General features: G+C 43.9%; 50 protein-coding genes and 4 tRNA genes (2 of these 54 running past the window's edge). 23 read left to right on the top strand and 31 right to left on the bottom strand.

The window, feature by feature from the left end:
- The 3 genes from IRQ95_RS01545 to pheS form a co-directional block, all read right to left on the bottom strand.
- Window positions 1-457, bottom strand: the 5' end (the start) of a protein-coding gene (locus IRQ95_RS01545; RefSeq protein WP_194435254.1) for a hypothetical protein. 1511 nt of this gene lie to the left of the window's left edge; 457 of the gene's 1968 nt are visible here — the first part of the coding sequence; it begins with the start codon at window positions 455-457; its stop codon lies beyond the left edge, outside the window.
- 362 nt (window positions 458-819) lie between these two features.
- The gene (gene pheT, locus IRQ95_RS01550; RefSeq protein ID WP_194435255.1) at window positions 820-3225 is read right to left on the bottom strand and encodes a phenylalanine--tRNA ligase subunit beta; all 2406 of its coding nucleotides are present in this window, start codon (window positions 3223-3225) and stop codon (window positions 820-822) included.
- 18 nt (window positions 3226-3243) lie between these two features.
- Window positions 3244-4227, bottom strand: a complete 984-nt coding sequence (pheS, locus tag IRQ95_RS01555; RefSeq protein WP_075649911.1) for a phenylalanine--tRNA ligase subunit alpha — start codon at window positions 4225-4227, stop codon at window positions 3244-3246.
- A gap of 250 nt (window positions 4228-4477) precedes the next feature.
- On the opposite strand from pheS, the gene IRQ95_RS01560 reads away from it, so the two are divergent.
- A complete protein-coding gene (locus tag IRQ95_RS01560; protein ID WP_194435256.1) occupies window positions 4478-4960 on the top strand; it encodes a GNAT family N-acetyltransferase in 483 nt (160 codons plus the stop codon).
- Between the two features lie 54 nt (window positions 4961-5014).
- Here the strand turns inward: IRQ95_RS01560 and IRQ95_RS01565 are convergent, their stop codons facing one another.
- The 5 genes from IRQ95_RS01565 to IRQ95_RS01585 form a co-directional block, all read right to left on the bottom strand.
- Window positions 5015-6130, bottom strand: a complete 1116-nt coding sequence (locus IRQ95_RS01565) for a GGDEF domain-containing protein (RefSeq protein ID WP_194435257.1) — start codon at window positions 6128-6130, stop codon at window positions 5015-5017.
- Between the two features lie 150 nt (window positions 6131-6280).
- Entirely contained in the window at window positions 6281-7474 is a 1194-nt protein-coding gene (locus IRQ95_RS01570; protein WP_194435258.1) for a hypothetical protein, read from the bottom strand.
- A gap of 6 nt (window positions 7475-7480) precedes the next feature.
- Entirely contained in the window at window positions 7481-8284 is an 804-nt protein-coding gene (locus IRQ95_RS01575; protein WP_431358044.1) for an outer membrane lipoprotein-sorting protein, read from the bottom strand.
- A gap of 13 nt (window positions 8285-8297) precedes the next feature.
- Entirely contained in the window at window positions 8298-10655 is a 2358-nt protein-coding gene (locus tag IRQ95_RS01580; protein WP_228481059.1) for an efflux RND transporter permease subunit, read from the bottom strand.
- Window positions 10656-10824: 169 nt separating this feature from the next.
- The gene (locus tag IRQ95_RS01585; RefSeq protein ID WP_194435260.1) at window positions 10825-11589 is read right to left on the bottom strand and encodes a TetR/AcrR family transcriptional regulator; all 765 of its coding nucleotides are present in this window, start codon (window positions 11587-11589) and stop codon (window positions 10825-10827) included.
- A gap of 220 nt (window positions 11590-11809) precedes the next feature.
- Here IRQ95_RS01585 and IRQ95_RS01590 point away from each other — a divergent pair, with 220 nt between their 5' ends.
- Window positions 11810-12889, top strand: coding sequence for a PQQ-dependent sugar dehydrogenase (locus IRQ95_RS01590; protein WP_194435261.1), 1080 nt, complete (start codon window positions 11810-11812; stop codon window positions 12887-12889).
- Here the strand turns inward: IRQ95_RS01590 and IRQ95_RS01595 are convergent, their stop codons facing one another.
- The 8 genes from IRQ95_RS01595 to uvrY all read right to left on the bottom strand — a co-directional run bounded on the left by IRQ95_RS01595 (window position 12890) and on the right by uvrY (window position 18684).
- Window positions 12890-14365, bottom strand: a complete 1476-nt coding sequence (locus IRQ95_RS01595; protein WP_194435262.1) for a GGDEF domain-containing protein — start codon at window positions 14363-14365, stop codon at window positions 12890-12892.
- A gap of 437 nt (window positions 14366-14802) precedes the next feature.
- A tRNA-Gly gene (locus IRQ95_RS01600) sits at window positions 14803-14878 on the bottom strand.
- Window positions 14879-14922: 44 nt separating this feature from the next.
- Window positions 14923-15009: transfer RNA gene (locus IRQ95_RS01605), tRNA-Leu, on the bottom strand.
- A 146-nt stretch (window positions 15010-15155) separates the two neighbouring features.
- A tRNA-Gly gene (locus tag IRQ95_RS01610) sits at window positions 15156-15231 on the bottom strand.
- 4 nt (window positions 15232-15235) lie between these two features.
- Window positions 15236-15309: transfer RNA gene (locus IRQ95_RS01615), tRNA-Cys, on the bottom strand.
- Window positions 15310-15574: 265 nt separating this feature from the next.
- Entirely contained in the window at window positions 15575-16132 is a 558-nt protein-coding gene (pgsA, locus tag IRQ95_RS01620; RefSeq protein WP_194435263.1) for a CDP-diacylglycerol--glycerol-3-phosphate 3-phosphatidyltransferase, read from the bottom strand.
- Between the two features lie 75 nt (window positions 16133-16207).
- A complete protein-coding gene (gene uvrC / locus IRQ95_RS01625) occupies window positions 16208-18040 on the bottom strand; it encodes an excinuclease ABC subunit UvrC (protein WP_194435264.1) in 1833 nt (610 codons plus the stop codon).
- The gene (gene uvrY, locus IRQ95_RS01630) at window positions 18040-18684 is read right to left on the bottom strand and encodes a UvrY/SirA/GacA family response regulator transcription factor (protein ID WP_194435265.1); all 645 of its coding nucleotides are present in this window, start codon (window positions 18682-18684) and stop codon (window positions 18040-18042) included. The genes uvrC and uvrY overlap by 1 nt, the downstream gene beginning before the upstream one ends.
- Window positions 18685-19115: 431 nt before the next feature.
- On the opposite strand from uvrY, the gene IRQ95_RS01635 reads away from it, so the two are divergent.
- From IRQ95_RS01635 to IRQ95_RS01645, 3 genes are all read left to right on the top strand, one after another.
- Complete coding sequence (locus tag IRQ95_RS01635) at window positions 19116-19601, top strand: DUF3015 domain-containing protein (RefSeq protein ID WP_194435266.1); 486 nt, start codon at window positions 19116-19118, stop codon at window positions 19599-19601.
- A gap of 128 nt (window positions 19602-19729) precedes the next feature.
- The gene (locus IRQ95_RS01640; protein WP_194435267.1) at window positions 19730-21586 is read left to right on the top strand and encodes an Lnb N-terminal periplasmic domain-containing protein; all 1857 of its coding nucleotides are present in this window, start codon (window positions 19730-19732) and stop codon (window positions 21584-21586) included.
- Between the two features lie 151 nt (window positions 21587-21737).
- The gene (locus tag IRQ95_RS01645; RefSeq protein WP_194435268.1) at window positions 21738-24101 is read left to right on the top strand and encodes a DNA polymerase II; all 2364 of its coding nucleotides are present in this window, start codon (window positions 21738-21740) and stop codon (window positions 24099-24101) included.
- On the opposite strand, the gene IRQ95_RS01650 is transcribed toward IRQ95_RS01645, so the two are convergent.
- Window positions 24087-26168, bottom strand: a complete 2082-nt coding sequence (locus IRQ95_RS01650) for an EAL domain-containing protein (protein WP_228481062.1) — start codon at window positions 26166-26168, stop codon at window positions 24087-24089. The two genes, IRQ95_RS01645 and IRQ95_RS01650, sit on opposite strands and share 15 nt — an antisense overlap.
- A gap of 157 nt (window positions 26169-26325) precedes the next feature.
- Window positions 26326-27093, bottom strand: a complete 768-nt coding sequence (locus IRQ95_RS01655; protein ID WP_194435458.1) for a nucleotidyltransferase domain-containing protein — start codon at window positions 27091-27093, stop codon at window positions 26326-26328.
- Between the two features lie 169 nt (window positions 27094-27262).
- Between IRQ95_RS01655 and efpL the strand changes: the two genes are divergently transcribed.
- Window positions 27263-27832: an elongation factor P-like protein EfpL gene (efpL, locus tag IRQ95_RS01660; protein WP_194435270.1), complete on the top strand. Its 570-nt coding sequence runs from the start codon at window positions 27263-27265 to the stop codon at window positions 27830-27832.
- 2 nt (window positions 27833-27834) lie between these two features.
- Window positions 27835-28155, top strand: coding sequence for an HI1450 family dsDNA-mimic protein (locus IRQ95_RS01665; RefSeq protein ID WP_194435271.1), 321 nt, complete (start codon window positions 27835-27837; stop codon window positions 28153-28155).
- Between the two features lie 142 nt (window positions 28156-28297).
- On the opposite strand, the gene ihfA is transcribed toward IRQ95_RS01665, so the two are convergent.
- Entirely contained in the window at window positions 28298-28594 is a 297-nt protein-coding gene (gene ihfA / locus IRQ95_RS01670; protein ID WP_075649928.1) for an integration host factor subunit alpha, read from the bottom strand.
- 623 nt (window positions 28595-29217) lie between these two features.
- Here ihfA and IRQ95_RS01675 point away from each other — a divergent pair.
- The 7 genes from IRQ95_RS01675 (at window position 29218) to IRQ95_RS01705 (ending at window position 34547) form a co-directional block, all read left to right on the top strand.
- Entirely contained in the window at window positions 29218-31695 is a 2478-nt protein-coding gene (locus IRQ95_RS01675) for a hybrid sensor histidine kinase/response regulator (RefSeq protein WP_194435272.1), read from the top strand.
- Between the two features lie 106 nt (window positions 31696-31801).
- Window positions 31802-32023, top strand: coding sequence for a hypothetical protein (locus tag IRQ95_RS01680; protein WP_194435273.1), 222 nt, complete (start codon window positions 31802-31804; stop codon window positions 32021-32023).
- A 98-nt stretch (window positions 32024-32121) separates the two neighbouring features.
- Window positions 32122-32661 (top strand): septation protein A, encoded by a 540-nt coding sequence (locus IRQ95_RS01685; protein ID WP_194435274.1) that lies wholly within the window; start codon window positions 32122-32124, stop codon window positions 32659-32661.
- Window positions 32662-32829: 168 nt separating this feature from the next.
- Entirely contained in the window at window positions 32830-33225 is a 396-nt protein-coding gene (yciA, locus tag IRQ95_RS01690) for an acyl-CoA thioester hydrolase YciA (protein WP_194435275.1), read from the top strand.
- Between the two features lie 110 nt (window positions 33226-33335).
- Complete coding sequence (locus tag IRQ95_RS01695; RefSeq protein WP_123781595.1) at window positions 33336-33632, top strand: YciI family protein; 297 nt, start codon at window positions 33336-33338, stop codon at window positions 33630-33632.
- Window positions 33633-33634: 2 nt separating this feature from the next.
- The gene (locus IRQ95_RS01700) at window positions 33635-34024 is read left to right on the top strand and encodes a GspS/AspS pilotin family protein (protein WP_194435276.1); all 390 of its coding nucleotides are present in this window, start codon (window positions 33635-33637) and stop codon (window positions 34022-34024) included.
- Between the two features lie 301 nt (window positions 34025-34325).
- Window positions 34326-34547 carry a hypothetical protein gene (locus IRQ95_RS01705; RefSeq protein ID WP_194435277.1) on the top strand — a complete coding sequence of 74 codons (222 nt, stop codon included), beginning with the start codon at window positions 34326-34328 and terminating at the stop codon, window positions 34545-34547.
- 30 nt (window positions 34548-34577) lie between these two features.
- Here the strand turns inward: IRQ95_RS01705 and IRQ95_RS01710 are convergent, their stop codons facing one another.
- Window positions 34578-34829: a DUF1289 domain-containing protein gene (locus IRQ95_RS01710; RefSeq protein WP_194435278.1), complete on the bottom strand. Its 252-nt coding sequence runs from the start codon at window positions 34827-34829 to the stop codon at window positions 34578-34580.
- A gap of 152 nt (window positions 34830-34981) precedes the next feature.
- On the opposite strand from IRQ95_RS01710, the gene IRQ95_RS01715 reads away from it, so the two are divergent.
- From IRQ95_RS01715 to IRQ95_RS01735, 5 genes are all read left to right on the top strand, one after another.
- Window positions 34982-35425 (top strand): META domain-containing protein, encoded by a 444-nt coding sequence (locus IRQ95_RS01715; protein WP_194435279.1) that lies wholly within the window; start codon window positions 34982-34984, stop codon window positions 35423-35425.
- Between the two features lie 234 nt (window positions 35426-35659).
- Window positions 35660-36802 carry an ABC transporter substrate-binding protein gene (locus IRQ95_RS01720; RefSeq protein WP_194435280.1) on the top strand — a complete coding sequence of 381 codons (1143 nt, stop codon included), beginning with the start codon at window positions 35660-35662 and terminating at the stop codon, window positions 36800-36802.
- 46 nt (window positions 36803-36848) lie between these two features.
- Window positions 36849-38549, top strand: a complete 1701-nt coding sequence (locus IRQ95_RS01725; protein WP_194435281.1) for an ABC transporter permease — start codon at window positions 36849-36851, stop codon at window positions 38547-38549.
- Window positions 38515-39147: an ATP-binding cassette domain-containing protein gene (locus IRQ95_RS01730; protein ID WP_194435282.1), complete on the top strand. Its 633-nt coding sequence runs from the start codon at window positions 38515-38517 to the stop codon at window positions 39145-39147. The genes IRQ95_RS01725 and IRQ95_RS01730 overlap by 35 nt, the downstream gene beginning before the upstream one ends.
- A 46-nt stretch (window positions 39148-39193) precedes the next feature.
- Window positions 39194-39826 (top strand): CDP-alcohol phosphatidyltransferase family protein, encoded by a 633-nt coding sequence (locus tag IRQ95_RS01735; protein WP_194435283.1) that lies wholly within the window; start codon window positions 39194-39196, stop codon window positions 39824-39826.
- Window positions 39827-39921: 95 nt separating this feature from the next.
- Here the strand turns inward: IRQ95_RS01735 and IRQ95_RS01740 are convergent, their stop codons facing one another.
- The 4 genes from IRQ95_RS01740 to IRQ95_RS01755 all read right to left on the bottom strand — a co-directional run bounded on the left by IRQ95_RS01740 (window position 39922) and on the right by IRQ95_RS01755 (window position 44996).
- Complete coding sequence (locus tag IRQ95_RS01740; protein WP_194435284.1) at window positions 39922-40857, bottom strand: class I SAM-dependent methyltransferase; 936 nt, start codon at window positions 40855-40857, stop codon at window positions 39922-39924.
- Between the two features lie 8 nt (window positions 40858-40865).
- The gene (locus tag IRQ95_RS01745; protein WP_194435285.1) at window positions 40866-41561 is read right to left on the bottom strand and encodes a TIGR01621 family pseudouridine synthase; all 696 of its coding nucleotides are present in this window, start codon (window positions 41559-41561) and stop codon (window positions 40866-40868) included.
- 58 nt (window positions 41562-41619) lie between these two features.
- A complete protein-coding gene (locus tag IRQ95_RS01750; protein WP_194435286.1) occupies window positions 41620-43236 on the bottom strand; it encodes a methyl-accepting chemotaxis protein in 1617 nt (538 codons plus the stop codon).
- 329 nt (window positions 43237-43565) lie between these two features.
- Complete coding sequence (locus tag IRQ95_RS01755) at window positions 43566-44996, bottom strand: sodium-dependent transporter (RefSeq protein ID WP_194435287.1); 1431 nt, start codon at window positions 44994-44996, stop codon at window positions 43566-43568.
- Window positions 44997-45399: 403 nt separating this feature from the next.
- Here IRQ95_RS01755 and cls point away from each other — a divergent pair, with 403 nt between their 5' ends.
- Entirely contained in the window at window positions 45400-46854 is a 1455-nt protein-coding gene (gene cls, locus IRQ95_RS01760) for a cardiolipin synthase (protein WP_194435288.1), read from the top strand.
- Window positions 46855-46978: 124 nt separating this feature from the next.
- On the top strand, window positions 46979-48184 hold the full coding sequence (locus IRQ95_RS01765; RefSeq protein WP_194435289.1) for a cystathionine beta-lyase: 1206 nt from the start codon (window positions 46979-46981) through the stop codon (window positions 48182-48184).
- Between the two features lie 76 nt (window positions 48185-48260).
- Here IRQ95_RS01765 and IRQ95_RS01770 read toward each other — a convergent pair whose 3' ends face one another.
- The 7 genes from IRQ95_RS01770 to pspA form a co-directional block, all read right to left on the bottom strand.
- Complete coding sequence (locus IRQ95_RS01770; protein ID WP_194435290.1) at window positions 48261-48827, bottom strand: DNA-3-methyladenine glycosylase I; 567 nt, start codon at window positions 48825-48827, stop codon at window positions 48261-48263.
- Window positions 48828-48860: 33 nt separating this feature from the next.
- The gene (locus IRQ95_RS01775; protein WP_194435291.1) at window positions 48861-51959 is read right to left on the bottom strand and encodes an efflux RND transporter permease subunit; all 3099 of its coding nucleotides are present in this window, start codon (window positions 51957-51959) and stop codon (window positions 48861-48863) included.
- Window positions 51952-53034, bottom strand: coding sequence for an efflux RND transporter periplasmic adaptor subunit (locus IRQ95_RS01780; RefSeq protein ID WP_194435292.1), 1083 nt, complete (start codon window positions 53032-53034; stop codon window positions 51952-51954). The genes IRQ95_RS01775 and IRQ95_RS01780 overlap by 8 nt, the downstream gene beginning before the upstream one ends.
- Window position 53035: 1 nt before the next feature.
- Window positions 53036-54067: an efflux RND transporter periplasmic adaptor subunit gene (locus IRQ95_RS01785; RefSeq protein WP_194435293.1), complete on the bottom strand. Its 1032-nt coding sequence runs from the start codon at window positions 54065-54067 to the stop codon at window positions 53036-53038.
- 159 nt (window positions 54068-54226) lie between these two features.
- Window positions 54227-54643 (bottom strand): envelope stress response membrane protein PspC, encoded by a 417-nt coding sequence (gene pspC / locus IRQ95_RS01790; RefSeq protein WP_171972064.1) that lies wholly within the window; start codon window positions 54641-54643, stop codon window positions 54227-54229.
- Window positions 54606-54839 (bottom strand): envelope stress response membrane protein PspB, encoded by a 234-nt coding sequence (gene pspB / locus IRQ95_RS01795; RefSeq protein ID WP_075649952.1) that lies wholly within the window; start codon window positions 54837-54839, stop codon window positions 54606-54608. Before pspB ends, pspC begins: the two co-directional genes overlap by 38 nt.
- Window positions 54840-54917: 78 nt before the next feature.
- Window positions 54918-55586: a phage shock protein PspA gene (pspA, locus tag IRQ95_RS01800; protein WP_194435294.1), complete on the bottom strand. Its 669-nt coding sequence runs from the start codon at window positions 55584-55586 to the stop codon at window positions 54918-54920.
- Between the two features lie 183 nt (window positions 55587-55769).
- Here pspA and pspF point away from each other — a divergent pair, with 183 nt between their 5' ends.
- Window positions 55770-56756, top strand: a complete 987-nt coding sequence (gene pspF / locus IRQ95_RS01805; RefSeq protein ID WP_194435295.1) for a phage shock protein operon transcriptional activator — start codon at window positions 55770-55772, stop codon at window positions 56754-56756.
- 120 nt (window positions 56757-56876) lie between these two features.
- Window positions 56877-57671 carry the start of an ABC transporter substrate-binding protein gene (locus IRQ95_RS01810; RefSeq protein WP_194435296.1) on the top strand. The gene runs 822 nt beyond the window's last position, so the window shows 795 of its 1617 coding nt (coding positions 1-795); its start codon is at window positions 56877-56879; the stop codon falls past the right edge of the window.

Consider the following 57671-nt stretch of genomic DNA (forward strand, 5'->3'; position numbering starts at 1 on the left):
ATTCAGATATAGGGTTAAGATCTGTTTGATTCGAAACCACTTGAGCACGCATCACTTGCCCAGTTTGCCCTGTAATTTTTAAGACTAAACTACTCGAGAAACCAACGCCTTGTGGTAATGAGAGCTCATAAGCCCCTGTTGCAGAAGTTAATGCTGTAGCGAGTACGTCACCCACTTGTAGACCATCATCACCAACTCTAATTAATGAAATCGATCCGTTGGCCACTGGATCTAACCCTGCCACCGCAGCATAAGCTGGTGAGGGTAGCAGGTAATCCAACAAAGAGGGTTGTTGATATAAAGCGACCACACCTGCTGGTGCGGATACCGTGCCGGTGATGATCTCAGGTTCGCTATCACTCGTTTGTTGATCTTTATCAGAGCCGCCCTTACAACCACTTAGTACGACGCTAATGAGTAATGATATTGTAATGGTATAGACATTTATTCGCTTCACACTTCGATCCTACTATTCGTGAATTAGCACTCGAATTATCAGCCATGAAATAATTCCCTTAATATCAATTAAATAAGTAGATACTAATTTACAATGGCGAGATAAATACAAGTAAGCGTAATTTAATCAACGGATACATATATATTTTCAGTGCAAAGTAGCCTTGATTAAATTTTGCGTCACGATATAGCCGATATACATCAAGAACAATAACACCCAATTGCAATCAACATTGCATTCACATTTTTGAAACAAATTCTCATCGTAGGTTTGACCCTACTCTCATCAATAGAGTTTGATTTTATAGTGATAAAAAAAAACCTGCCGCTTGGGCAGGTTTTTTGTATCAGTCTATCTGATGATTAATCGCGAAGTGTCGCGCCAAATTTGTCAGATACGTGAGCAACGATAGCTTCAACCGCACCTGCGATATCAGCATCTTCAAGTGTGCGCTCTAGAGACTGTAGAGTCAGTGCGATAGCTAGGCTCTTCTTACCTTCTTCTACGCCTTTACCTACGTACACGTCGAATAGACGTGCGTCTTTAAGGAACTCACCACCTTGCTCTAGACAAGCATTGACGATGTCGCCAGACGCGACTGCTTCGTCTACTACTACCGCGATATCACGACGGTTTGCAGGGAACTTAGACAGTGCTACTGCTTCTGGGATCACGCGAGTGTTGATTGCATCCCATTCGATTTCGAATACGATTGTGCGACCATTTAGACCGAACTTGCGCTCTAGCTCTGGGTGTACAGTACCAATCACACCGATCTCTTTGCCATCTAGCATGATAGCTGCAGATTGGCCTGGGTGTAGTGCTGGGTTAGCTTTTTTGCTTTCAGGTGACAGTGCAACGAAAGAGTAAGCTTGTGCGTTTGCTGATAGCTCAAGTACCGCTTCTAGATCCGCTTTAAGATCGAAGAAATCAACCGTCGCTGTCGCCATATCCCAGTGCTCTTCACCGCGAGTACCCGCGATAACACCTGCTAGCATTGGCTCTTGACGCATGCCGTTTTCTGCTGCTTCACATGGGATGAAACGTAGACCGTATTCGAATAGACGAACACGTGGTTGCTGACGTTTTTGGTTGTGAACCACAGTGTTTAGCAAGCCTTGGATTAGACCTAGACGCATTGCTGACATGTCTGCTGAAATTGGGTTTGGCAGTACAAGTGGTGCAACGTCTGGCACGATCAGTTTTTGTTGCTCAGGCTCTACGAAGCTGTAAGTAATTGCTTCGTGGAAACCACGATCAACAAGCAGATCACGCACGCGTTTTAGCGGTTGGTCCGCTTCAACGTGGTTGTGCATAGTCAGTGCAGCAATTGGGTGTTGATTTGGAATGTTATCGTAACCGTAGATACGACCAACTTCTTCAATCAAGTCTTGCTCAATTGCGATGTCGAAACGCCATGTTGGTGCAACAGCAACCCAACCTTCCGCGTTTGCTTCAACTGTCATACCTAGACGCTCTAGAATCTCTACCACGTCTGCATCAGCAATGTGGTGACCTAGTAGGTTGTCTAGTTTAGTACGACGAAGTGCAACTTGGTTTGGCTTAGGTAGGTCAGCTTCTGACTCTACTGCCACAACTGGTGCTACTTCGCCACCACAGATTTCGATTAGAAGCTGTGTTGCACGCTCAACCGCGCTGAATTGCAGTGCGTAATCCACACCACGCTCAAAACGCATCGATGAATCAGTGTGTAGACCGTAGCTACGAGCGCGACCACGGATGTGGTCTGGTGCAAAGAATGCACACTCAAGCAGTACGTCTTTAGTTTCAGTCGTTACGCCTGAATCTTCACCACCAAAGATACCAGCAATTGCTAGTGCTTTGTTGTGGTCAGCAACCACTAGAGTATCGGCATTTAGCTCAGCTTCGCTGCCATCTAGCAGTGTTAGCTTCTCGCCTTGCTCAGCTAGACGAACAACGATACCACCTTCGATCTTCGCTAGATCGAATGCGTGCATTGGTTGGCCTTGCTCTAGCATTACGTAGTTAGTTACGTCTACTACTGGGTCAATTGAACGCATACCACAACGACGCAGTTTTTCTTGCATCCATAGTGGGGTTTCAGCTTGCACGTTTACGTTTTTGACCACACGACCAAGGTAACGTGGACACGCTTCTGTTGCTTTAATTTCAATTGAAACCGTATCAGCAATAGTTTCTGCTACTGCTTCTACTGAAGGCTCAGTTACGTCAGCACGGTTTAGAACGCCTACTTCGCGCGCTAGACCGCGAATGCTGAAACAGTCAGCGCGGTTAGCCGTTAGGTCAACGTCTACTGTTACGTCGTCTAGAGCTAGGAATTCACGGAAGTCTGTACCAACCACTGCGTCTTCTGCTAGTTCCATGATGCCGTTTGACTCAACATCGATACCTAGTTCAGAGAATGAACAAAGCATACCGTGAGAAGGCTGACCACGTAGTTTCGCTTTCTTGATTTTGAAATCACCCGGTAGAACAGCACCAACTGTTGCTACTGCGACTTTTAGACCTTGACGGCAGTTTGCTGCGCCACACACGATGTCTAGAAGTTCTTCTTCGCCAACGTCAACTTTCGTTACACGTAGTTTGTCAGCATCTGGGTGTTGACCACACTCAACAACGTGACCAACTTTCACGCCATTGAAAGTACCGGCTACAGGAAGAACGTCATCAACCTCTAGACCAGCCATAGTGATTTGGTGTGTTAGTTCGTCAGTGTTAATCGCAGGATTCACCCACTCACGAAGCCATGATTCGCTGAATTTCATTGTGATTGATCCTCTGGATTACTTGAACTGTTTTAGGAAACGAAGATCGTTTTCGAAGAACGAACGTAGGTCGTTTACACCGTAACGAAGCATAGTTAGACGCTCGATACCCATACCGAATGCAAAACCAGAGTATTTCTCAGGGTCGATGCCTACGCTACGTAGTACGTTCGGGTGAACCATACCGCAGCCTAGTACTTCTAGCCATTTACCGTTTTTACCTTTCACGTCTACTTCTGCTGAAGGCTCAGTGAATGGGAAGTATGAAGGACGGAAACGAACTTCTACTTCTTCTTCGAAGAAGTTACATAGGAAGTCATGCAGTACACCTTTAAGCTGTGCGAAGTTCACGTTCTCATCAACTAGAAGACCTTCCACTTGGTGGAACATTGGCGTGTGCGTTTGGTCGTAATCGTTACGGTAAACACGGCCCGGTGCGATGAAACGGAATGGTGGTTTACCATTTTCCATCGTACGGATCTGAACACCAGATGTGTGAGTACGCAGCATCAAGTCAGGGTTAAAGAAGAAAGTATCGTGATCAGTACGTGCTGGGTGATCCGCAGCAATGTTCAGTGCGTCGAAGTTGTGGAATGCATCTTCAATCTCTGGACCAGCTTCAGTGCTAAAGCCTAGCTCGCCAAAGAACTTCTCAATACGCTCAACAGTACGAGTTACTGGGTGTAGACCACCGTTCTCAATACGACGACCAGGTAGAGTCACGTCGATTGTTTCAGCTGCTAGTTTCGCTTCTAGTTCAGCACTCTGTAGTGCATCTTTACGAGCTGCGATTGCTTGCTGTACTACGCCTTTTGCTTTGTTGATCTCTTGACCAGCTTCGCGGCGTTCTTCAGGTGGCAGTTTACCTAGGCTTTGAAGTTGAGTGGTTAGCTCACCTTTTTTACCTAGATACTGAACACGCACTTCATCAAGTGCGACTAGCGATTGTGCAGCTTCAATTGCTGCGCTCGCATTAGCAATGATCTCTTCTAGATGTTGCATCGTTTCCTCATCTACCTACGCCCTCTTTCAAGCAAAGCTCAAACCGAGTGACATAAGTGGTAGTATCCATAAGCGTCCCAATTGGGATCTTGGGTCTTTAAATAGCTGTACATAGTAACGAATGACAAGTCTAAATCCAATCTGAAATCACTATTCTCACTGTCTTTGCGTAAAAATTCGGCTCTAATATTGATTGTTTGAATTTTTATACCCACATCAAGGGATATAGACATGTGCAAAGGAAGTAAAAATGTCGTTAATAGTCAAACCTATCGTGGCTGAACAAAATCAAGAAATATGCAATATTATCAAAGTAGTAGGCGCTGAATTTGGCGCCATTGGCGAAGGTTTCGGACCATCCGATGCCGAAGTCGAGGCGATGAGTCAGTATTACACTGAAGAAAACAAAAGTTTGTATTTAGTCGCTACTCTGGATGGAAAAGTGGTGGGTGGTTGTGGTTTAGCGCCATTTAGCGGCTCTGATGAGGTATGTGAGCTTAAAAAACTATTTCTTTTACCGCAAAGTCGCGGACTTGGCTTAGGTAAACAACTGACCCTCGACTGTTTGAAATTTGCCAAGCAACAAGGCTTCAGTCAATGTTATTTAGATACACTGAGTTCCATGAAATCAGCAATCGCACTTTATGAAAAAGTGGGATTCCAGCATTTATCAGCGCCAATCGAAAGCACTATTCATGGTGGCTGTGATGTATGGATGATCAAACAACTATAATATCGCTAGCTGGTGCAACCCATATTGCCACCAGCTAATTTTCACTCACTTCACTTACTCGACACTCAGCCAAGCTGACACTCGGTTACGGCCTTCCGCTTTCGACAAATAAACCGCGTTATCTGCAACTTTGATTAAGTCGTGATAGCTTTCCATATACTCCAGACGCTCTGCGACACCGACGCTAATACTACCACGCCAATATGCACGACCCAGATCGAGTTGAAGTTCTGATATCGACTCTTGTGCCTGACGCGCAACATGCAACCCACCCTCTTGGTCGGTATTCGGACAGATAACAAAAAACTCGTCACCTCCCAAGCGGCAAACCACATCGTCATTGCGGAATTGGTGCCTAAGCAAAGTGGCGATTTCTTGCAATACTAAATCACCCGCATCGTGCCCGGCACTATCATTCACTTCTTTAAAGTGATCGACATCGATCATAATCGCGACTAAAGGCTCATTCTTGGTTAAAGCAATATCCCACAATTGCTTAAGTTGGCGCATCGCACAGCGGCGATTAGGTAACTCAGTTAATGAATCCGTTAGCGACAGTTCTTCCAATTGGTGATTTGCTTTGACCAATTGCTTGGTTCGCTCTTGAACCATATCTTCGAGGTTTTGGTTTAATTCAAGTAGTGCCTTGTTGCGTTCAGAAACCTGCTCGAACAAGCCCGTTAACGCAGCAAGTAACGGCTCAGTACTGCTGTCTGAACCGCGTTCTTCCTCTTCATACGCAACTCGAGGATCAATACCACGTTCAATCTTAGCCAATTGGCGCGACATATTTTTATCAATACCCAAGATATGATAAGCCAACCAATGGATTAAGAAATTAAGCAGCAATTCCGATGCGCGCTTATTTTCATCTGAAACGAAGCTTTGCATGCTGATGATCTCCGCCATAAAAGCGCGGTGGATTTTTACATGCTTATCTAAATGTTCAGAGTAAATGCCTCTCTTGCGCATCAATGCTTCTTCTTCACGAAAGTGAAATTCTGAGTATTGATAAAGTTCAAACAAGATAGTGCGAATATCCGCCATCGATATCGTATTTTCAGCAACTAAATCACCATAGCGGTTGATAATATCAACGAGAAACTGATGCTGCTCATCGACTTCATCAATGCCGGTCTCATAGCAGCGGTCCCATTGGAAAGAATTCATCAGCAAACCTCAAAACTTCTGTATGTGCTCACATGCACTTATATTTTTTGCATTATTCTATCCATTTTTTAACAAAACTCATTCATATTATGTAAAAAAAGGGAGCTCGATCTGCCCCCTTAGTTTATTTTTAGTTAATGGTGTAGTGGCTTAGAAATAATATTCTAGCGATAGCTCAATAAAGTCATCTTTTCTCGCGAAGTAGAGTAAGTCTGACGGGGTTTGGTTTTCAAATAACCACGCGTTCACTCGCCATTTAAAGTGATTGCTTAATCGACTGGATGCTTCAATTTTTGCATTGTAGACATCACTGTGATCAAGGTCTTGAGTGACACCAAACAAGACTTCACTGCTCGCTTCATCATTGAGAACTAAGCGGCTACCGATAAACAGATCATTTTGGCCAATAGATTGGGCATTCTCACCTCGGCTGTCGTAGAGATATTCTGCGATCCAACCAATATCCCAAACCGACTCAAACACGCCCACACTGGTATATTCAAAACCACCTACAAAGCTAGTGTAATTCTCTAAGGTGTCGCGATAAATACCCTCAAACTTCCAGAGCCAATCACCGACAATACCTTGTAGATCAATACCAAGCTGCTTTGATTGAGCATAAAATGGCGTCAATTCTAATCCGTCACCAGTCGGTGTCACATTGAAGTAAGGATCTCGATTCGTACCGTGAAAGTAACTTAAACCTAAATCCCAATCATCAAGCATAACCGAATAACGCAGGGCGTAGTCAATGTGTTGATCCTCACGAGAAGATTGATAGCGCGCATGCTCAGAAACAACTAATGGCGATCTAAGCCGTCCATCTTCACCAGCAAAAGTACGCTCTCTGAAATAGGGCAACAATAGTGCATCGACTGTCCCCCACTCCTTGATCGCCGTGAGATGTAACATGGGTTGCCCAAGCTTTTGCTCTCCATCCACTGATTCAACACCATCGGTCTGATTGACCACATCGACTAAGTGCGTCGATTCCGTCACACCCCAAAATAGTTTGCTGACCCCCACTCGAATCTCGTAGTCATCCCAATAACTGAGAAGCAATGCTTCTCGTAAGTCACCATGACTGCGTTGATCATCTAAGCTATCGTATCGATAAAAAGGCGCAAACGTGAAACTAACATCACCACTAGACGTCTCCCAATAGAGTTCAGGATTAATGACTAGCGAACTCTGTCCCTTATCTTGCCCTTGTATGCCTCGCTCGATGTATTGACGATGTTCAAGGTTAATTTGCCCCCCCAACTCGACCGCTTTGGCTGACAATGATACCAATACCGCTAAGATCGCTGGGTAAAATGTATGAGAGATACGACTAAACCTCATAATTTACTACCTTATTCGCTTTAGAACGTTTTTCTGGAAATCTTTCTCCGTCAAACCGGTTTGAAATTCCATCGCACTGGTTTTCAACTCGGTCGTCTTACCCGAGAGATGATTTACCATAACCATCTTATGAGCGCGCCAATACTTGTTGAGATACTGCTGATAGTCGTGGAAAGTTAATGTTTTTAACAGGGCGCCGCGACGGTCATAGAATTCCACTTTCATAGGGCGATAGTGCTCGCTGTCTATCCAAGCGATTTGCTTGGTGTAGCCAGAGTTTTTATCGGTCGGAATTTGCTCTAGAACATACGTTTCAACACCGTTTATCTGCTCTTGATTTAGATAGTTGAAGCTGTATTTCTCAAGTTCAAACGAACTCAAATCTTCATAAGAAAACTCACTGCCCATAAATGGCCCCGACTTGTTACGGGAAGAGATTCGTTTCACACGTTTTAGTGCCGGCAAATAGAGCCATTGGTCGTCCGCATCAGTAATATGGGAATGATTTAAAAATGCAGTTCCTTTAACATCTCTTGGCTGGTCAAAAATCGTCAATCCTTTATCACCATCCCCGTGCACCTCAAGGTTTTTCGAACGCATTAAGCGGGTGCTACTCGTACCTTGGGAGTCAGTTAAAATCATTTCCATTATCGATAAAGAATCACCCCAACCTTGGTCGCGCTCTTTACGCTCTTGTGCAATTTCAAGTCCTCGAGTTGCATCTGCCCAAGCAACATTACTCAAGCTAGCTAGAGTAAGTGAAGCTATCGCGGCTCCTGTTATCCATTTCTTCGCTACTGTATTCATCATTTACTCCTTGTATTTAGTGACTTTGGTTCGGGGTCAATTTTGCAACTGTAGGCTCTGTTTTCGGGTACTCAGCCTTATCAAATTTCATTAGCAGTGCTGGCAGCAAAATAAAGTCAACCACCAGCGCAAGGAAAATCACGATAGCACTCAACATGCCCATATCGGCGTTGAGCCTAAAGCTAGACATAGCGAGGATTGAGAAGCCAGCGACTAGAACCACAGTGGTAATCCAGAGTGCTCGACCAACGGTTTGGAAGGCATAACGCACTGCTTGTTCCGCATCTTGGCCCATTTTGCGCGCTCGTTGATATTTTGAGAGGAAATGCACGGCATCATCGACCACTATTCCCAGAGTCAATGTGACTACCACCGAGAGACCCAAATTGATCTCCCCTGAAATCAATGCCCAGATCCCGAAACCAATCACTGCTGGCGCAATATTCGGCACTAAACTAATCACTCCCAAACGCATGGAACGCAAGGCAAAAATCATCAAAGCCGAAACCAAAATTAGAGTGATCGGCAAGGTCGTCAGCATGCTCTTCATGTTCGTTTCACCGATATGAGCAAACATTAGACTCGGGCTTGAAGCGACCACTTGATATTGAGGCGCATGGTTGTCAAACCACTGATAAATGCGATTTTCTAAATCAACCAGTTCTACACTTCCTAGATTCTGAATCGTCACCACCAGCTTCGCTGAGGACTTATCGATACTGATCTGGTTATTGAGATCTAATCCAAACGGCAACGACATTTCATACAACAGCAAATACTGCGCCGCCAATTCTCGGTCTAACGGTAAACGGTAGTAACTTTGTTGATCGCCATGCATGTTTTTATTCAAGCGCTTATAGGTATCTGAAAGAGTCGCGACATGATCCACTTCCGGTTGTTGGCGTAACCACTCAGTTAAGTCTCCTAAGGTTGATATAAATTGCGGGGTGGCGATCCCTTGCTCTTCACCAGACTTGATCGCAATACTGATGTTGGTCATGCCACTAATACTTTGCTCCATGAAATCCACCGCTTGGCGAAAATCATGGCTTTGATCGAAGTATTTTACTGATTCATCGTTAACTCGATTCAGTGGAATTGCGGCGGCAGCCAGACAGATAACAACGATAGAGCCTGGCAATAATGGCTTGCGATACGCGATGACAAAATCGGCCAATTTATCAAACATACCGTGTCGTTGTCCGTGGGTTTCTTTTATTGCGGCGAATTTGATCGGCAGTAATTTCAACAAAGCTGGTAACAGTGATAACGACAACACACATGCCAGCAGGACACCTAAAGCAGCAAAGTTTCCGAAGTCCCTTAGCGCTGGGGAATCGGACATATTCATCATCAAAAATCCAATGGCGGTAGTCACTGAAGTGACCAAAATAGGCATAGTGTTGACCGCAATACTATGATTAATTGCCGAAACTTTTGTGTCGCCTTGTCTCATTCGCTGACGCATCGTTGCAATTACATGAACACAATCTGCGACAGCGAGTGTCATTATTAACGTTGGGATATTGGCTGTCGCCGTTGAAATAAACATCCCTGCCCAACCAGTCAAACCGAGTGTCGATGAAATCGAGGCGATAATAACGACGAGAGTGGCAACAACGCTTAGAAATGAGCGCAACATCAGCGTGAGAAAAAGCAGGATGACCATAAACATTGCGGGAACTAGTGTCTCGCTATCTCCTTGTGCTGAAGCCATGAAAGCATAGTTCTGCGCAATGACACCCACTTTATAAAATTCAACCTGCGGATAACGATCTCGGTATTTATTCACCATCTGATCGACAAACTGGTTAACTTCCATCGATTCCGCTGTTTTATCAATTTCCGGCGACTGAATAGTGATATTAATCACCGAAACCGCCCCAGAGGCAGCAATCATCGAATCAATCAATGCTGGCTCATTGAGAGCAATGTTCTTTACCTCAGTAATACGATCAATCGTTAGTTCAATATCTTCACTGAGTAAATCAGCGACAATCAAATCATCATCGACCGCTTCGGTATGTTGATAATTAGCGAGTGAGTCCACCCGACTTGAATAGGGTACTTGCCACGCATCTTCTGTAATCTGTTGAATTAAAGTCAGTATTTCGCGAGAAAAAATCTGACTATCGTTAGGTGCTATAACGATAGAAATATTGTCAGACTTAGAAAACGTTGCTTGTATTTCATCAAAGGAGCGTAATTGGGCGTTATCTTGATCAAAGAAAATTTCGTAGTCTCCTTCAAAATAAAGATTTTTCGCACCGAAGGTTGCGACTACAACTAATAACAATGATACGAGTAAAACTTGCCAAGTTTTGCGGGTTGGTAACGTAACCCACCTTTGAGGTTCAGGCTGATTGGTATTCATCACATTCTCCATTTGTGACGTTTCGTCAATATAATTGAAATAAAAACCAGAATTAACTGGTTTAACAATCAACTACCTTGTTACGGCTAACCTCAGACAGGCTAGCACAATCAAAAGTGACGAATCGTCAGTAAATGGCATTTTTAAAGCCCCGAAGGGCTTTAAACTATTAACGACCAACCGATTGGAGATATTCTATTTCATCTTTGAATAACTCTTGCTCTACACGTTGCCATGTTTTGCGGTAATCCCACTCACTAGAAAGAGGCTTCCAATTTAAACCATCTAACAACATGTTGGCGTTATTTAGTACCGTAAATGGATCCTGTAAACGACGTATACAATGGCTTTGAGATGCATTTTGAGCTAATGCATTCGATCCAAAAGCTATCGACCAGTTGGCAAATACAATTGAATCAGAGCCAATGCCAGCAGAAAACCTCAAGTCTCCGGATTTTACCGCGTTTTGCACCAAACCATCAGCGTAAGAAATCACTTGCTCTTCAAGATCATTCATTTGCTTGACCCGTTCTGGTGAAGCTTTTTCTAGCACCCAAGGGCTTTTTGCCATGATCGCACAAGTAGATAGTACAGGTTCAATGCGAGCGTAAATACGATAACTTACGTGCATCGCAATCACCTGCTCTCTACTGTTTCCCGCAAACTGTTGAGCGCGAGCAAAAAGCAGAGCCTCAGATTTAAGCGTATGAATACATAACGCAATAATCACATCTTCTTTACTGCAAAAATGGTTGTAAATCGTTCCTTTCGAATAAGAGCTCAAGGCGGTTAACTTATCCATTGTTAAGTTACTAAAGCCTTGCTCTTGTACTAGTGACTTAGCCAATAGCACTAACTCTATTTCACGATCTGCAATAGCCTGCTGCTTTTTACTTAAGCTCTGCTCTTTTTTGTCACAACAAAAGCCAAACATGATTTAACTGCCTGTGTTCATACATCCTTAGACAGTAATTATATCATGTTTAAAATCCACTAACGAATCCATTTAATGACGCTTCGTCACTTTTGACGCTTCGTCATAATATTGCAGATATGCATCAAGTTCAAGTGCGTTGATAAATATTTTTGATTGTATTGATAGATCTTGATTTTGCTAAACTAATTAATAGCAGTCACTTAGACAAGGAATTAGGATGAAATGGATTTTATCATTGTTACTCATTGTATCTAGCGTCACTTCTTATGCTGGTGAGTGGTCAGTCAAACTGATAGCGGATAGCCTTAATGTTCCTTGGGGCATAGCGGAAATCGATCCAAAACGGGTCATGGTGACTGAGCGTAACGGCCGAGTTGGAATCCTAAATTGGCATTCTGGTGATTATCAACCAATTCTCAATTTTCCTAATGTTGTGGCCACCGGACAAGGCGGGCTTCTCGATGTTGCTCGATCACCATTTAAACCGGGTGAGTACTACTTTACGTATAGCCGCGATGTCTCCTCCGGTATTGAAACAGTATTAGCAAAGGGGCAATTAGTCGAAAATAAGCTGATTAACCTTAAAGATATTTTTGTCTCTTTTTCTGGCTCAACCTCAGGTCGACATTATGGAAGCCGCATCACCTTCGACGACTCACATATCTATTTGTCGATTGGAGATCGAGGCGAGCGAAGCAACGGTCAAAACTTGCAAACCCATGCCGGTAGCATCATCCGTCTGATGCCGGATGGCGCTGTCCCTTTAACCAATCCATTTGTCTCTTCTAGTGAGATCGCCAGCGCAATATGGAGCTACGGACATCGCAATCCCCAAGGGTTATTTTATGACCAAAGTAATAACAAACTATGGTCTGCTGAACACGGTCCACGTGGTGGTGACGAGATCAATTTGATATTGAAGGGAGAAAACTACGGATGGCCTATCACCTCACACGGGAAAGAATATTGGGGGCCTATTAGTGTTGGGGAGGCCACCGACAAAATAGGCATCCAATCACCTCGTAAAGTTTATATCCCATCAATCGCGCCCAGCAGTATGGTGCTATACCGCGGTAAGCGTTATCCCGAGCTCGATGGAAAACTTCTGATTGGAGCTCTTAAACTCACTCATCTAAACATTGTTGAGCTTGATGCAAATGCAGTCGGCGATGAGTCTCGTATCTTGGTGGAGTTAGGGGAAAGAATTCGCGCATTGTTAGTCACATCCAATGACCGGATTCTATTTTCAACCGATAGCGGTAAGATCTATCAACTATTGCCAACTCAAGGTTTATAATTAAAGAATTAGCTCTGGGCTTTCGGTCCATTTAATCCGGTTCCTACCAGAGCTTTTACATTGGTACATCATCTGATCTGCTGATTTGAATAGCGATTCAGCCAAGCGTTCAAATTCTACATTTATATACTGAGCACGATTAACTTGGGTAAAAGATCCGCCAATCGACACTGTGACAACATCGTGTTGGGCGTTACCTTTGTGTTCGATCGTAGTGGTTTCGACGGAACGACGTAGCATTTCACCAACGTGTTCTAATTCTTCGATATTCCTGCGGCAACAAAGAATGACAAACTCTTCTCCACCATAGCGAAACGCTAAATCAACATTGGTCAATTTAGATTCTAGTTGTGTGGCAACCTTAATAAGCGCTTTATCACCCTCCATATGCCCGTATATATCGTTATAAGCTTTGAAGTTATCGATATCACAAATCATCAATCCAACAACTCGGTCGGTAGCAAGGTGCCGTTGTAAATACGGAATAACGGTATTGGTGTACTTATAACGCGATCCCAATCCCGTTAAAGAGTCTGCATTAGATTTTGCACGTAACGAATCAAATTGCTGATCTATTTTGAGTAGTAATGCTCGATAAGCTCTGGTGAGTTGGCCGATTTCATCCCCTCGCTGCAACTCCGGGTATCCATCTAAGTCTCGATAGTTAAGAGAGGTTGTCATGCTCGTAGCGAGCTTTTTCAATGGTTGGGCGATCCAGTAAACTGTCCAGAATACGACGACTAAAGCCAAGATAATTGCAATACAGGCTTCTCTAATGATGGTTTTAGCTAAATTAACCTGCACCTCTTTTAATTCTTTCGCGTCAAAAACGGCCCAGATAGATCCACCTTGCTTATTGTTCAATGGTAAAACGATATGCAAAATATACTGATGACTATCTAATAAATAGTCCGTTTCTAGTTGATTGGGCTTATGCCAATCAAGCACAAATTGGGAGGAGATTTGACTACTAGACTTGACGAGATGATGATCCGCGCGGGCTTTTTCCAGTAAATATTCTAGCTTACGCGATTGCAAAGTATCTTGTGTGTCCAGTTGATTCAACAGATATTCAAGCTTGTTCACTTTAGATACGGATTTGTATAGATCTGCTTGTCTTAAGTCTGCTCGCCATACGGTTGCAGTTCGTGGGACGTATCGAACTATCACTGATTTATGGCCAATATCAGACACCCCCGAAACTTCAACAAACATGACATTACCCATCAAGGCAAAATGATTATTTACGGATGGTAACGTCATGGATGCGTAACTGGCGTTACCAACCGACTGGGAAAAGGACTCAACGTGAGCTTGTAAAGCTTGTTTGGCTAGAGTGGCAGAAAAATAGACTTGCCGCTCCCACTCGCTTTCGTATCGCGCGATACTCATCCCAGAGATAGTCACAGCGGCCAATAGAAGGTGAGTGAGAAAAAGAGTTTGGCTAACTGTCAACTTTCTTACCAGTGTTATCATAACTGCCTATCCTGATACGGGCACACTCTCAGTGGTTAACAAGCAGTGTTGGCCAACGTAAAGACTATTTTTACGTTTGAATAGAGGAACAATAGCCAACTATCCATAAAATGATTCTAGATACCTAGTTTAAGCCCCCTAATATTCGCTGCCTTTTATCGCATCTCGAGCATTCAACTTACGCAGGTTACTCCAGTATGGCTTACTGGCTTTTATATCGTATTGCAAATTGTAAACAAGGTTAAATCTTATACTGTAATTAGCGCATCATAATACTCAGCATGCGTGGCATGTCGAAATCTGAATTGTAGATTGCAGTATTTGCAGTGAATAATATTTAAAAATGGCGAGCCAGCATTTGCTGTTGGATTGGCAGTATTGAGATTGATATGAACGAAAAAGCCCTGACCAATTGGCCAGGGCTTTTTCGTTTATATTGGAGCGACACACGAGGTTCGAACTCGTGACCTCAACCTTGGCAAGGTTGCGCTCTACCAACTGAGCTAGTGTCGCATCAGCCATCTAGGCTATTTACCTAAACAACTCAATGGGTTAGATGGTGCCCCGGGCCGGACTTGAACCGGCACAGCGCGAACGCCGAGGGATTTTAAATCCCTTGTGTCTACCAATTCCACCACCAGGGCACACAAATCTAAATCTGTGTGGGTTTACTGAAGTAAGTAAGACACCATCTAGTTATCGACTTTAAATCGCTAACTTTTAATTTGGAACGACTCAGCTGGATTCAGTCACGAGGTTACTCGTGCAAGCCAATCATTCCAATAAAACTTGGAGCGACACACGAGGTTCGAACTCGTGACCTCAACCTTGGCAAGGTTGCGCTCTACCAACTGAGCTAGTGTCGCAAGATGGAGGCGCCTCCCGGAGTCGAACCGAGGTCCACGGATTTGCAATCCGCTGCATAGCCACTCTGCCAAGGCGCCATCTCTATCACCCTTGAGAACTTTGTTGAGTTCCTCTTGGGTACGGGATGCATTCTACGGATTCGCACTGATGAGTCAACACTATTTTTCGTTTTTTAAATCGTTTGAACAAAATACAATCAAAAGCCGTTAAATTGCTCACTTTATTGGCAATTCAATCGCTTATAAAGCTAACTTAAAGTGGTTTTCTGTTAATTAGTTGCCCTACTACCAAAGCAAATTTTCAACATTGGGATATAAAAAAACGGGCTAATGCCCGTTTTTTTTAATGATGCTCTTCGTTCAACAGATCATCTTTAGCTGCTCGTAGGTATTGCACCATAGACCAATAAGTCAAAACGGTTGCTACATACAAGGCTGCATAACCAACCCAAACCATCACGTCATTGTGTTGCCATATCAATAACCACAGAGCCAACATTTGCGAGGCGGTTTTAACCTTGCCCACCCATGAAACGGCGACACTCGCACGTTTACCGATCTCTGCCATCCATTCACGTAGCGCCGAAATGATGATCTCTCGAGCGATCATAGTTACAGCTGGGATGGTAATCCAGATGGTGTGGTAATCTTCCGTAATTAGGATTAGTGCGGTAGCAACAAGCACCTTATCCGCAACAGGGTCAATAAAAGCACCAAAACGAGACATTTGTCCAAGCTTGCGTGCAAGCATGCCATCAAGCCAATCGGTGAAGCCGGCTACCCAGAAAATCATCGCGGCAGCGAATGGGGCCCAGTGGTAATCTAAATAAAACGCTACTACGAAAACTGGAATAAGGAACAGTCGCAGTAGAGAAAGGATGTTCGGGATGTTAAAACGCATATTATTGGCTCTTATGGTGTGCGTATTTCGCTGTTTGCTACCTAAAAAACAGGCCCTTATGGTGCTGGATTTTTACTATTGTTTCAATGCTTGATAAATGTTTTCTGCTAAAGAATGACTAATACCCGGCACTTTGGCGATTTCTTCTACACTTGCTCGTTTTAACTCCTGTAACCCTCCTAAGTACTTGAGTAAGGCTTGTCGACGTTTGGGCCCTACCCCTTCTATTCCCTCTAACGCACTTGTTCGGCGAGTTTTACCTCGCTTTGCTCGGTGACCAGCAATTGCATGATTATGGCTTTCGTCGCGAATATGCTGCATAAGGTGTAACGCAGGCGCGTCACTCGGCAAATGGAATTCGTCACCATCTGTTGTGATCAAGGTTTCCAAACCTGGCTTACGAGTTACCCCTTTAGCAATACCAATTAATCGAGGTCGCTTAGGCCAATCACCCCAATACTGACTAATGATTTCATGTGCTCGATTAAGTTGCCCTTTACCACCATCAATGAAAACAATATCGGGTATTTTCTCCACGTCTAATTGCTTTGAATAACGGCGCTCTAGCGCTTGCCCCATCGCTGCATAATCATCACCGCCTGTAATGCCCGTAATATTGTAACGACGATATTCTTGTTTTACAGGACCTTCTTGATTAAACACGACGCAAGATGCGATGGTGCTCTCACCCATAGTGTGAGAGATATCAAAACATTCCATGCGCTGAATCGAATCTAAGCCTAATAACTCTCTCAACTCTTTAAAACGTTGAGAAATAGTCATTTTATGATTGATCTTGGTCGTGATTGCGGTTAACGCGTTAGTGTTCGATAATTTTAAGTATCGAGCTCGAGTGCCAGTTGGGTTGATATGGAACTGAACTTTACGTCCCGCAATGGATGACAATGCCTCTTGCAGAGAACTGGTATCTTCCAGCAGACCTTGATTAAGGATAATACGTGTTGGTACCGTTCTCGCTTCATTGTGGCTAAGGTAATATTGACTCAGAAAGCTATAGAACACTTCTTGCTTAGTTGTATTATTCGGAATTTTGGGGAAATGGCTTCGACTACCAAGCACCTTTCCTTGTCTAATCATCAAGATATGAATACAAGCAATGCCATTTTCCTGCGCAAACCCAAGCACATCCAAATCGTCCATAGAATCTTCAGAAACAAACTGCTGTTCCTGAACTCTACGTATCGCCTGAATTTGATCGCGAAATTTAGCCGCCTCTTCAAATTTAAGTGCACGGCTGGCTGTTTCCATTTTCCCTATCAAGGTTTCTAACACTTGCTTATCTTTGCCACGCAAAAATAGACGCACGTATTCGACTAATTCTTGATATTCCTCATCAGAGATAATGGTACTTACGCAAGGTCCCGCACAACGTCCAATTTGATACATCAAACACGGTCTTGTTCGGTTAGCGTAGACAGTGTCTTCACACTGGCGGACAGGAAAGATTTTTTGGATTAGATGCAGTGTCTCTCTAACAGCACCTGAATCTGGATAGGGGCCAAAATATTCACCTTTACGCTTTTTGGCACCTCGATGCATAGATAAACGAGGATGCTTGTGCGCACTTATGAATATATAAGGGTAAGATTTGTCATCACGAAGCAATACATTGTACTTGGGCAAATACTGCTTAATGTAGTTGTGCTCGAGAATCAGCGCTTCAGTTTCGGTATGCGTGACCGTCACATCGATTTTATCAATATGACTGACTAACGCGCGAGTTTTCTCACTATCCACTTGCTTGCGAAAGTAACTAGAAAGGCGCTTTTTTAGATCTTTTGCTTTGCCGACATAAATAACAACCGACTCGGCATTATACATTCGGTAAACGCCGGGTTGGTTGGTTACAGTCTTTAAAAAAGAAACCGAGTCGAAAGATGAACTCACTACAAAGTCTCGGTATCTAGCATTCCATGTCGGATAGCAAGGTGAGTTAGCTCAACATCGCCACTGATACCTAATTTGGCAAACAGGCGATAGCGATAGCTATTCACGGTTTTCGGACTCAGGCTCAACTGCTCTGAAATATCCGTTACCTTTTGACCTTTAGTGATCATCATCATGATCTGCAATTCACGCTCAGACAGATCGGCAAACGGGTTTTCCGATGCTGGAGAAAATTGACTTAACGCCATCTGTTGAGCAATTTCAGGTGAAATGTATCTCTGGCCGCTATTAACGACTCGAATTGCATTAACCATCTCATCGGGACCTGCGCCTTTGGTTAAATAACCAGCGGCACCTGCCTGCATCACTTTGGTCGGAAACGGATTTTCCGTATGAACAGTTAAGACAATGATTTTCATATCTGGATTGAAACGCAAGATTTTCTTGGTTGCTTCTAAGCCACCAATACCCGGCATATTCATATCCATCAAGACAACGTCAGCGTGATTGCTTCGGCACCACTTTACTGCGTCTTCACCGCTTACAGCTTCCCCTGCTACGTTCATTCCACGGACGTCTTCAATTATACGTCGTATCCCTGTGCGAACCAGCTCGTGATCATCTACAAGGAAAACACTAATCAATCTTGTATCTCCACACTATTGTTTTGGCTCTGCACCCACCGAGGACAGTGGATAGCAACTTGGTTGCCTAGTTTAACTCAAAAATGAAAATTTCATTACTCCGAATATGTGCGCAAACGCAAAGTTTAGCAAGTACTAATTTTAGGATATCGAATCAGTCCGGCAAATATCCCGAAGAAGGGCACTTTTGTGATGATGTATTAATCATTTCCCGACAGACGAACTTAAAATAAAGTAACGAATAGTCATAGCGTTACGCTATACGGCATGTTTCAGCCCAGACTTGAGAGTAATCGCCATTTTTATTTTGTTACATCGATTGAAAATGAAACCAATTTCATTTATTTTTCACGCTGTGGTAATTAACCAATTGCTGCGTTTCTGAATGCTAATGTGTAGAAATTAGCACGGTATAACATTAAGGACATATTATGAAAAAGCTTCTAGCGGTGGCTGCTCTAGCTGCAACTCTTCCTCTATCTCAAGTTGCTATGGCTGATCAGGACATCGGTTGTGGTCTAGGTACTATGATTTTTGACGGCAAGTCAGGTAAAGTATTTAAAGTACTAGGTGCGACTACAAACGGCACTTCTGGTAACCAAACTTTTGGTATCACATTTGGTACTCTTGGCTGTGACGGCAACGGCACTATCTCTTCTTCTGAGAAACTAGCTCTATTTATCGATGGCAACATGGATAACCTAGCTCGCGACATCGCTAAAGGCGAAGGTGAGACTCTAGCGACTCTATCTGAAGTTTGGGGCGTACAAGAAGCTGACAAAGCAGCATTCAACACTCTAGCTCAAGAAAACTTCGCAGAAGTATTCAAATCAGAGAACGTAACTTCTCAAGAAGTATTTGCTAACCTAAACAACCTAGTAGCTGAAGATTCAGCACTAGCTGGTTACGCTATCTAATTTCAACTTAAGTTGAACTCAAAGTGCCCTCGTTTGGGCACTTTTTTGTAACTGTTTAGAGAGTTAAGTGTTTTACCCTACGCCAAAATACTCAACTCTCTAAATACAAAACATTTCTACGGATTTGAATGAAACATTCACTGATTTCTAAAGTACTGCTCGCTGGATGTGGGTTAAGTGCGGCATCTTTTTCTTCATCTGCAGCGACGTCGTTCGATATCGAATCTCTTGCTCAAGATCCTTATTGGTTGAAATTAGGCCATTATATTCCTAATACTTTTTCTGGCTATAAAGGCACGGTTGATAGCGATGAATTCTATCTATCGGATCAAGGTGAAAGCTCTCCACAAAGCGAACTGCAAGCAACCATTGATGCCCTTTACAATCAAGACCAATCCGTTGCCCTACAGAAGCGTTGCGAATACCCAGCTCGCTATACTTGGCTCGAGGCCAAACAAGGTCGAAGCGCTCAGTTAGATTGTCCGGAGCTTGAAACTTGGCGCGAGGTATTGGATCCAGAAGGAATGACGCTGGTTTTCCCTACCGCCTTTATGAACAATCCGTCATCGATGTTCGGCCACACTTTGCTAAGAATTGATGCTAAGGATCAAACCCGTCATAAAGAATTGGTCGCGTTTGCGATTAACTTTGCTGCTGAGCCGGAAACTCAAGACAATGCAGCGCTGTATGCTATCAAGGGTTTAGTGGGTAGCTACCCTGGCCGCTTTACTGTCATGCCTTACTATCGCAAAGTTAGAGAATATAACGACATTGAATCTCGTGATATTTGGGAATATAAACTCAAGCTAAATGAGCAAGAAGTCGAACGTATTCTCCTCCACCTTTGGGAAATGCAACGAGCAGAATTCGATTACTACTTCCTTGACGAGAACTGTTCATATCAATTGCTCGCGTTGCTAGAACTGGCTCGAGATGATCTGCAACTGATCAACAACTTCCCATTGCATGCCATCCCTTCCGATACGGTTGAAGCACTTAACAATGCCAACTTACTCGAACGCCCAGCTTATCGCGAATCTTTTGGTACGCGTTTATTGCATCAAGCCAATGAAATTGATCCTGAACTTTTCGATGCTGCGATTCTCGCTAAGCAAGGTGAGTTTCCAAGTGCCGATGAATACAGTGAAGAAGAGCGCGCAGCCATACTCGAATTTTCTTATGAATGGCTCAACTTTGAACTGTATGATGTAGGGCTAGAGCGCGATCCAACGGCAAAACGTTTAACTGAGTTACTCTATCAACGCAGTCGCATCAAAGTAGACTCGCCATTTAGTGAAGTACCGACTCCAGAGATTTCACCAGAAAAAGGCCATGCATCTGCTCGTGCTGGACTCGGTTATCAATACAGCGATTATTATGGTGCAATGATGACCTTCGAAGGCCGCATCGCATACCATGATTTACTTGATTCACAGCAAGGATTTATTCCTGGTGCCAAAATCAGTTTCTTAGACACGCAATTAAGTGTCGATGAACAAGGGACTTCTCGCCTCGATCGCTTCTACTTTATTGACGCAATGGCACTTGCACCAAGCAATCGTGTTTTTGATAGCTTAGCTTGGAATGCTCGCATCGGTTACGACCGTATGCCAAATGAAGGTAAGTTGGAAAGCCGCTGGTTTGGTCAAGGTGGTTATGGTAAAGCGTGGGGAGATGCCGAATCACTGCACTTCTATGGCTTACTGTCAGCAGAAGTCAGTGGCGGTGAACTGACTGATTACGATGCCACATTGGGTGGTGGACTAGAAGCTGGGATGATTTATCAGGTCGCAGAGAGCCATCGCATTGGCCTTCAGGGACAATACCTAGCACTTGTCGATAGCGATGCAGACCAAAATGCAAAAGCGACCGCAAGTTGGCATTGGCAAATTGAACGTAACTTCGCCCTACGCAGTCAAGTAAGCTACCTACACTGGGGTGAAGAAGAAGTCACGGGCAAGCTAAACGCCTACATCTACTTTTAATCCTCTGCAAGAAAAGCTTCTCTCTGCATCTTGCAACAACTTAGGTATATAATAGGGCGAGCAATCGCCCTTTATTATTTCTACAACCCTGAAATATCAAGTGCAATCAGGCGATGATTTAGATCTACCCTTTATAGTACAGGACTTTTCTTTGACCATTCATCAAGGCTTCTTACTCACTCGACAAGCTCGTGACATACATGGCAAACCCCAAATCGAATTGTGGGTAACAGGAGAGTCCGGTCCCAATCAATTGTTGATTGAAGGAGAGCGACCGGTATTTTTCATTGCGCAGAAAGATCAACACTCCGTCAGTCTAGTCACAAAACAGCTTAAAATTGATTGTGAATTCAAACCTCTCGAATTAAAGCATTTTGATCAAACGCCACTGACTGCTTGCTACTGTCAGAGTATCAAAGAATCACAAAGACTCTCTCAACAGCTTGAACAACACGATATCGCGAACTTTGAAGACGATATTCGCCTTGCTGATCGCTACTTGATGGAACGTTTTATTCAAGGTGGTATTGAATACACAGGGGCAATAAAGCCTCAGCAAAACTATTTATCCATTAGCCAAGTTAAGTGTCGAAAGTCTAATTACACCCCTGCGCTAAAAGTTGTTTCGCTGGACATTGAATGTTCAGAAAAAGGGATTCTCTACTCGGTTGGCTTAGATAGCCCAATGGACAGCCGAGTCATTATGATCGGAGAACCCCAGCAGTGCGATACCCCAATTGAATGGGTTAAAGATGAAAAAGCCTTACTTGAAACGCTGATTTTCTGGTTCAAACAATACGATCCTGATGTCATCATTGGCTGGAACGTCATCGATTTTGACTTTCGTCTGCTGCATAAACGCGCCGAATGGCACAAGTTAAGATTACTTATTGGTCGGGCGAACCAAGCGAGCTTTTTCCGGACTTCGAATACGACTCAACAAGCATTTATCTCGATTCCTGGACGTGTTGTTTTGGACGGTATCGATACTTTAAAAACCGCGACTTATCATTTCCGTAGTTGGTCACTTGAATCCGTCTCACAAGAGCTACTTGGTGAAGGTAAGCAAATCCATAACGTGCATGATCGAATGGCGGAAATCAACCATATGTTTCGCCATGATAAAGCCTCTTTGGCGCGCTATAACCTACAAGATTGTGTGCTAGTAAATAAAATCTTTACTCATACGCATTTGCTTGAATTCGCTATAGAGCGTTCCAAACTCACCGGTGTCGAGTTGGATCGTGTCGGAGGCTCAGTCGCAGCCTTTACCAACCTGTATCTACCTCAATTGCATCGTGCAGGATACGTCGCGCCAAACCTTTATCCTGAAAATTGGCTTGCCAGTCCTGGCGGATACGTCATGGACTCGATACCCAATCTCTACGACTCAGTTTTAGTTCTCGACTTCAAAAGTCTCTACCCTTCTATAATTCGCTCATTCTTAATTGACCCGATGGGTTTGATAGAAGGTTTAAAGCAACCTATCGGCAAACAAGAGAATCAAGCCGTACCTGGCTTTAGAGGGGGGCAGTTTCATCGTACAGCGCACTTTCTTCCCGAGATGATCGAGAAGCTGTGGGCTGCTCGTGATATCGCAAAGCGCAACAATGATAAAGCGTTCTCGCAAGCGATAAAAATCATCATGAACTCATTTTATGGCGTTCTAGGTTCATCTGGTTGTCGCTTTTTCGATACTCGCCTTGCGTCGAGCATCACCATGCGCGGGCATGAAATCATGAAGCAAACTAAAATCTTGATTGAAGCCAAAGGATATCAAGTTATTTATGGTGATACCGATTCAACCTTCGTTTCCCTTAACGGCCAATTCTCACAAACTCAAGCTGACGAGATTGGGCAGGAGCTTGTGGGCTATATCAACCAATGGTGGAGCGACCATTTAAGCCAGGAATACGCGCTTAATTCAATTCTAGAGCTCGAATATGAAACCCATTACCGTAAATTCTTAATGCCAACCATTCGCGGCCAAGAAACAGGTTCAAAGAAACGCTACGCAGGCCTGATTGGTGAAGGCGAAAATGAAAGGTTGATCTTTAAGGGACTAGAGAGCGCGAGAACCGACTGGACCCCACTATCCCAGTCATTCCAACAACAACTTTATACGATGATATTTCATGGTGAGTCTCCAGCCGCATTTGTTAGGCAGTTTGTTGAACACACTTTAGCAGGACAATATGACGACCGCTTAGTCTACCAAAAGCGGCTAAGAAGAAAGCTTAGTGAGTACCAAAAAAATGTTCCTCCGCAAGTACGCGCTGCTCGTATGGCAGATGAAATAAACAGCCAACTAGGCCGACCATTGCAATACCAAAATCGCGGACAAATTGAATATCTCATCACCCTAAATGGGCCAGAACCAAAAGAGTACTTGAAGAGCACCATTGATTATCAGCACTACATTGAGAAGCAACTTAAACCTGTTGCAGACGCGATATTGCCTTTCATTGGTTTAGACTTTAAAACGTTGAGCGAACCACAATTAGGATTGTTCTAACATCATTTCGCTACGACTATGATTACGATTAGCAATGTAACACTTCAACTCAGGTTGATATAGTGACTTACTATAATACCAACCTTGAATAGCAAGATGATTTCGCAACGGAATGCGCTCAAGTTGCTCTTCTGTCTCAACCCCTTCAATAACAACAGATAAATTTAAGTCTTGAGCGACACTAATCAAGCCATTAAACACTTTCTGTCCTTTCACATTTCCTAATGTCCCAATGAAAGAGCGGTCAATCTTGATTACGTCGATGTCAAACATCGACAAATAGCTTAACGAAGAATACCCTGCACCAAAATCATCAACACAAATTTTCGCGCCTACTCTGTGCAGAGCGTGCAGTGATGCTGCGACTTTCTCACGGTCCGTAAGTAAGGACTCCTCTGTAATCTCAACATGGATATACTCGCCTACGCGGCTAATATAAGCGGTGAGCTGCTTCATCAACTCACTATCTAAAATTGTACCTGCGGTTAAATTGACGCTAGTCGGGATAGCCCAACCTTCGGCAATCGCAATTTTCAAGTCATGTACAGCCTGTATGACAACCCAGCGATCAATATCTTTCATTAATCCTGCTTGTTCAAACTCAGGCAAAAATGAACCGGGATATTCAATATTTCCCTGTTTATCTACACACCGAATTAGTGCCTCACAGCCAATCACTTGTCCGGTTACGCGACAGATTTGTGGTTGATATTGCAAGCAAAACTCTTGGTTACTAAATGCTTGAAGCTTCAATTCTAATTCTTGTTCTCTCTTTTGCGCTAGAGCCATCTGACTAACGCGGTCATCACTTAATGTGTGCGCTTCTTCCGCTCGGCGCGAATATGTTGTATCCAAAGATGAAAATAATATTGTCTTATCACCTGTTGTTCTATTTAAGAATAATACAAATGGAATATAGACCAAACATGAAACGAAAATATTGAAAAGCTGAAGGAAACAAGCATTTATATCTCCCTGAGTAACAATCCAGGCATTAAAAAACACAGGACTACTAAAGGGCATACCCGTTACCGGCACCTGAACTAAGCCACCACCAATCGCCAGATAGGCAATAGCCGTATTTATAACCGGAGCTAAAAGAAAAGGAATAAACAAACGAGGATTAAATATTATTGGCAAACCAAACAACAAGACTTCATTAATATTTAGCAAACCTAGAGGCAAACTAGCTAATGCAATTAGTCGATGAGCCTTATTATTACTAAAAAACAGCAACGCCAAAACTAATCCAAGCGTCGCCCCTGCTCCACCTAAAAAAGTAAATGCTGCCATGGAAGAATGATTCAGAATATAGTCTGTGGTGCCGTTCAAATACATTTGATATTGCGCAGAATCAACAGCACCTTGCAGTACATCAACCATTGGCAGCAATGCGTAGTAACCATGAATACCCACAAACCAAAACAGGGAATTAACCATAGCAAAAACTACGCCAAAACCTAGCGGAGAGTCATCATAATTAATTGAAAACAAGTTAAAAACATCACTCGATTCTATAGCGATGATCAATGTAGAATTCACTAACAATACTATGATCCCGACAATAATCGACGGCAAAATCAAATTTAGTGATTCTTTTACAATCCGGCCAAGGTGATTATTAGTAACAAATTTCATCCAGCGCAAACTATAGATATAGGCAATCAATGGTACGGCGTATAAAGGTGTCACTAAGGATATAAGCAATTCAAATACGACTGTTGTATCTCGAACGCCAAAAAGCTGGTCAAAAATAGAAAGGTAAACAATGAGTACTAACGCGATAGGCGGGCGAGGTAAACGCCAACGCATAGCTAATATATAAGAGAGTGCCGCAGTCAGTAGTATAGGGAATAATTCATTGACGAAATAATACAACTCAAACAGGGACTTTACCCAAGGCTCATCATTTCCAAATAGAAATTCGCCCAAAGAAGCGGAAAATAACGTTAAGGAGATAATCATCAAGCAAGGTAATATCCACAACAAGCTTTCTCTTATTGCGGACAACTGTTCTGCCACTATTGCTTTAAAACTATCGAAATATTGACCTAATGCATTTGCCAATTTGAAGCTCATCCTTGAACAACACGTTGACCGATTATAAATTAATTTATTTCAATACTTTGTGATAAGTTTCAATTTAAGTACTGAGCATAGAAAATAGTGAGACATTAACGCCAGATTACTTTGCTTTATGTGATGTACATCAAACGAAGTTAACCTAGCCAATTCTAAATTCTGTTTTTTGATACTGCTTTGATAACCATCCGCCAAATGAATCGATCATTCCGACAATCGAACGTTTAGCAATAACTCTTGCTGACAACATAATCACTAACCGTTCTACTTCGACTTGCATCTCTGGGTGATAGTGCAAAAAGTGTTTCCCGCAATCTATTGGTGAGTCATACCAAGCGCGATCTCTGGGTATAACCAGACCATAGCTTGCTCTGAGCATTTTTTTTGCAATTAGACGTTGAATCGCGCCGAGCTCTTGCTCATCTTTCGCCCGCACCACTCGATTTCTATATACCGTTAGCCAATCTTCGATATCCATATTCCAATGTTTAGCGATCTCCCAGCTTGGTTCATAGTCACCAAAACACTCAGATAGGTTTTCGCCGTACACACAAACCGCGCAGTGGCGTAATAAGAACCCCCATGAAAAAATGCTTTCCAGTGAAGCCACTTCACTCACCAAGGCCGTTTTGAAGCTAATTTCGGTGATGTGCGGATATTGTTTCTGAAAACGCCACTTTACTGTATTGAATAAAGTGGAACGATGAGAGCTAAACTCCTGTTGTGTAACAATTATTACATCCAGATTTGACCGAGATGGTGTTGCTCGCTTACGTGCTACACTGCCATAAATATAGATACTATGCAGATTGCTACCCAACCCCGAACGCAGCGCCGTCACTAATTCGGTAACTGCTTTACTATACTCAGGTTGGAAAGGTTGTTTGGGATCAATTGCCGATAAAATCATCAAAGAATCTGAAGCTAATTCACTTGGTCGAACATAATCTCTCACTGGGATGTTTCAATCAAGACCAACACGTGCTTTATTCCACGTTTGATACGATTTCAGTTATTGTCGAGGATCGTATAACGAGGATATAATGCCGCCCTTATAACTCATATGAAGGAAATTGTTCATGCCTAAGGCAAGTGAGCTAAAGAAAGGTTTTGCGATTGTTGATGCAAACGGCAAAACTCTGCTAATCAAAGATATCGAAGTGACGACTCCTGGTGGACGTGGCGGCGCGAAGATTTACAAATTACGTTGTGTTGACCTAAACACAGGTGCGCGTGCAGACGAACGTTACAAGTCAGATGACGTTGTTGAAACTGTTGATATGTTTAAGCGTGCTGTATCTTTCTCTTACGTTGACGGCGACGAGTACATCTTTATGGACAATGAAGATTACACGCAATTCAACTTTAAAAAGTCAGATATCGAAGACGAACTAATGTTTGTGACTGAAGATATCAAAGGTGTGATGGTAGTACTAGTAAATGGCTCTCCAGTTGCTATCGAACTACCAGCTGCGGTTGAGCTAGTTATTGAAGAAACTGATCCTTCAATCAAAGGCGCTTCTGCGTCTGCTCGCACTAAGCCAGCTCGTCTATCAACTGGCCTAACAGTACAAGTTCCAGAATACATTGCACAAGGCGATCGTATCATTGTGAACACTGCTGAACGCAAATACATGAGCCGTGCATAATTATGATTGAACTGATTTCTTACGATGACGTGATTGACACCGCTTATGACATTTTCTTAGAGATGGCGCCAGATAACCTAGAAGCGGCTGATGTCATTTTATTTACTGCGCAATTTGAAGACCGTGGTGCAGCCGAGTTGGTTGAAACAGGTGACGATTGGGTAGCACACGTTGGTTTTGACGTTGACAAAGAAGTGTATGCAGAAGTGCGTGTAGGTCTAGTTAACGAAGAAAGCGATGTACTGGACGACGTATTCGCTCGACTGCTCGTAAGTCGTGATCCAGACAATAAGTTCTGTCATATCTTATGGAAACGTGACTAAGTCAGGTTTCGCTAGAGACAAAAACACCCAAGCATGCTTGGGTGTTTTTCTATTACTTGACTTACATTAACAACGATTTATTTGCCGTCAATATATACCCCGTGACAAGTAATAAAGAAGAATCGATCCTTCGACAGCAGAATTAGCTTTCGCCTTTAATAGTCTCTACGCGAGCTTTTAGTTTTTGCCCAGGACGGAAAGTCACTACGCGTCGTGCGCTAATCGGAATGTCCTCACCTGTTTTAGGATTACGACCAGGACGTTCGTTCTTCTCGCGCAAGTCAAAGTTACCAAATCCTGAAAGTTTCACTTGCTCGCCATTCTCAAGCGCTTTGCGAATCTCTTCAAAAAATGCCTCAACCGTTTCCTTGGCATCGCGTTTACTGTATCCAAGCTTTTCAAACAGGTTCTCGGCCAAATCGGCTTTTGTGAGCGCCATAGAATTATCCTCAAAAGCTGTTTCAAACATCACTGCCTTTCAGCAGCGCCAAAGCATTTAGCCCAGCCAATCAATGACATAGGCACATCATTTGGAAGTGTATGCCAACCTTATGATTTTCGCCAACTTTTTTCTGTCAAGAAAGTGAAAAAACATACAAAACATATAGATACATTTACTGCTATCTGTAAAATGGCAAAACTAAATTCATGTATAATTGACATTTTAAGTTAATTCAGCTGCTGATAGATGATTTATAGAAATTTAACTCTATCTTGAGGGCAAAATAAATTTGCGAGATAAATTTGATCCTATAAATTTCATTTTGAATGCTTGCCACCTCTAAAGAGGTAACACGTTATCTATCCTCATAGAAACAACATCTTACTGAGTCTTCTGAGGCACTGTAGAAAATAGCCGTCTTTAAACAAAACTGCTAGAGAATGCGACATGGTACGCGCCACCACGGTTTACAACAGTGTCCATTTTGTGGGTTAATTCAGTATAAATGTTTCAATCGCACAAAATGACAGCTTATATGGATGTAGCCACGCTCATTTTAATGAATCAATCTATCACTATTACCTTACCTCAGTCTCTGAACGGTAACGTTGGAGCGGGCAATGTTTGAGTACGCATTACACCCAGCGTTTATCTTACTGATTGGTGTCATCATTGTACTTGCAAGTTGGGTGGTTTACTTTATACGCTCAATACGCTCTTCTCACTCTGGCTTTGACCGCAGGATCGGAACACCCTACTTGCTCTATTCATCCTCAATCATGATGTGGGTGATAGGTAGCGCATTTTTCTATTCCCCATATGTTGCTCAAGTTGATGAAGCGTTAGTGATAAGTATGGTGCTATTCACCAACCTCACGTCATTTTCTGCCTTTATTTTTGCTTGTTTAATTACGCAAATGCTCGTTTCAGAAGTGCTCACTTCGTGGCTTAAATATCTGCAACGTACCCTAATCGTGGCAGTTTCCATCATAACGCTTTATTTGAACTATCTCCCTGGAGACACTGTTATTGGTGTTGCGATTGCCGAAATTGGTAGCTACGAAATCCATTTCGGCCAGAATGGGAAGTGGTTCTTCATATCGATACTGATTTTGATGACGATTACGCTGCAAAATATCTATTTATACTCGCACAAAGCTAGGGCTCTACAACAAGTAAAATCCCTTTACATGTTGACTGGCATTGGCATTTTTATGGCGTCTTCAATCATTATCAATGGCTTAATTCCATTACTGCTTAATGACTTTTCGCTATCTTGGCTGCCTCCTGCATTCGCCATTAGTGAGATAGTGATTATTGGCTATGCATTGATGACCTATCGTTTCTACAGCAACCGCCACGTAATCTATACCTGTATCTCTTTAGTGATAACGAGTTTTATCATTATCACACCACTTAGCTTACTATTTGGTATGCTACCGACCTTTGATACAACTCCCGTTATCATTATGAGTTGTCTGCTAACCGGATTAGTTTGGCACCGTCTTTCTTCACAAATAAATCGACTATGTAGTCAGATTGTATTTGGTCAAAAAACTTCGCCTGACAATCGTATTCGTTCACTTGGCGATGAATTCCAAAACTCTACCTCCAACGCATTTGCCAAAATCGCTAAGACTCTAAACATTAGCAAAAACGACCTGCAGTTAGTCTCCAACTTGCAAGATGAGAAGCTATACACATCCCAGCTATACAAACAAGACAGTGTATTAATTTTTGAAGAGTTAGAAGAGCTTGTTCTCGGCGAAGTGGCCGTTGGGAAAGTGTTGAAAAAAATCTATTTTAAGATGAGATCTGAGCAGGTTTCGCTCGTCCTGCCGATTTTTGACCAGAACCGTCGTATGAGCCATCTATTACTGGCGAAAAACAAGCCTAGTGGTCAAATGTACTTCTACGAAGAAGTTAAAGCTCTACAATATGCGTTGATCAAAGCTCAGGGTTACATTAACGCAGATCGGAAGGTGCATCAGGCGCAGGCTCTCGCAAATTCTATTGCTCATGAGATGCGCAACCCTCTTGCACAAGCTCAACTTCATTTTGAATTGCTCCATGAGAAACTCGAGCATCAGGCTCCCAATTCAGAGTTAGAGGCGGAACTGAACAAAGGTAAATGTTCAATTGAGAGAGGACGTCAGTTAATCGATATCATTCTCCGTGAAGTGAACGACGCCTCTCTAGAGCAAGAACCAACCAGTGAGATGTCTATCAAACAGGCTGTAACGGTTGCAATTGAACGCTATGCCTATGAGTCGTGTAATGTCCGAAACCGTATTACCATTGATATATCGGAAGATTTCTTTATTAAAGTGAATGAAACTCTCTTCAACTTTGTGATCTTCAACTTACTCCGCAATGGTATTTACTATTTTGATTCTCATCCCGAGTCGCGCATTGAAATAAAGACGCTCTCTGGAAAGTATGAAAACTTCTTAATCATCCGAGACACTGGTCCAGGAATACCAAGCTCGCTACTGAATCGCGTATTTGATGATTTCTTCTCCTATAACAAAACTGGTGGAAGTGGACTCGGCCTAGGTTATTGCCGCAGAGTAATGAAATCTTTTGCAGGTTCGATTCAATGCTATTCAAGAATGAACGAATACACCGAATTCCACCTCTCCTTTCCGGCAGGCGTAGCATCACCACAACCACTTGTTTTGCCTGATAATTTGCCTACTTTTAATAGTTCCGATGCAAGCTACAGCGACAAACCAAAGCATAAATCAGCAAAGATAATGGTTGTAGATGACAAAGAAATCCAAAGGCAACTTGTCAAACTGCTACTCAATCAACTCGGTTATGAGGTAGTACTGGCAAATAATGGCCAAGTGGCGGTCGATATGCTCCGTCAGTCCGATGTCGACTTCGTATTTATGGATGTTCAAATGCCTGTTATGGATGGATTTGAAGCAGCAACATTGATCAAACAGCATAAACCTACTTTGCCAATTTATGCGCTTTCCGGTGAGTCCGGTCAGATTGAGCTAGCAAGAATTCGACAACTTATGGATGGCCGATTAACCAAACCTACAACCAAACAAGCGCTTAAACTTGCCATTGAATCCAAATTGTATTAATTCGCAATTTCCACAAAATAGAACGAAATGAAGTCACAATTGGCATTTAATATGCTTCTTATTTATCGCGTCATTACATTGCCGCACCATTAAATAGGAGCAAAGTATGAACCGTATTACTTATTACAATCTGATTGAACATGGTATCCAGAGTTTGCTTGACGACCGTTTTGGCCAAATTGCTCGGTTAGACCCACCTCATTACCTTAGCCTAATTATTGGTAAAGAGAGCTGCTCAGAGATGAGCGATGAAGAGCTAGTCTCTGTGGTTGAAAGCCTGCGTAGTGAAGGTTATCTAGAAGATCGCAAATCGATGATCCCGTATTGATGAGACAGAAATGAAAACTAAAGTTAGCTGAACCAGAGCATTGTCAGACCTTTGTATTTATGTAGACTGAACAGATCACTATGCGATCTGGTTAATCCATGAAACAACTGCTCGACTTCATACCTCTCATCATCTTCTTTGTTCTCTACAAGGCATTCGATATTTATATCGCAACCAGTGCGCTAATCGTCGCAACCGCTGTTCAACTCAGCGTCACTTACGCTTTGTACAAAAAAATCGAAAAGATGCAGCAGATTACCTTTTTAATGGTGGCCATCTTCGGGGGCATGACTGTCTTGCTCCATGACGACGACTTCATAAAATGGAAAGTGACGATTATTTATACACTCTTCGCGCTGGGTTTAATCGTTAGCCATTTAATAGGCAAGTCCGCGATAAAGAGTATGCTTGGTAAAGAACTCGCATTACCTGACCGAGTATGGGCTAAACTCACTTGGGCTTGGGCTTTTTTCTTCAGCCTCTGTGCTTTACTCAATCTCTATGTTGCGTTTAAGCTGCCACTCGATGTGTGGGTCAACTTTAAAGTGTTTGGCTTACTGGCCGCAACCTTTGTCTTTACTGTTTTCTCTGGGCTCTATATTTATAAACAGTTACCAAAAGAGAACAACGAGGAATAACCGTTTGCCTAACAGGTGCTTTTCCCTCTATCTGAGGTATAATTAATGGCATATATACCTAAGTAACCTCAAAATGCTCAGGTAGCACTGCGACCACCGCTGGTCGCTTTTTTGTTATTAACTTACCGTTGCTCACTGAAGTGACGTCATTATGTTGTGGATGTCAAAATGAGTCAGGAAATTTGCTCACCTCGAGGACAACTTCTTCTTCGTACCCTTGCTATGCCAGCCGACACCAACGCCAATGGTGATATTTTCGGGGGCTGGATCATGTCACAGCTCGATCTCGCTGGTGGTATCCTTGCCAAAGAAATCTCGGGTGGTCGTATCGTTACGGTTTCAGTCTCAAGCATCACTTTCAAAAAGCCAGTAAAAGTCGGCGACGTGGTGTGCTGCTACGGGGAATGTACCAAAATCGGTCGTACATCGATGAGTATCGATCTGGAAGTTTGGGTTAAACCTGTCAAAGAACATGGTCTTGAAGATAGATTTATGGTGTGCGATGCGACATTCAACTATGTAGCAATTGACAGCAACGGCAAGCCACGTGCAATTAATTGCTAACGAAGCATAAAATCAATCACATTTTCGATAATCAGTAACCTAACTCACTGTGTGATAAGTTAGAGTTATGCCAACAAACAACCATTGCCTAAAAATAAAAGGAAATCCGCATGTGGTACGTTATCTTTTCACAAGATGTTGAAAACTCGCTTGAGAAACGCTTAAGTGTTCGTCCTGAGCACCTAGCTCGCCTGCAGACATTACAAGATGAAGGCCGCCTATTAACAGCAGGTCCAATGCCAGCGATTGACTCAGACAATCCAGGTGAAGCAGGCTTTACTGGTTCTACTGTTATTGCACAATTTGATTCGCTTGAAGCGGCACAAGCATGGGCTGATGCAGATCCGTATATTACTGCAGGCGTATACCAATCAGTGATTGTTAAGCCATTTAAGAAAGTATTTTAATTATGAAACTGCGCTTTTTCACTAGTCTCATTACCCTAGCTACGCTAGCGGGATGCGCTGGTAATTCCCAACAGCAGCACCTAGAACTTCTCGCGAGCAATCGCGCGAGTGTGCTTGCTGGTGAGCTTCCACTTGAAGCTGGACCACTTTCAATTATGCGTGCTACAGCTAAAGGCACGACAATTGAGATTATGATGGTGTATAACCAAGATCAAGCAGGTGCAAAGCCTATTGAGCAAGTTATGAATCGTGGCATTAGTTACTACTGTTCTAACAAAGACACCAAGGCAAACTTAGAAGCCGGTCTGAGCTACCGTCTGAAAATGCGCAATACACGTGGGCAATTGATGCTTGATCAATTTGTCAGCGAAGAAAGTTGCACTTCAAACTAGAGCAACTTAGAACGGTTTGATAATGCCTTGGTCGTCACCAAGGCATTTTTTTGGCCGGACCCATTCTCATTATGCAACCTCCTGATTATTGCTAGCTCATGATGATAATGTGAATCTTTTTTTGCATTTTTTACACTACGACCGCAGCTAAATATATGGAAAACAAATCATTTAACCGCGGTGATACATCATAAAATATTATCAACCCCACTAAAACGAAGAAAAAACATCTATTCGTACATTGACGCTATTTCTAAGCAGTTCTAAGTTTTGTAAAGGCTGATCAACAAAGGACAACGCTATGAAACGTGCAAGTAACTCTTATCGTCTGCAAATTATTAAAGAAGTCGCAACACGGCAAGAGAGGTTGCATTGCGGAGATCCACTCGCCACCTATATCCAGCAACTAATCGATGAACAACCAGATGTTGATAAAAGTAACGAAAAAAACCAGCATTTCTCAGGCTGTCACTTCGATGATCATGCGGGCGGTTGGGTAAGCGATAAGTGGGGACTCAAGTAATCGAACGTTTAACCATCTCACAAAATAGATTTAAAACAGATCTTGTTGCGGCGTACTTACGTCAGTGTTTGTTTCTTTCTCCGTCGCAACATTTGCCATCACTTTACGTCGATAACGTTGACGACACAATTTTAACACGTGCAGTTGCTGATTTGGCGTCATAGATAACCAATTAAAGCGTTCATCACGCTTACGCATGCAACCTTGGCAATATCCTTTCTCATCCACACTGCAAACCCCAACGCATGGACTCGGTACAATAAAAAACTCTAATTGCTCCATACGCCCTCCTAAGCGGTGTAAATATAAAAAGAAATCAAAAAACCATGACTAAATACTGACACAATTACCAACTTGTTGCCTATAATAAGCAACGATGAAAGTTCATCGTGGTGTACCTGTGTATACCTTATTGTTTTTTGGAGTTTAATACTATGAAGCTTAGTTTAAAAACGTTGCTTGCGGCAGTTTCTCTTCCTGTACTAATGACTGCTTGTGCATCAAACGGTGACGATGTGAAAACTATTACTGAAGCTGATCTACAACACCATAACTGGGAACTTGTTCAAGTCGACGGTAAAACTATTCAAGTTGAAGAAGGCGAACAAGCACCTAACTTAGAAGTTGGCGAAAAGATGACTGCAAACGGCAACGCTGGTTGTAACACCTTCTTTGGTCAAGCAGAGCTAAAAGATAACCAATTCCGCATCGAGAAAATGGGCATGACCATGAAGATGTGTATGGGTGAAACGATGAATGTAGAAAGCACATTCTCGAAAACTCTGTCTGATTGGAGCGACATGACGCTAACTAAAGATAGCCTAGTTCTGAAAAACGACGCACACACATTAGTGTTCAAATTAAGCGATTGGAAATAATAGTTGCCAATCCTAATTGATAGAAGAGCAGCATTTCGCTGCTCTTTTTTTGTTTCTTCCGCTCGTAAAAATCCGTCACAAAACTCTTTTAATTCTCTCCCCTGCACACTTTAAGTACAATTAAGTAACAACAAACACAAATATCTAAAAAGTTTCAGTTTTTTTAGTTCATAATGAATGAAATTGTCGCGAGACTCGGTCTATACCTAAACCTCAATTGCAATAGGAACCATTATGACAAGGCTGTTTACCCTTCTCTCTACTCTAATGCTCACCTTTACGGCTTCGGCTGCTGATAACTGGCAGATGATCACTGATCAAGCCAAAGGTCAAACTGTCTATTTTCACGCTTGGGGTGGTAGCCAAGAAATTAATAATTACCTTCGCTGGGCGGCGGGTGAAATAGAAGATAAATATGATGTCACCCTAAAACACGTTAAGGTAACCGATATTGCGGAAACCACTTCACGCCTTATCGCAGAAAAAGCGGCGGCAAAAAACAGTGGCGGCAGTGTGGATATGGTTTGGATCAATGGTGAAAACTTCAAGTCGATGAAAAATAATGGGCTACTTTATGGGCCGTTTGTTGAAAAGCTCCCGAGCTGGCAGTTTGTCGATAAATCTCTACCTGTAGACAGTGATTTTACCGAGCCAACGCTAGGTCTGGAAGCGCCATGGGGGGTTGGTCAGCTAGTCTTTATCCACGACTCTGCACGTTTGAATAATCCACCACAGTCATTTACAGAGTTACTAAGCTATGCGAATGCGTATCCGAATAGACTCAGCTACCCTCGCCCACCAGAATTTCACGGCACCAGCTTCTTAAAAGCACTACTTATCGAACTAACCAATAATGACCCTAGTTTGAGTCAACCTGTTGAGCAAGCCGACTTTTCTCTTATCACTCAGCCTTTATGGCAATACTTAGATGCATTTCATAAAGTAGCATGGCGTCAAGGTAAGCAGTTTCCATCAGGTTCTTCAGAAATGACCCAACTATTAGATGATGGCCAAATTGATCTCGCCATCACTTTCAATCCAAACGCGGTATTTTCAGCTCAGGCAACCGGTAAATTGGCACCAAGCACAGCCACTTATGCGATGAATGCCGGAGCCCTATCCAATATTCACTTCCTAGCCATTCCTTGGAACGCAAACGCATCAGAAGGGGCTCAAGTGGTGATTAACTTTCTCTTAAGCCCTGAGGCGCAATCTCGTAAAGGTGACCTAAACATTTGGGGTGACCCTTCAGTATTGGAAAATCAATACCTTAAAGGCTCTGCCAAAAATACCAAACTGTTTAAATCTATCGCAGAACCGCACCCAAGTTGGCAAATCGCGTTAGAAAAAGAGTGGCTACAACGATATGGCAACTAACATCTGCGCGATAAGGCCTTGTCGAGTCATACTTTGCGAGTATTAGATGCTTAGAATTAGTTACTTGATTTTAATTGTCATCTGCAGTTTACCGCTAGTTCCCGGTTTGTCTGGCGTGGTGGTAGCGTCGTTCGGCTTTATTCCGCCGTTGGACATGAACACTGTTAGCCTGCAAGGCTATCATCAACTGATGCAGTGGAGTGGTTTTGAACAATCGATTGCTGCATCAGTGTTAAGCGCTATCTTTAGTACTATCACCGCTGCTGCCTTTTGCTTTGCTATTTTACAACGCCTTTGGTTAAGTAAATATTGGCATCGAGTCGAGACCATCCTTGCCCCGCTGCTCGCGTTGCCACATGTGGCGTTCGCTATCGGCTTTGCTTTTTTGTTCGCGCCAACTGGCTTTGTGGCGCGAATCGCCTTTGATGCGTTAGGTTGGCAGAGCGACAGCAGCTCACAAGCATTATTGGTTAATGACCCATTGGCCCTGGGGCTGACGGTCGGTTTAGCCTTTAAAGAGCTACCTTTTTTACTATTGATGAGCATACCTGTCTTACAGCAATTAAAATTGGATCAAACCGTAAAGGTCGCCACCATGCTTGGTTATTCACCCGCACAAATGTGGCTTAAAATTGTGTTTCCACAATGGTTGGAAAAAATGCGTTTCCCATTATTTGCGGTGATTTGCTACGGCATTTCTGTGGTTGATGTTGCATTGATATTGGGTCCTTCCAACCCTCCAACCTTCGCCGTATTGGTTTGGCAGTGGTTTAGTGACCCGGACTTAAGCTTAATGCCGAGAGCATCCGCGGGCGCAGTGATCTTACTTGTACTGGCAAGTTTGATGATGCTATTGGTGGTTTTGATTGAGAAAGCGCTGACGACAAAATTCAACCATTGGCAATACTCTGGACGATCAGGTATTAAGCTACCGGGAATTTCGGTATTAACCACTGCGATAGTCATCAGTGTCGCTATTGTGCCACTTTTGGCGATTTGGAGCTTTGCACAACGTTGGCGATTTCCTGATCTCACGCCAAGTCAATTGAGTGCGCGTTTTTGGCAGTTTGAGTGGCCAAATATGCTGCCAACGTTACTTAATAGTATCGTATTGGCGGCTATCGTCGCGTCAGTCACCCTTTTGCTTGCCCTTATTGCACAAGAGTTCAAACTCAAGCAACGCTGGCACTTACCTGACTATGTCATTGCGCTACCGATGTTAATTCCTCAGCTTTCAATGCTATTTGGTATTCAGATCATGGCTCTGTATATCGCGAGCGGACAGTTTACTTTGTGGGTGATATGGTCACATGTCTTCTTCGCCTTCCCATTTGTTTACCTAGCGATAGATGGACCATGGAAAAGTTATGACCATAACTATACCAAAGCAGGTTTAAGCCTCGGTAAATCACCAATAATGGTGTTTTTGAAGATCAAAATGCGTTTACTTCTGCCTGCAATTCTTTACGCATGGGCAGTAGGTGCAAGCGTGAGTCTTGCTCAATACTTACCAACCCTGATGCTTGGAGGCGGACGCCTGACAACCATCACGACAGAGGCAGTCGCACTCTCTAGTGGCTTTGATCGACGCGTCACGGCGATCTATGCCCTTTGGCAAGCACTTTTGCCGTTAATCTTTTTTTCTGCCGCACTACTTATTAGCCGCATCACCACAAGACGCTCTGTCGTTTTTGTTAAGGAATCAGCTCTCAATGACGCTTTTACTAAAAGACCTCACCGTTTATAAGCCCCAAAACGAGGCACTTTTCGAACACCTCAACCTCACCATAGAACCTGGAGAAGTGGTCGCGGTTATGGGCCCAAGCGGTTGTGGTAAGTCAACTCTGCTCAATGCGATAGCAGGTCATCTCAATGAGGATTTTGAGCTTAGCGGAACATTGAGTTTATGCGGCGAACCCATTGACCAGACTCCGCCCCATTTACGGAAACTTGGCGTGCTTTTTCAAGATGACTTACTGTTTCCACACTTAAACGTGTGGCAAAACCTTGCTTTCGCTTTACCTAATGACGTGCCAAAAGCACAGAGGAAAACGCGCGCTCTCGAGTGCTTACAACAAGTAAACCTACTCGATTTAGCGCCCTCTTATCCCGAACAAATTTCTGGCGGACAAAGAGCGCGAGTAAGCTTGTTACGTATGCTGTTGGCACAACCCAAGGCTGCGCTATTGGACGAACCATTTAGTAAACTAGATAAAGCGCTTAGGGCTCAATTTCGTGATTGGGTATTTGAACAACTACGGGCTGCGAATGTGCCCACATTACTTGTCACCCATGATATTGACGACGTTCCACCTAGAGCAAAAATACTCAACTGGCCTTGGTAGGCTACCTCTAATCAAACAAATAACACCAATAATTCAGAGACCGACCATGCTAGATAAATTCAGCATTAAACTGATTCGCGCGCCTTTAGCTTCAGCCGCGTCACTATTGAGCCGCAAAGGTATCACGGCCAATCAAACCACACTGTTCGGTTTTGCAGTGGGTTGCTTGGCACTGCCTGCTTTGGCTCTACAGGAATATAACTGGGCGTTGCTGTTCATTGTGATCAATAGAGTATGCGACGGACTTGATGGGGCTTTAGCTCGGATTCACGGCATTACGGATGCGGGCGGATTCTTAGATATCAGTCTCGATTTTCTTTTCTACTCACTGATCCCATTTGGTTTTGTGATTGCCAACCCAGAGCAAAATGCGGTTGCCGGAGCATTTCTTATTTTCTCTTTCATCGGCACGGGGTCAAGCTTTCTTGCGTTTGCAGTTATGGCCGGAAAACGCGGTATTGAAAATCCGGTGTATCAAAATAAATCTCTTTATTACATGAGTGGCTTAACCGAAGGCACAGAGACCATTGCCTGCTTTGTATTATTCTGCCTCTTCCCACAACACTTCGCCCTAATTGCTTGTATTTACGGTATCGCCTGCTGGTTCACCACCTTCACCCGCATCGTCGCTGGCTATAAAACGCTAAGCAACGAACCTCAAGAGGCAGAATCACCCTAGCGCCTTACTGACAAATACAGATCAGGCATTACGTCACAAGCCCCATAATGCAAAAAGCCCCAAACGGGGCTTTTCCTTTCATCGATGTTTCATCATTATTTTTTAAATACTAAACATTTCAATGATGCTTGCTCATCAATATCCGCGAACTCTTCCGGGTTAGCTAAGCGCTCAATGAACTTTAACTCTGGCGCAGCCTCTGCCATCCCATCAATTAAGAAACTGCAGTCAACCGCAGGTGAATTCACGCACGCTAGCACCTGACCATTGTCAGTAAGCAAGTCAGGTAAACGGCGTAAGATTTTGGCGTAATCTTTTGTCAAAGCAAAGCTGCCCTTCTGGAATGAAGGTGGATCAATAATGATCAAATCGTATGGACCAGATTTCTTTATCTTACCCCACGACTTGAAAATATCATGACCCAAGAACTTGACCTGATTTAAGTTATGCTCGTTCAGTTTGTGGTTCTCACGCCCCTTGCTTAAAGACGCTTTCGCCATGTCCACGTTCACGACTTGATCCGCGCCACCCGCAATGGCAGCCAGAGAAAAGCCGCATGTATAAGCAAACAAATTAAGCACATTTGCATGCTTTGCATTATCACGGGTCCACTCTCTTCCCAAACGCATATCTAAAAACAAACCAAAATTTTGGTTACGGCCGATGTCCAATTGGTATTTCAAACCTAGCTCTTCAACCACTGGGCGAGAGTCTAATTCACCTAAAAGCACTTCAGACGGAGCACCATCCTCATAACGGTGCTGCAATAAGATCACTCGACCTTGGCGTGCTTGCCAAGCGTCTGTTTGTGATAATGAAATAAGGCCCAATTTTAACTGGGTAATAAATTCATCATCCACCGCTTTAAATAGGTTGACGATAAGCTGACCTTGCAACCAATCGCAAGTCAACTGCTCTAAACCTTGCCAACACTGACCACGGCCATGAAACAAACGGCGAACTTCATTTGGCACCGTGTGCAGTTGTTGTTCCACATGGTTTAAAAATACTGGGATCTGTTCTGCTTGCATTACTGTCGCTACTTTTTAATATTAGGCCATGCTAGTTGCCACGGTGGCAACCAAGCATCAATGCCCTGTTGAATTTCGGTTTCTTGCCATTTATCCCCAAGAGATACAGACTCTCTTGGATCGCAAATAAATTGATGAATTTGACCTTGGTAAGGGAATCCCAGCGCAAAGGCATGTAAATACCCTCTATCAGACTCACTGCCGGTGTTGTAAATAGGGTCGCCTACAATCGCTGAGCCTACTGACTTCAAAGCCACTCTAATCTGGTGAGTCTTCCCCGTATGTGGCTTACATAAGAACAGTCTTTCACCGGGTTTAGCGCTCGCAGAAAAAAACTGTGTGATCGCCGGATTATTATGACTGTTAATCAACTTCCATGACGAACGGCGCGAACGTTCCATATCACCGCTAACCAACCCTTGCTTCTTCTTCGGCTTTTTTGCACCAATCGCAAGATAAAACTTTTCAACCAATCGGTTGGCAAATGCTTGAGAAAGCTCACTCGCCGCTTTTGAGCTGCGAGCCAGTACTAGAATGCCCGATGTCATCTTATCTAGGCGATGCACTAGATATAGCTGTTGGTCACCACTTTGTTTCGCGACTTCAGCCAGTAACATAGTGTCACCATCATCTTTATGAACGGACACGCCCGGGTGCTTATTGATGATCAAAAAATCGTTGTGAGTGTATAAGATATCAAACATGAAAACGGCTCCATTGAGGAGCCGTGAGTATATACTTAATTTATCCGCGCCTAAACAGTTAGGCTAAACGGAATTGCTTCATCAACTGTTCTAGCTCGCTGACTTTGTCACTTAGGCGCTGAATATCAACTGAGCTTTCGCTCGCCATCTGCAGTGATTCGGTTGAAATGTCACTGATCATCGTAATATCAGAAGTAATCTCTCGAGTTACCGCCGTTTGCTGCTCAGCAGCGGTTGCTATCGAGTTAATCATACTCTGGACATGAGATGCACCCGCAACGATCTCTTCAAGCGCGCTCACCGCACCAGAGCTTTGGCTTACACCAATTTCAACTAAGCGACGGTTATCCTCAGTAAAGGTCACAGCTTCCTGTGTACCCAACTGAATAGCTTGAATAATAACAGCGACTTCTTTAGTGGCATTAGTCGTACGTTCAGCCAATGCACGAACCTCGTCAGCAACCACGGCAAAACCGCGACCAAACTCACCAGCACGCGCCGCCTCAATCGCAGCATTAAGTGCAAGTAGGTTCGTTTGCTCTGCAATATCCTCAATCACTTTGATTACCGAACCAATCTTTTCACCGTGATTGCCTAGCGTAGACATTTGAGATGACATCTCTTCCATCTGAGTGCTTACTTGCTGGATACTCGTTACCATTTCAACGATAACATCGCGTCCTGACGTTGCGACGCCCTCCGAGCTGCTTGCTTGTTCATAGGTTTGAGTACTCTGATGGGCAACTTCTGCGATAGTTTGGCTTAACTCTTCTGAAGCAGTCGCAATCAATTGCGCTTTATCAGCTTGATCCGACGCACCTTTTACCAAGTGCTGACTCACATTGCTTAGCTCAGAGGTGACAGACTTCACTTCGCCAGTAACAACATTAATCGAACTAATTAACGATTTAAGCGATGACTGCATCATATTAATCGATTCAGCCACACTGGCCAGTTCATCGCCAGAAGTATCTTTAATTTCAGTCGCGGTTAAATCTCCCTGCGCTACGCGCTGAGCAACCTGATCCAATATAGTAAGTCGGCTCGTAATCGAGGTTGATAGCCAGTATGCCACACCACAAGTAAGTACAATCGCGACCGAAGATAAAACTAAAATCGTCGTTTCAATGGTATTAAATGAATCACTCAATCCGAGTAGAGAGGCTTTAGATTCTTCAATTTCTCCATTTGATACTTCATCCAAAATGTTCTCAATTGGCACTAGATTCGCTTGATAGATACGACGCAGCTCTGTGGTCGCGATTTCGAGTGACATCGTTTTGCCAATGGCTGGCACAATGTTTCGTTCAAACTCTTGGGTAAACTGCGTCATGTACTGCTCGACTTGACGTACTTTTTGTAAATCCGTTGTGCTGCCCTGCTCCAATTCCTTTACATTGGCAAGAACTTGTTCAAATTCTTCCTTGTTTGCATAGTAATCATTCAAGGCATCAGCAGTGCCTATAACGACACCCGTTGCGTCACGATATACATCGCCAGCATCATCAAGCAGTACCAAGTACCCGACAACTTCTGGCACATCATCGGTTCTAATTTCGTCGGCCACGCCATGGGATGAAAGCACCTCCATCCAAATAATGCTAACCATCAATAGAAGAGTCGCTAATACAGCACCAAATCCCAAATACAATTTCTTCCTGACAGAGAGTGTCACGATTCACCTTCCAATGTTTTTATCGTACTTATTCAAACAGCGTCCGCTGTTCGGTAAACAGTAGATACTCCATTAGTGACGCATCAGAGACAATCATAAATCTCCGTTTTATGGCTAAGTATTGATTAAATACTCAACGCCTATATTTTATATGCGATACATATCACATTACTAACAGAGCCCATAGCATGCTGGCTCTGCTCTCGAGATGTAGCTAGCGCGCATATCAGCCTAATTAGTAAGCTATTTTTGTCTTTCTAAATTAGTTAAAAGCAAAAAGCCCACAGGATCACTCCTGTGGGCTTATAATGTTATTCAGTGATTAACGGTTATAGTTTTTTCGAGAGTAATGCAGCTAAGCCGATAATACCCAAGCCAAGTACCATAATCTCACCTTTACCGCTGTCGAAGCCAGCTTTCACACCTGCGAAAGCGACGATAGCAACAGCGAAAGGAATCACGTATTTCACTAGGTTGTACCACACACCGAATAGAGGGAACTTCACTTCGCCATCGTTAGTGATCTCTTTCTCGAGTTCCGCACGATTTAGGCGCCAGCCTGCAAAGATACACACGAACATACCGCCAACTGCTAGGAAGATTTTATCTGTTAGCAAGTCAAAGATATCAAATGCGCCAGTATCAAATAGTTTCGGACCTGTACCACCAAGTGATAGCGACGCGAACACACATAATGCTGCCATTACCGCACTTGCACTTAGTACCGCAGTTGGACGCTTCATGCCCTTTTCATCAATTAGGTATGACACAACAACTTCTAGTAGTGACACTGACGATGTTAAAGCCGCAACGCTCAAACCGATAAAGAACAGTAGTGCTAATAGTAGACCAATCACGCCACCCATTTCAGCAAACAGCTGAGGAACTACAACAAATACAAGACCAGGGCCTGCTGCTGGCTCCATGCTGAATGCGAACATTGCAGGGAACATTGCGACACCAGCAAGTAGTGCTACGCCCGTATCCATAGCGGTAACCATTGCGGTGGTTTGCACTAGGTTTTCTTTCTTACGCAGGTAACTACCGTAAGTAATCATACAACCCATACCAAGGCTTAATGAGAAGAAAGCTTGGCCTAGCGCGGCCAGTACTACGCCACTGTCTACTTTAGAGAAGTCAGGCTTAAACAAGAACTCTAGACCAGCCATAGCGCCCGGAAGACTCAAGCCTTTTACTGCTACAAGGATAAGAATCATAAATAGTAGCGGCATTAGAATCTTACCCGCTTTCTCGATACCGCCTGATACACCGCGAATAACGACAAAGATATTCAGTACTAGGTATAGACCCATCCACATAAGTGGCTGAACAGGATCAGAGATAAAGCTACCGAAGCTATCACCAATTGCTTCAGGTGTACTTAGCAGGCCTGTGGCAATCTTGTAGATATAAGCGACAGCCCACCCCCCCACAACTGGGTAGAAGCCCATGATTAATAGGCCACTTAGCACGCCAATTACGCCGACAAATGTCCAGCGGCGATCGGTAGATTTAAATGCACCAACGGCTGATACACCTGTTTTACGGCCAATCGCAAATTCGGTCAGCATTACGCTAAAACCAATGAAGATTACAAAGAGAAGATAGATTATAACGAAAGCACCGCCGCCACTCTCACCAGCGGTGTATGGGAACTTCCAAATATTACCAAGACCTACTGCAGAACCTGCAGCGGCCATAACGAAACCTAATTTAGATCCCCAACTATCGCGGGGCTTAGTGCTTGTAGTTGTAGCCACATTATCACCATTCATTTTATTGTTGTGTTTACTTAATGTCGGCGTCTTAAAAGTTGTAGGTGTATTATTATTTTTACACTACGAAAAAGTTTGTGTGACGCTCTGTGTATAGCGAGTAAAGCAGTTTCAGATTAAAATTGGAACCCCATCAGACTATATTCCCGCCTCACCGCCCATTTTTACGCTTTAATTGCTGCTTTTTCACGCAATTTAAACATTTTATAACAATTACACACCAAAAGTACACATATCAAGCTCACTAAAAACACAACCTCGATCGAACTTCGACAATTACTATTAACAAAATTATTTTTTACTACTAACCACAAAATGTACTGCATTGGCTGTTAACTGATACGAATTCAGCTTAGTATTTAAGTAATTGTTCTGACTGGGATCGTTAATGGAAAAGTTTTACCATTTCGTCACTTTGGCTAGCATCGTTCTTTACTGGATTTTAGTTGCTGGTGTCACTCTTCGGGTTGTATTGAAACGACGAGCTGTAAGCGTATCACTGGCTTGGTTGATGGTGATTTACATTATTCCTATCGTAGGTGTTGCCTGCTATTTCCTGTTTGGTGAGTTAAATCTAGGTAGAAAAAGAGCCGATCGCGCCAAAGAGATGCTCAAACCTTTTATTGACTGGTTTTCTCAACTCAGTGATTGCCATGCACACTCGCCGGAAAATTTTGGCCGACATATTTATCGAATCGACGAATTGTGCAATAACCGTCTAGGGCTACCAGCCCTTAGTGGCAATGAACTTTCACTGCAGAATTCACCCGAAGCGATCATGCGCTCGGTAATAGCGGACATCAATCAAGCCCAACATAGCATTCGTATGGTGTTCTATATTTGGCACCCCGGAGGAATGGCAGACGAAGTGGCGAATGCTTTGATTCTTGCCGCTCATCGTGGGGTCAATATCAAGCTGCTACTCGATTCTGCGGGGAGCCCGCGCTTTTTCCGCAGTCCTTGGGTTGCAAAAATGCAGCAGGCAGGGATTAACGTTGTTCAAGCACTCGAAGTAAAACCATGGCGTATATTCCTGCGCCGGCTTGACCTTCGTCAGCATAGAAAAATTATCGTTATTGATGAAAAAGTAGCTTACACCGGTTCAATGAATATGGTTGATCCTGCCTACTTCAAGCAAGATTCTGGGGTAGGTCAATGGATCGACATAATGGTGAGAGTAACGGGTCCGACGGTAAATGTACTGTCTGCGATTCATTGCTGGGACTGGGAAGTGGAAACTGGCGAACGCGCGTTCCCAACGCTCCCTGAATGTGCAGTCGATGCCAATGCCACGCAACATCCAATTCAAGTGGTTCCATCTGGTCCGGGGATGCCAGAGTATTTGATTTACCAAGTACTGACGTTGGCGATCAACCAAGCGAATAAATCGGTGCGAATCACCACCCCTTATTTTGTACCTAGCGCCGATCTGTTAGAGACCTTAAAAATGACCGCGCAACGCGGGATTAACGTTGAGTTAATCATCCCTCACAAAAATGATTCAATGATGGTGCAATGGGCATCACGCGCTTTCTACACAGAACTGATGATGGCTGGCGTAAAAATCTATGAATTCTATGGCGGCTTACTGCATACCAAATCGGTAGTAATTGATGAGCAGTTTTGTCTGGTCGGCACGGTAAACATGGATATGCGTAGCCTATGGCTTAACTTTGAAGTCACCTTGGCTATTGATGATCAAGAATTCACCCAAAAAATGCATCAGTTGCAAGATCAGTACATCGCTCAATCGCACGCAGTTTCTCTGGATACATGGCGAAAGCGTTCGATCTTCTCAAGGTTTCTAGAGCGAACCTTCTATCTGTTCAACCCACTGCTATAACCTTCGTAGACCGAGCTAAGCCTCGGTCTTTTTTATCTTATCCCTAAACGCTCTAAGCGCGAGTCTTGCTTTGTCACTTAGGGCATGTTTTAAATATACCTATGAATAAGGACAAGGACTGAAGATGTCAGAAGGCAAAAAGACTCAATATGTGAACGCTGGACGTGATAAAAAATGGACGAATGGTGTAGTTAACCCACCCGTTCAGCGCGCTTCAACCGTCGTGTTTAACACTGTAGCAGAGAAAAAACACGCGACCATCAATCGCACTAACAAAACCCTTTTTTATGGTCGCCGAGGTACTCATACCCATTTCGCGCTGCAAGATGCGATGGTCGAAATTGAAGGTGGAGCCGGCTGTGCCCTCTACCCTTGCGGTACAGCGGCTATTTCTAATGCGATTCTCGCCTTCGTTGAAAGCGGCGATCATATTCTGATGGTCGATACTTGCTACGAGCCTACTCGTGATTTTTGCGAAAAGATCATGAAAAAGATGGGCGTTGAAACGACTTATTTCTCACCAACTATTGGTGAGGAAATTGCCGATCTAATCCAACCCAATACCAAGGTGCTATTTTTGGAGTCTCCTGGCTCTGTCACCATGGAAGTGCAAGATGTGCCAACTCTATCGCGCATTGCCCACCAGCACGACATTATCGTCATGCTCGACAATACTTGGGCAGCGGGTGTGAATTTCTCGCCTTTTGATCATGGCGTCGATATTTCGATTCAAGCGGCGACCAAATATATTGTTGGTCACTCAGATGTGATGCTCGGCACTGCGGTTGCGAGCGAAAAATACTGGGATCAACTGCGTGAACAGAGCTATTTAATGGGACAATGCGTATCCGCTGATGATGCTTATCTTGGTTTACGTGGTATTCGCACTCTAGATGTTCGCCTTCGCCAACACGCCGAGAGCAGTTTAAAAGTCGCCCAATGGTTACAAACCAGACCGGAAGTCGACCATGTGCGTCATCCTGCGCTCGAGACCTGTCCTGGTCATGAGTTCTTCAAACGTGACTTCACCGGCGGCAACGGTCTGTTCTCATTTGTACTGAAAACAACCAATCCAACCGCGACGACCGCTCTGCTAGATGGCATGAAGCATTTTAGTATGGGTTACTCTTGGGGTGGTTTCGAGAGTTTAATTCTGGCTAATGAGCCAAAGAGCTTCAACTACTTACGCAGCGTAGCAAACCCGAACTTCGATGGCACTTTGATCCGTATTCATATTGGTTTGGAAGACGTCGATGATTTGATTGCGGACCTTGAAGCTGGTTTAGCTCGCTATAACGCGGTGATCCTCGAAGAAGCTACGTCACTGTAAAGCAAGTACTACTAAATACCAAACAGCCCGCTCAGCGGGCTGTTTCTAATTAGGCATGTACTAAGCAGTAATGTCACTAAATCACTTTGCCTTTCATCGGGCAGTTAACCAAGTGATCATCAACCATACCGACCGCCTGCATAAACGCATAACAGATCGTCTCACCCACGAACTTAAATCCTCGCTTTTTGAGAAATTTGCTTAAAGCTTTAGACTCCTCGGTCGACACTGGCACCTGTGCCATCTCTTGCCAATGGTTCACTTTGGGCTTGTGCTCGACAAACTGCCACAACGCATTCGATAAACTGCCGTACTCCTCAATCAAAGCAAGCGCCGCTTGAGCATTGGTAAACACGGAAGCTATCTTGCCGCGATGTTTGACGACATCATAGTTGGCAATGATCTCTTCAACCCGCGCTTCCCCCTGCTTACTCAGTTTCACTAAATCGTAATCCTCGAAGGCTTGTCGATAACCGTCACGCTTTTTCAAAATCGTGATCCAACTTAACCCCGCTTGCGCACCTTCCAAGGTTATAAACTCAAACAAGGTTGTGTCATCAAAAACAGGCACACCCCACTCAGCATCGTGATAAGCCTGCTCCAATGGGTGTTTCAGTGCCCACGCACACGTTTGTGATTCCATAATGATTCTCTACTAATCCATCTTGCACCTAGACTAACTTGGAACCGCTACCTTATGGAATAGGCGATATAACACTGGCACCACAATCAAAGTGAGCACGGTAGCAAAACCTAAGCCAAACATAATCGTTACAGCCATTGGCTTAAAGAAAATATCCGGTAGTAATGGCACCATACCCAAAATGGTGGTGATCGCCGCCATGCAAACCGGTCTGACACGGCTGAGTGCCGCCTCAACTACCGCGGTATATGGCTCTTTACCTGCACCTATCTCAATATTGATTTGATCGAGCAATACAATACCGTTTTTCAGCACCATCCCCGACAAACTAAGGAAACCGAGCAGCGCCATAAAGCCAAATGGCGTATTCAGCGCCAACAAACCAGTAGTGACACCGATAATCGCCAAAGGCACGGTACACCAAACAATCAACGGCTCTTTGACTGAATTAAACAAGAACACCGTTATCAAAAACATAAACAGATAGCCAAGTGGCATGGTAGTAAATAACGATGCTTGAGCATCACCCGACGACTCATACTCTCCCCCCCACTCCAAGCTATAACCCGGAGGCAGTTCAATCGCTTCAATTTGACTTTGAATACGTTTTTGCAATGTTGCTGCCGTCTCTTCGCCTAAAATATCGGGATCCGCCATAATGGTCAGCATGCGTTTGCGGTCTTTACGCACAATGATCGGATCTTCCCACAGCATCTCGTAACCCAACGTCACTTGTTGCAGCGGTATATATTCGCTCAATGCCGGGCTCCAAATTTTCATCCCTTCAATATTACGAATATCGACCCGCTCTTCTTCTGGTAAGCGCGCAACAATCGGCATCAAAGTGGTACCATCGCGGTAAACACCGACCGCCTTGCCAGAGAATGACATCGCCAAGAAATCATCGACATCCGATTTGGTGATGCCGTAGCGTCGTGCTTGGCTCTCATTAAACTGTGGTTCAAGGATCTTGGTTCGTTGACGCCAGTCGTGACGAATATTGGTTGCACCTGGGTCGGCATGCATAATGGCCGTCACCTGTGCCGCTATTGAACGCAATACGGTCGGGTCTGAGCCAATAACGCGCGCTTCGATCTTCGCTCCGCCGCCAGGTCCAAGCTCAATCTGCTTAAGTTTATAGTTTACTTCCGGGAAGTTTTGCTCAAGATGCTGACGGAAGCGACTCATGAGATCCGCCAAGATCTCGTAGTTATCGACCCGCGTGGTAATTTCTCCGTAAGCTGCATAGCTTTTTTCTGGGGCATAAGTCAGCATAAAACGCTGCAAGCCCTTACCTGCGGTGGTGGTCACATGTTCTACGCCATCTTGTTCTGCAATCCAACTTTCAAGCGCTGTTAGCTTAGTGTTGGTTGCACGAATATCAGTACCTTCAGGCAACCAGATATCCGCTTGGAAGATTGGAGTAGTTGATGATGGGAAGAAAGATTGTTTAACATGAGTAAAGCCATAGATGCTCGCCACCAAACCCAGCACTAACACTGCCATAGTGATCCAAGCGCGCTTCATACAAAACTCTAAGAAGCCTTTGTAAACAACAAAGATCATTCCGTTATATGGGTCATTATCTTCATCGCCTTGTGGGGTCTTTTGCCCGCGGAAAAACAGATCGGCAAAAAATGGCGTTAGAGAAATCGCGGTAAACCAACTCAGCATCAAAGAGATCAGCAGCACGGTAAACAAGGTGCCACAATACTCACCGGTCGAGTCCTCCGAAAGCCCTATTGGGGCGAAAGCGGTAACCGCTATCACCGTCGCGCCGAGCAAGGGCCATTTGGTTTGCGTGACAATGTCGGTGGCGGCTTGGAGCCGCGTCCTCCCTCGCTGAGTACCGATCAAAATTCCCTCAACCACCACAATCGCGTTATCCACCAGCATCCCTAAAGCGATAACCAACGCACCTAATGAGATACGCTGCAAATCGATTTGGTAGTACTTCATAAAGATAAACGTACCCAAAACGGTCAGCAGCAAAATCAAACCAATCAACAGCCCAGAACGCAGCCCCATAAAGAACAGCAAAACGATAATAACAATCGCCACCGCTTGTCCTAAGCTGACCACAAAACCACGTACCGACTTATCCACCTCTTTCGGTTGACTATAGATTTCAGAGATCTCAACCCCAACGGGTTGCTGATATTTAAGCTCAGCCAAGCGACGGTCAAAACTCTCACCGATTTTCACGACGTTAACGCCTTGCGCAAAGGACACCCCGACGTTTAGCGCCACGCGACCATTAAAGGTGATCACATTGGTTGGCACATCGATATAACCGCGTTTGATTTCTGCTACATCTCGCAGGTAAATCAAGCCTTGGGCGCCACTTTCAGTAATAATCAAATCCCCCAACTGGTCGACGTTTTGAAACTCTCCAGTCGGATGAATTCGAATATATTCGCTACCGATACGTACCGCCCCCGCACTAGAAACAATGTTTTGGGTCGAAAGCAAGTTAAATACTGTGGTCGGCGCAAGTCCAAGGCTGCTTAAACGCTTCATGGAGATCTCAATAAAGACTTGTTCTTGCTGCTCGCCTGTAACGGATATTTTGCTCACCCCATCAACCAGTTCGAGCTCTCTTCGCAAATAATCAACATAATCGAGCAGCTCTTTGTAGCTATAACCTTCGCCTGTCACTGCCAGCAAAATACCGTATACATCACCAAAGTCGTCAATCACTTGAGGCTCGTTCACCCCAGGTGGTAACGAACCTTTGAGGTCATTCACTTTCCGGCGCAATTCATCCCAAATCTGCGGCAGGTCATCGGGACCATAGTTATTTTTCATTGTCACGGTGATCTGTGACAAGCCACGACTGGAAATTGAGTTAATCTCATCGACGTAAGTAAGCTGTTGGATCGCTTTTTCGAGTGGATAAGTGACTTCCTCTTCCACTTGTTGTGGCGTCGCGCCAGGGTAAGACGTCACCACCATGGCATCTTTAATCGTAAACGCAGGATCTTCCAGTCGACCTAAACCGAAAAACGATGCGACACCACCAATCAAAAAGATCAGCGCAATCATCCAACTGATCACACGATTACGGATAAAGTACGCCGCGATCCCCGTTACATCATCATCCGATTGAGGCTGTTGTTGTGGGTTATTCATTACCTGCCTCCTTGGCGACAACTTGTACTTTTACACCATCAGTTAATCGTGACATTCCGCCAATCACTACTTTTTGCCCAGCAGACACCCCGGAAAGGATCTGAATTGAACGTTTTGTCGCTTTACCTATCACTACTTGCTGCTTAGAAACGGTTTGGTCTTGATTAAGCAACCAAACAAACTTATTGCTTCGTTCTAAGTCATCGCCATCTTGATTAAATATCGCCTCAATAGGCAGCTGCACCCCTTTCTTCAGATCCAAACCTACCTCTTCGTTATTTGAGGTCACCTCAACCGCCATACCATCGAGAATGTATTCATCATCTGGCATAGGTAGTGACAAGGTCACATTGAATGTGCCTGTTTGCGGATCGGGTTCAGTAGTGAACTCTTTGATGGTGGCGTGGTATTCATTACCACTTGGTACTTTGACTATCGCGTCAATTTGCTCAAGCTGCTCTTGCTCAGGCTGATTAACGTAGATACGGTCGGGTAATTGAATAAGGATCTCCACGCTATTCAAGCTATGGATGTTAACGATGTTTTGCCCAACTTGAATATTCTCAAACTGATCGACAGAAACTCGTGAAATAATGCCTTCCACCGGCGCTTTCAGTTTGGTAAATGACAAACGCAATTTCGCCAACTCTAGCTCGGCCATCGCGATGCGTCTTTGAGCCGCGATTTCGTCAAACTGCGACTTGGCCAATAGACCTTTTTTAACCAGCGGTTGAGAGCGACGATATTGGCTATTGATCACTGAAAAGCGCGCAGCCGCGTTATCCACTTCCAATTGATAGTCCGTTGGCTCCAACTCAGCGATTAACGCACCCTTTTCGACTTTATCACCTTCTTTGACGTAGACCCGGCTAATTTCCCCAGCGACACGGAAACTTAAGTGTGAACGCTCAGCCGCATTGGCAACTGCTGGGAAATAGAGACTCTCTGTCGGGGGATCAGATTCAACCTCAACCACTTCAACTTTGGGTAACCCAGCATCAAAGTAAGTCACTTGCTCACCGCAGGCTGTCATCAAGGTAGTGACAAGCAAGGCGAATAGTATTTTGTCGGTCATATTACAATCCTCGCTCTTTAATCCATTCGCGTACCTTAATGCCGCTGTCGATACCGCTCACTCCTGAAATCACGATTTGGTCACCATCATTGAGCCCGGAGACTACTTGTTGACGTTCGTTTAACTCAATCGCCGCTTTCTCGACAATACCCTCTTTATTCACCCGCCAAACACAAGTTTTGCCATTCTCTTTAAACAGCGCAGAGGTCGGGATACTGGTTGCGGTCGAACTTGCGGCGACAACTCTAATCGTGCCAGCCATGCCGGGCAAAATACCGGTGTCTTGCGGACGCTCCATAACCATGGTCACTTTATACGAACCCGTTTTAGGGTCTGCTTCAGTATCAATTTCTTGGAACGTTAGTGGGTACTCATTGCCAGGGAAGGCATCAAAAGACATATACGCTTCAGGGTTTGCACCGGTTGAGAAGCGATTTAACAAATGATCGGGAAGTTGGAAAAACACCTTCATTAAGACGTTCGTCTGGATATTCATTACCCCATGCTTCGCTTCAATATACTCATGATTCTCCGCTGGAATCAGTGAGATTGTGCCATCGTAAGGAGCCACTAATTGGGTATAACGCAAGTTAGCATTGGCTTGATCTAACGTCGCTTTTGCCGAGTTTCGGTTGGCTTTTGCTTGGTCGAAATCTTGCTCAGACACAACTTTGTCGCGGCGCAGCTTCTTATTACGTTGATACTGCACATCGGCCAGTTGATACTGAGCTCGAGCTTGTTGAGCCAGCAGCTCATATTGATCAGGGTTGAGGGTCGCTAATACCTGCCCTTTAACGACAGGTTGCCCAGCCACCACATCAATAGTTTGTAATAATCCGGGAACACGAAATGCCAATACAGCTCGGTCACCCGCTTCAGTTGTAGCAGGAAAACGGCGTTCAAATGCGGAATTTCCAACTGTCACAGAGAAAAGCTTAGCGGGTCTTGAGTCCGGTTCGGGGACGGGAGGAAGCTCTTTACCACAACCCCACAACATAAAGGCGATAGTAAAAATTGGTAAAGTCTTGAGCATAATCAATCATCCATTTGCTTAGCTGGCTTGTTAGCCTTTACCAAAAGATAGATGACTGAACTCTACTCTGCCACTTTGAGTGGTTATATTCGTTAAGGAAATGAATAGCTTGAGAGGTCATACAACCTCTCAAGTTTTAGACGTGATTTACGATAGAAATTACAACTTACTAAACTCTCGATTCACTTTAAACGTATCTGACGTGACATAAGCTTCCATACGACGAACTTTACCTTCCAGTTGCGCGAAGTCTTTGTCCAAAGTATCCAGCAGTTGTTCTGGCGATTGCCCAGCTTGCCACGGTTTATTTTTCAGTTTGTGCTCTTGTTTGGCTCGTAAACTTTCTACATAGTTTGCAGGCTGTTTCTCTAACATCAGAGTCAAGGCGATATAGGCCAACAATACTAGGAATGAGCCCCCAAGCAGCGCTGCCGAAATCACTAAGATACGCACAACCCAAACTTCTGCGCCTATATAGTTAGCAAGGCCTGCACAAACACCACTCAACTTACCATTGATCGTATCGCGATACAGTTCTTTACTCATAGTTGCGCCTCCAATTCGGCGACTCCGCATCGAGGATTCGCTCTAATGTATCGACGCGCTTTTGCATCGACTCAGCACGCTCGGAAAGCTGCTCCAAGCGTTGAAAGTCTTCTTGCGACAATCCACTGCTGGTTTTACGCTTACTGCGATAGTGCAGAATCAACCATAATGGAGCCACAAAAATCAGGAAAACGATCAGTGGTCCTGCAATCCAAAACGAAGACATAAGTAACTCCTAAATTCATCGACACAAGGCAGGTAGGTCTACCTGCCTATTTTGTTGGCATAAGCCGAATAGCATTAACTATTTCTTTTCTTCCATTTGTTGCTTTAGCTTTGCTAGTTCTTGCTCAATCTCATCTTGCGCTTGCAGCTCAGCAAACTCTTGATCAAGAGATTTACCTTGGCCGGTTTTTGCGTACAAATCTGCTTCCGCTTCAAGCTCATCAATCTTACGCGAATATTGGTCAAATTTCGCCATCGCTTCGCTTGTACGAGCTGTGTGCAGATGACGCTGAACATCGCGACGATTTGAGGCAGTTTGGCTACGAATCGCTAACGCTTGTTGCTTCGCGCGAGTCTCCGTAATTTTGCTTTCTAACTTGCCAATTTCACCAGTTAGCTTATTGATTGTCTCTTCAACTAACGTTTGCTCGGTATGAAGACCTTTGAGTACATCTTGCAGCTTCTGCTTTTCAATCAAAGCAGCACGCGCCAGATCTTCACGCTCTTTCGTCAGAGCTAATGTTGCTTTTTGTTGCCATTCTGCAACTTGGTCTTCAATCGCTTCTACTTTGCGTGCCAACTCTTTTTTATCGGCAATTGCTTTTGCAGAGTTAGTACGTACTTCCACCAGCGTGTCTTCCATCTCTTGAATAATCAAGCGGATCATTTTTTCTGGATCTTCAGCTTTATCCAGCAAAGCACTGATGTTTGAATTTACGATATCGGCAAAACGAGAAAAAATACCCATGGACGACTCCTTTACATTTATCATTTCGAGTTAAGACATAGATAAATAATCAAACTCCGTGCCAAGTTTATAATTATATATATTTCATATGCTTAACAAATAACATTAAAATAACTCCTTGTATGCATGACAGATTTGACCAACTATAGGTGAAATTTACCAACCCTATGAGCACAGCTGACTATGAAACAAAATTTGATTGGCGAGTCTCCAGCCTTCCTCTCGGTCTTAGACAAAGTTTCTAAGCTGGCCAATATTGAACGACCTATACTTATCATAGGTGAGCGAGGGACCGGTAAAGAGTTGATTGCACAGCGCCTCCACTATCTATCGAAACGTTGGGATCAACCACTAATATCACTCAACTGCTCAGCACTAAGTGAAGGCTTGATTGACTCAGAACTGTTTGGTCACGAATCTGGTTCATTTACTGGCTCTAAAGGTCGACATAAAGGTCGATTCGAGCGCGCTGAAAATGGTACGTTGTTTTTGGATGAACTCGCGACCGCACCGTTAATGGTGCAGGAAAAGCTGTTACGTGTGATTGAATATGGTCAGTACGAACGCGTGGGTGGACACGATATGCTCAACAGCAACGTTCGATTAGTCTGTGCCACCAATGCGGATTTACCAGCAATGGCAGAACAAGGACTATTTCGTGCCGACCTTCTCGACCGCTTAGCCTTTGATGTTATTCATCTACCCCCGCTGAGAGAGAGAAAAGAAGACATTTTGCTTTTGGCGGAATACTACGCGATAAAAATGTGTCGTGAGTTATCACTCGATTATTTTGTCGGTTTTACTGCCGAAGCACAGCAAAAATTATTAGAGTATTCATGGCCGGGTAACGTGCGAGAACTCAAGAATGTCGTAGAGCGCGCAGTATATCAAAACGGCAATTCGGACTTTGCGATTGATGAGTTGGTATTCAATCCTTTTGCGCGAGAAGCAGTAAACACCGAAGACGAGCACGAAAACAAAGTAGACTGTGTTAGCCATTTTACCTTCCCACTCGACTACAAAGAGTGGCAAGAGCAACAAGATAGGCAGCTACTTGAAGCGGTACTCGAAGAAAGTAAATTTAATCAGCGGAAAGCAGCAGACTTGTTAGGCCTAAGTTACCATCAACTACGTGGTATGGTTAGAAAGTATGAGCTTACTGGTAAATAACCAGTACAGGTGGCTACTTAGGTGTACACGAGTAAGCTGTTTTATCAAAACAATTAGTAGTCATTGCAATGACCGTTAGGCATAATTAGCGGTTCCTTTGCGCTATAAACGCTAGATCTTATGAGAGCAATCATACAATTGACATTCAGTTTCTTCGCCGCTGGTCTACTTACAGGCTGTGGTGAAGAAATCAGTCACGAGAAAGCACGCCAAACTGGGTTCGTATTTTGTGGCCAAGCAGGGCCAGCAACCTTTAACCCACAATTGGTCGATAGCGGTATTACTTCTGAAACGCTCAGTTCTCAGTTATTTGATACGCTTTTAACGTTAGATAGCAAAACTTACCAACCAAAGCCCAGTATTGCAGAAAGCTGGCAGGTAAATGAAGCAGGCACTGAATACCAGTTCACGTTAAAACCGAATGTCGCTTTTCAAACCACTGATTGGTTCACACCAACACGTCCGCTAAACGCTGATGATGTGGTATTTAGCTTCCGTCGCATCATCGACTCTGACCACCCTTTCCATAATGTTGGTAACGGCTACCCTTGGTTTAATGGTATCGACTTTCAAAACCTTCTGTTGAACGTCGTTAAGTTGGATGATTATCGCGTCAAATTTGTGCTCGCCAAGCCTGACAATACCTTCTTGTCCAACATTGCTACCAGTCATGCGGTGATCCACTCGAAAGAGTACGCCGATCAACTGCTGATGAGCGATGAGTTGAGCTTCTTAGATAGCAAACCTGTCGGTACGGGGCCATTCTACCTCGATGACTACCAAGTCAACGACCTTGTCCGCTTAAAGCGTCATGATAATTACTGGGCAGGCAAAGCGAAGATGAAACAGGTGGTGTTTGATATCTCCCACCGCGGCACCGGCACACTGGCAAAATTACTGCGCAACGAATGCGAT

The organism is Vibrio fluminensis, assembly GCF_015278125.1.
GTDB classification, from domain to species: Bacteria; Pseudomonadota; Gammaproteobacteria; order Enterobacterales; family Vibrionaceae; genus Vibrio; species Vibrio fluminensis.

Excerpts from the sequence above, each read along its gene's own strand:
- IRQ95_RS01705 (WP_194435277.1), top strand. The coding sequence starts at position 34,326 with ATGAAACGTGCAAGTAACTCTTATCGTCTGCAAATTATTAAAGAAGTC.
- pgsA (WP_194435263.1), bottom strand. The coding sequence starts at position 16,132 with ATGCGTTTTAACATCCCGAACATCCTTTCTCTACTGCGACTGTTCCTT.
- IRQ95_RS01730 (WP_194435282.1), top strand. The coding sequence starts at position 38,515 with ATGACGCTTTTACTAAAAGACCTCACCGTTTATAAGCCCCAAAACGAG.
- IRQ95_RS01775 (WP_194435291.1), bottom strand. The coding sequence starts at position 51,959 with ATGAATAACCCACAACAACAGCCTCAATCGGATGATGATGTAACGGGG.
- IRQ95_RS01640 (WP_194435267.1), top strand. The coding sequence starts at position 19,730 with ATGAAACATTCACTGATTTCTAAAGTACTGCTCGCTGGATGTGGGTTA.
- efpL (WP_194435270.1), top strand. The coding sequence starts at position 27,263 with ATGCCTAAGGCAAGTGAGCTAAAGAAAGGTTTTGCGATTGTTGATGCA.
- IRQ95_RS01735 (WP_194435283.1), top strand. The coding sequence starts at position 39,194 with ATGCTAGATAAATTCAGCATTAAACTGATTCGCGCGCCTTTAGCTTCA.
- cls (WP_194435288.1), top strand. The coding sequence starts at position 45,400 with ATGGAAAAGTTTTACCATTTCGTCACTTTGGCTAGCATCGTTCTTTAC.
- IRQ95_RS01665 (WP_194435271.1), top strand. The coding sequence starts at position 27,835 with ATGATTGAACTGATTTCTTACGATGACGTGATTGACACCGCTTATGAC.
- IRQ95_RS01675 (WP_194435272.1), top strand. The coding sequence starts at position 29,218 with ATGTTTGAGTACGCATTACACCCAGCGTTTATCTTACTGATTGGTGTC.
- pspF (WP_194435295.1), top strand. The coding sequence starts at position 55,770 with ATGAAACAAAATTTGATTGGCGAGTCTCCAGCCTTCCTCTCGGTCTTA.
- IRQ95_RS01745 (WP_194435285.1), bottom strand. The coding sequence starts at position 41,561 with ATGTTTGATATCTTATACACTCACAACGATTTTTTGATCATCAATAAG.
- IRQ95_RS01740 (WP_194435284.1), bottom strand. The coding sequence starts at position 40,857 with ATGCAAGCAGAACAGATCCCAGTATTTTTAAACCATGTGGAACAACAA.
- IRQ95_RS01575 (WP_431358044.1), bottom strand. The coding sequence starts at position 8,284 with ATGATGAATACAGTAGCGAAGAAATGGATAACAGGAGCCGCGATAGCT.
- pheT (WP_194435255.1), bottom strand. The coding sequence starts at position 3,225 with ATGAAATTCAGCGAATCATGGCTTCGTGAGTGGGTGAATCCTGCGATT.
- IRQ95_RS01685 (WP_194435274.1), top strand. The coding sequence starts at position 32,122 with ATGAAACAACTGCTCGACTTCATACCTCTCATCATCTTCTTTGTTCTC.
- IRQ95_RS01595 (WP_194435262.1), bottom strand. The coding sequence starts at position 14,365 with ATGATAACACTGGTAAGAAAGTTGACAGTTAGCCAAACTCTTTTTCTC.
- IRQ95_RS01570 (WP_194435258.1), bottom strand. The coding sequence starts at position 7,474 with ATGAGGTTTAGTCGTATCTCTCATACATTTTACCCAGCGATCTTAGCG.
- pheS (WP_075649911.1), bottom strand. The coding sequence starts at position 4,227 with ATGCAACATCTAGAAGAGATCATTGCTAATGCGAGCGCAGCAATTGAA.
- pspA (WP_194435294.1), bottom strand. The coding sequence starts at position 55,586 with ATGGGTATTTTTTCTCGTTTTGCCGATATCGTAAATTCAAACATCAGT.
- IRQ95_RS01655 (WP_194435458.1), bottom strand. The coding sequence starts at position 27,093 with ATGATTTTATCGGCAATTGATCCCAAACAACCTTTCCAACCTGAGTAT.
- IRQ95_RS01590 (WP_194435261.1), top strand. The coding sequence starts at position 11,810 with ATGAAATGGATTTTATCATTGTTACTCATTGTATCTAGCGTCACTTCT.
- IRQ95_RS01770 (WP_194435290.1), bottom strand. The coding sequence starts at position 48,827 with ATGGAATCACAAACGTGTGCGTGGGCACTGAAACACCCATTGGAGCAG.
- IRQ95_RS01585 (WP_194435260.1), bottom strand. The coding sequence starts at position 11,589 with ATGTTTGGCTTTTGTTGTGACAAAAAAGAGCAGAGCTTAAGTAAAAAG.
- IRQ95_RS01785 (WP_194435293.1), bottom strand. The coding sequence starts at position 54,067 with ATGCTCAAGACTTTACCAATTTTTACTATCGCCTTTATGTTGTGGGGT.
- IRQ95_RS01780 (WP_194435292.1), bottom strand. The coding sequence starts at position 53,034 with ATGACCGACAAAATACTATTCGCCTTGCTTGTCACTACCTTGATGACA.
- pspB (WP_075649952.1), bottom strand. The coding sequence starts at position 54,839 with ATGTCTTCGTTTTGGATTGCAGGACCACTGATCGTTTTCCTGATTTTT.
- yciA (WP_194435275.1), top strand. The coding sequence starts at position 32,830 with ATGAGTCAGGAAATTTGCTCACCTCGAGGACAACTTCTTCTTCGTACC.
- IRQ95_RS01765 (WP_194435289.1), top strand. The coding sequence starts at position 46,979 with ATGTCAGAAGGCAAAAAGACTCAATATGTGAACGCTGGACGTGATAAA.
- IRQ95_RS01680 (WP_194435273.1), top strand. The coding sequence starts at position 31,802 with ATGAACCGTATTACTTATTACAATCTGATTGAACATGGTATCCAGAGT.
- IRQ95_RS01720 (WP_194435280.1), top strand. The coding sequence starts at position 35,660 with ATGACAAGGCTGTTTACCCTTCTCTCTACTCTAATGCTCACCTTTACG.
- IRQ95_RS01580 (WP_228481059.1), bottom strand. The coding sequence starts at position 10,655 with ATGAATACCAATCAGCCTGAACCTCAAAGGTGGGTTACGTTACCAACC.
- IRQ95_RS01695 (WP_123781595.1), top strand. The coding sequence starts at position 33,336 with ATGTGGTACGTTATCTTTTCACAAGATGTTGAAAACTCGCTTGAGAAA.
- IRQ95_RS01715 (WP_194435279.1), top strand. The coding sequence starts at position 34,982 with ATGAAGCTTAGTTTAAAAACGTTGCTTGCGGCAGTTTCTCTTCCTGTA.
- IRQ95_RS01635 (WP_194435266.1), top strand. The coding sequence starts at position 19,116 with ATGAAAAAGCTTCTAGCGGTGGCTGCTCTAGCTGCAACTCTTCCTCTA.
- IRQ95_RS01560 (WP_194435256.1), top strand. The coding sequence starts at position 4,478 with ATGTCGTTAATAGTCAAACCTATCGTGGCTGAACAAAATCAAGAAATA.
- IRQ95_RS01565 (WP_194435257.1), bottom strand. The coding sequence starts at position 6,130 with ATGAATTCTTTCCAATGGGACCGCTGCTATGAGACCGGCATTGATGAA.
- IRQ95_RS01700 (WP_194435276.1), top strand. The coding sequence starts at position 33,635 with ATGAAACTGCGCTTTTTCACTAGTCTCATTACCCTAGCTACGCTAGCG.
- ihfA (WP_075649928.1), bottom strand. The coding sequence starts at position 28,594 with ATGGCGCTCACAAAAGCCGATTTGGCCGAGAACCTGTTTGAAAAGCTT.
- IRQ95_RS01725 (WP_194435281.1), top strand. The coding sequence starts at position 36,849 with ATGCTTAGAATTAGTTACTTGATTTTAATTGTCATCTGCAGTTTACCG.
- IRQ95_RS01710 (WP_194435278.1), bottom strand. The coding sequence starts at position 34,829 with ATGGAGCAATTAGAGTTTTTTATTGTACCGAGTCCATGCGTTGGGGTT.
- pspC (WP_171972064.1), bottom strand. The coding sequence starts at position 54,643 with ATGCGGAGTCGCCGAATTGGAGGCGCAACTATGAGTAAAGAACTGTAT.